The sequence below is a fragment of the Inquilinus sp. 2KB_23 genome, from assembly GCF_052115705.1.
GTDB lineage: Bacteria > Pseudomonadota > Alphaproteobacteria > DSM-16000 > Inquilinaceae > Inquilinus > Inquilinus ginsengisoli_A.
Genome location: NZ_JBFRHF010000019.1, coordinates 110291 through 155229, shown reverse-complemented (window position 1 = coordinate 155229; position 44939 = coordinate 110291). Strand labels below are relative to the sequence as shown.

The window sequence follows — 44939 nt, the reverse complement described above, 5'->3', positions numbered from 1 at the left end:
GCCGCAGCCCACCCGGCCGCCGCGCCGGCTGGCGCTCGGCCTCGCCATCCTGCTGCCGGTGGCGGCGCTGGCGGTCTATCTCGTCGAGGGCACGCCCGGCCTGCCGTCGCAGCCCTTCGCCAGCCGCGACCAGAGCGAGCGCGGCGCGGTCCAGGCCGCGCTGGCGCAGGCCCAGGCGCTGGAGCAGCGCCTCGCCGCCGCACCGCAGGACCGCGACGGCTGGGTCGAGCTCGGCCAGCGCTGGAGCGACCTCGGCGAGGCCGCCAAGGCCGCCGACGCCTATGGCCGGGCCATAGGCCTCAGCGGTGCCGCAGGCGGCGACCCGGTGCTGACGGGGCGCTATGGCGAGGCGCTGGTCGGCGCCAATGGCGGCACCGTCACCGAGACCGCGCGCGCCGCCTTCGAGCAGGTGCTGAAGGTGGCGCCGAACGATCCGCGCGCGCGCTATTTCCTGGCGCTGGGCAATTCCCAAGCCGGCGACGACCGCGCCGCGCTGGCGCTGTGGCAGGGGCTGATGCGGGATTCGCCGGCCGACGCGCCCTGGGTGGCCTCGGTCCGCCAGCATCTGACCGAGACCGCGCAGCGCCTCGGCCTCGACCCCGCGGGGGTGACCCCGCAGACCCTGCCGCCCAGCACGTCCCAGGCCAGCGGCCCCGCCGGGCCGGCCGGCCCGGCCGCGGCGATCGCCAGGCTGCCGCCGGACGAGCAGGCCAAGGCGATCCGCGGCATGGTCGACGGTCTCGCGGCGCGGCTGCAGCAATCGCCCGACGACCTCCAGGGCTGGATCCGGCTGGCCCGCGCCCGCAGCGTGCTGGGCGATGCCGCGGCGGCCGCCGACGCCTATGCCCGGGCCGCGGCGCTGTCGCCCGACGACAACGGCCTGCTGCGTGCCTATGCCGACGCGCTGCTGGCCGCCGGCCGGGGCGAGGAGGTGCCGCCGGTGCTGGCGGCCGGGCTGCCGCGCCTGCTGGCGGCGGACCCCAAGGACCTCATCGCCCTGTGGTTCCTCGGCGTCGCCGCGCAGAAGGGCGGCCAGCCGCAGGAGGCGCGGCGCCTGTGGGGCCTGATGCGCGACCAGTTCCCCGAAGGCAGCCCGGAACGCGCCGGGATCGAGCAGCGCATTTCCCAGCTGCCGGCGGCGGGGTGAGGCCGGCTCTCGGGGATGGGCTCCCAACATCGTCATTGCGAGCGCAGCGAAGCAATCCATGCCAGCCGCGCCATGGATTGCTTCGTCGGCTTCGCCTCCTCGCAATGACGGGTGGGGGCGGGAGAGGTGACGCGCTATCTTGCGTCGAGCGGGATGGGGCTTCGTCGGTGCGGCATTCTGCGAGCCGAAATCGCCGGGATCCCGGCAACTTTAGCAATCAAAGCCGATCGCGGACCTTCGTTGCCGGGCCTTGTGCGGCCCGATGTCCGGGCGTGGTTGACCGGCACTGCGAAACAATGGTTGTTTCGGTTGCAACAAGAACTCAGGTGAGGCTTTTCCATCGTGGTCTCTGTTGCAGCTGCTGCCGTGGCGCCATCGGATGCGGCGATCGTCGTCGAGGATCTGCACAAGCGGTTCGGCAAGCTCGAGGTGCTCAAGGGCGTCTCGCTGCAGGCCCAGCAGGGCGACGTCATCTCGATCATCGGCTCCTCCGGCTCGGGCAAGAGCACGCTGCTGCGCTGCATCAACCTGCTCGAGACCCCCAATGACGGCCGCGTCTGGGTCAATGGCGAGCTGATCAGGATGAAGAAGCTGCGCTCCGGCGAGGCCGAGCCCGAGGACAGCAAGCAGGTCGACCGCATCCGCGCCTCGCTCGGCATGGTGTTCCAGAGCTTCAACCTGTGGTCGCACATGACCGTGCTCGACAATGTGATCGAGGCGCCGGTGCATGTGCTGAAGGTGCCGCGCAAGGAGGCGGTCGAGCGGGCCGAGGCCCTGCTGGCCAAGGTCGGCATCGCCGACAAGCGCGACCACTACCCCAGCCACCTCTCGGGCGGCCAGCAGCAGCGCGCGGCGATCGCACGCGCCCTGGCGATGCAGCCCAAGGTGATGCTGTTCGACGAGCCGACCTCGGCGCTCGACCCCGAGCTGGTCGGCGAGGTGCTGCGGGTGATCCGCCAGCTGGCGGAGGAGGGCAACACCATGCTGCTCGTCACCCATGAGATGCGCTTCGCCCGCGAGGTCTCCAGCAAGGTGATCTTCCTCCACCAGGGCAGGACCGAGGAGGAAGGGACGCCGGCGGAGGTGTTCGACAACCCGCGCTCCGACCGCATCCGGCAATTCCTGAAAGTGCAGCATTGATGGCGCCGGTTCGCGGCGGGGCTTGACCCTGCCTCGCGACTCCGTGGAAATCGGCCCATCCAACCCGGGATCGCAAGATCCCAGATCTGAACGGGAGACTTCAATATGAGGACCTGGTTGTCGCTGATCGGCGCCGCGGCCATCGTGCTCGCCGCCGGCACGGCCTCGGCCGAGGACACCCTGCGGGTCGGCACCGAGGGCGCCTACCCGCCCTACAACGCCACCGACGCGTCGGGCAAGCTGGTCGGCTTCGAGATCGACCTGGCCAATGCGCTGTGCGAGCGCATCAAGGCGAAGTGCGAGATCATCCAGCAGGATTGGGACGGCATGATCCCGGCGCTGGAGAACAAGCGCTTCGACGCCATCATGGCCGGCATGTCGGTGACCGAGGAGCGGCTGAAGAAGATCGCCTTCTCCAAGCCCTACAGCACCACCCCGGCCTGGTTCGTCTCGGCCAAGGACGGCGTGCTGAAGGACGCCAAGACCCTGGCCGACATCCAGGCCGCGCTGAAGGGCAAGTCGGTCGGCGTGCAGCGCTCGACCATCCACCAGAACTTCCTGGAGGCGAAGGTGCCGGGCGTCGACGTCCGGCTCTACGACACCCAGGACGACCTCAACCTCGACATGCAGAACGGCCGCATCGATGCCGGGCTGGCCGACAGCCTGGGCTGGAAGGACTTCCTGGCGAGCGACGCGGGCAAGGGCTTCGACCATTTCGGCCCGGGCCTGACCGGCAAGGACGACCCGCTGTTCGGCGCCGGTGTCGGCATCGGCCTGCGCAAGGACGACACGGCGCTGAAGGACAAGCTCGACAAGGCGATCGATGCGATGAACGCCGATGGGTCGCTGACCAAGCTGTCGGTGCAGTGGTTCGGCTTCGACACCTCGATCAAGTAAGCGAAACAGGCAAGTCGGCAGAAAATGCGCGGGCGGCGGCCGGAATGCGGTGCCGTCGCCCGCGGCCAAACCGGGGCCAAGGGTCCCAGAACGGGAGAGGTCATGGCGAAGATCTGGTTGTCCCTCGTCGGGGCGGCGGCGCTGGCGCTGGGTGGCGGCGCGGCATCCGCGGCCGACTCGCTGCGCATCTGCATGGAGGGCGCCTACCCGCCCTTCAACAACACCGATTCCAGCGGCAAGATCGTCGGCTTCGAGGTCGATGTGGCCAACAATCTGTGCAAGCAGGCCGGGCTGACCTGTGAGATCGCGGCGCAGGATTGGGACGGTTTCATCCCGGCGTTGCTGAACAAGCGCTGCGACGCCCTGATGGACGGCATGTCGATCACCGAGGAGCGGCTGAAGCAGATCGCCTTCTCCGTGCCCTACACCGACACGCCGGCCTGGTTCGTCGGCGCCAAGGACGGCCTCCTCAAGGACGCCAAGACCCTGGCCGACGTCCATGCCGCGCTGAAGGGCAAGACCATCGGCGTGCAGCGCTCGACCACCCACCAGAACTTCCTCGAGGCCGAGTTCAAGGACTCGACCGTCAAGCTCTACGACACGGTCGACGACCTCAATTTCGATCTGGTCAACGGCCGCATCGATGCCGGGCTGGGCGACAGCACGTCCTGGGATTCGTTCCTGAAGAGCGACAACGGCAAGGGCTACGCCCATTACGGCCCGACCCTGACCGGCAAGGACAATCCGCTGTTCGGCCAGGGCATCGGCATCGGCCTGCGCCAGGAGGACAAGGATCTCAAGGCCAAGCTGGACAAGGGTATCGCGTCGATGAAGGCCGATGGCTCGCTGTCCAAGCTCGCGCTGCAGTGGTTCGGCTACGATCCGCTCAATCCCCAGTGAAACGGTTCCGGGCGGCGGCTGACCCCGCCGCCCGTCCTCACCCAGGCAGCGCCAAGGCATGCAAGGACTGATTGATTCGCTGAAGCTGATGTCCTTCGGCGAGGGCGGCTGGGGATACCAGTTCCTGCTCGCCGCCGGGATGACCATCCTGCTCTCCACCGCCAGCTACATCTTCGGCCTCGTGGTCGGGCTGATCGCCGCCTGCCTCAAGGTGTGGGGCGGCTTCGTGCTGCGCGGGCTGATGGAGATCTACACCACCATCATCCGCGGCGTGCCCGAGCTGCTGATCATCTACCTCCTGTTCTTCGGCAACGAGGCGGCGATCAACGCCATCCTCGGCATGATGGGCATCGTCGAGCCGTTCCGTCTCAACGAGTTCGTGATCGGCGTCTTCGCCGTCGGGCTGATCTCCGGCGGCTACGCAACCGAGGTGTTCCGGGGCGCGATCCAGACCGTGCCGCACGGCCAGATCGAGGCCGGCAAGGCCTTCGGCATGCATGGCTTCCTGACGTTCCGCCGCATCATCCTGCCGCAGACCATCCGGCTGGCGCTGCCCGGCCTCGGCAACATCTGGCAGCTGATCCTGAAGGACACGGCCCTGGTCTCGGTGGTCGGGGTGACCGAGCTGATGCGCATCAGCCAGGTGGCCGCGCGCTCCACCCGCGAGCCGTTCCCGTTCTACATCACCGCGGCCATCCTGTTCCTGGTGATCACCACCTTCTCGACCAAGCTGTTCCGCAAGGCCGAGGCCCATTACGACCGCAGCGTGCGGCGGGCGAGCTGAGCCATGGATCTCGACCTCATCCTCCAGACCTTCGGCAAGCTGATCGGCGGCGCCGGCACCACCATCGCGCTGATCGTGCCGGCGCTGATGCTCGGCATCGTCCTGGCGACGGTGCTGGCGGTGATGCGGATGTCCGGCAACGGCCTCCTGTCGCGGCTGGCGCGCGGCTATGTCTTCGTGTTCCGCGGCACGCCGCTGCTGGTGCAGATCTTCCTGATCTATTTCGGCCTCGGCCAGTTCAGCGCCCTGTGGAAGTCGCTCGGGGTGTGGGATTGGCCGATGCGCGAGGCCTTCCCCTGCGCCGTGATCGCCTTCGCGCTGAACACCGCCGCCTACACCAGCGAGATCATCCGCGGCGGCCTGCTGGCGGTGCCGTTCGGCCAGATCGAGGCGGCGCGGGCCTGCGGCATGTCGCGCCTCACCGTGTTCCGCCGCATCACCGTGCCGATCGCGATCCGCCAGGCGCTGCCGGCCTATGGCAACGAGGTCATCCTGATGGTGAAGGCCAGCTCCCTGGCCTCGATCATCACCATCATGGAGATCACCGGCATCGCCAAGCAGATCAACTCGCAGACCTTCGCGCCGTTCGAGGTGTTCACCGCCGCGGGCATCCTGTACCTCGCGATGAACTTCGTGGTGGCGATGGGCATCCGCGGGGTGGAGTGGAAGCTGACGCCGCATATGCGCCGCCGGGCCTAACGACGCCGCCGCCAGATCGTGGCGTCTCGGCGGTGGGGACCTTAAGCGGGGAGGGGACTCATGGCGCGCGACGAGGGCCTCGAGGAGCTGGTGCGGGCCGACCTCGAGGCCGAGCGGGGGCTGGCGGAGAAGCCGATGTTCGGCGGCTGGGCCTGGCTGCTGAACGGCCACCTGCTGTGCGGCGCGCGTGATGCCGGCATGCTGGTCCGGCTCGGCCGCGATCGCGACGGCTGGGCGCTGGCGCTGCCCGGCATCATCCCGATGATCATGCAGGGCCGGCGGATGCAGGGCTGGGTCCGGGCCGGGCCGGAGGCCTTCGGCGACGACGCGCTGCGCCGCAGGCTGCTGGACGCCGCCCTCGATTTCGTCCGGTCCCTGCCGGAGAAATAGCGGCCATCGGCCCTTCTTCGTCATTGCAAGGGGCCAGAGGTAGCGCACGCCACCCCTCACCGTCATTGCGAGGAGGCGCAGCCGACGAAGCAATCCATGCCAGGCGGCGCCATGGATTGCTTCGCTGCGCTCGCAATGACGGGGGAGGGGTACCGCAAGCGGGAGAGGCAACGCATCCTGCTTTTCCGCCCCACCATGGAGGCTCGCAATCCGACGCATCCGCCTGTCGTGACCGTGGGAAAACCCAGGTAGACTGGCTGATATGTTCACCTTCACGCCGCTCCGCCCCGCCGACCTGTCCCGCCTGCGCCTGTGGCTGATGATGCCGCATGTCCGCGCCTGGTGGGGCGACCCGGACGCCGGCATCCGCGAGATCTGCCGGCTGATGGCCTCGGACTGGGCCGAACCCATGCTGGTGGCCTGGCAAGGCCGCCAGATCGGCTACCTCCAGGCCTATGACGCGGTCTCGGCGGCGCCGGACGGCGATGCCGTGCCCGGCAGCTTCGGCATCGACCTGTTCATCGGCGAGCCGAGCTATGTCGGCAAGGGCCTCGGCACCGCCTTCGTCGGCGCCTACACCGACCGGCTGCTGCGGGGTGGCCGGGCGCTCAGCATCATCGCCCGGCCGGCACCGGCCAACCACCGCGCCATCCGCTGCCTGGAGCATGCCGGCTTCCGCCTGCTGGGCGACGGCGACGGCCGGGTGCTGACCATGGGCAAGGATCGTTCCGGCTGATCAACAGCCGAGTCGCGACCCGCCGATACCGTGCTATAATCTTGAAAAATCATAACGGATCGGGGACTTGCCATGAATGTCGCCCAGATTTTGACTGTGAAGGGGAACGCCGTCGTCCATGTCGCGCCGGACTCTCGACTGGCCGATGTCGTCGCGCTGCTTCGCAACCGGCGCATCGGCGCCGTGATCGTCAGCAGCGATGGCCGCCGCATCGAGGGAATCCTGTCCGAACGCGACGTGGTGCATCGGCTCGCCGACCGCGGGCCGGCGGTGCTGGAGGACCGGGTGTCGACCGTCATGGTCAATCCCGTGATCACCTGCGGCACCAACGACACGGTGGCGGAGCTGATGGGGATGATGACCCAGCGCCGCTTCCGCCACCTGCCGGTGGTCGACGACCAGGGCCTGCTGTCCGGCATGATCAGCATCGGCGACGTGGTCAAGGCGCGGCTCGACGAGATCGAGAGCGAGGCCGAGAGCTTGCGCGAATACATCGCGAGCTGACGCACCGAAGCGGGGAACTGCAGGGCCTAAGCCCCTGTTCTTGTCATCAGAGGTTCACGCCGGCGCCGCCGGCGGGCTGACAAGAATGAGGTGCCCGAATGTTCGGCAGTCTTCTCCACTGGGCCGTCATCTTCCTGATCGTCGCGCTGGTCGCAGCCGTGCTCGGCTTCGGCGGCGTCGCCGGCACCGCCATGGCCGGCGCCAAGATGCTGTTCTGGGTCGCGATCGTGATCTTCATCGTCATGCTGGTCGCCGGGCTGATGCGACGCGGACGCTGACGCGGCACCGCCCTCGACCATTGGGACAGGGCGGACATGAGTCGACGGCCGGGCGCCTCAGGAGGCGTTCGGCCGTTGCCATGTCCGGGGTCACCATCGGGGGAGGATGGTGGAGCTGAGCGGGATCGAACCGCTGACCTCCTCATTGCGAACGAGGCGCTCTCCCAACTGAGCTACAGCCCCACACTGAACCGGGAGATTGGGGGCTCCCGGTGAACGGCGCGGAATATCGTGCCCGGTCCCGGGCTTGTCAAGCGCCTGATCCCGGCCGTGGATGTTTTTCCGAGCGCGGTCGTTTGAAACGCCCGGCGCCTCGGATATAAGGGGGCCGGGCCGCCAGCGGGTCGCGGCCCGAACGGGCTCGCAGGCAGGACCATGGACACCATCGGCCAAAAGACCGTCACCCTTTTCGGCGGCACCGGATTCGTCGGGCGCTACGTGGCGCAGCGCCTGGCCCATCGCGGCTGGCGCATCATCGTCGCCTCGCGCCATCCCGACCGGGCCCTGCCGCTGAAGACGGCGGGGGCGGTCGGTCAGGTCGTGCCGGTCTTCGCCGATGTGCGCGACGATGGGTCGGTGGCTGCGGCGGTGGCCGGGGCCGATGCCGTGGTCAACCTCGTCGGCATCCTGTTCGAACGCGGCCGGCAGCGCTTCGACGCCGTCCACGGCGAGGCCGCGGGCCGCGTCGCCCGGGCGGCGGCCGCCGCCGGCGCCACTCGCTTCGTCCAGATCTCGGCGATCGGCGCCTCGGCCGACAGCCCGTCGGCCTATGCCCGCACCAAGGCGGCGGGCGAGGCCGCGGTGCGAAGCGCGTTCCAGGCCGCCACCATCCTGCGACCCAGCGTGATCTTCGGGCCCGAGGACGGCTTCTTCAACCTGTTCGCCGGGCTGGCCCGCATGGCGCCGGTCCTGCCGCTGTACGGCGGCGGCACCACCCGGTTCCAGCCGGTCTATGTCCAGGACGTGGCCGACGCCGTCGTCGCCTGCCTGGAGGGCGAGGGCACGGCCGGCCAGACCTATGAGCTGGGCGGCCCGCGGGTCTACAGTTTCCGCGAGCTGATGGCGCTGACCCTGAAGCAGACCGGGCGCCGCAAGCGCCTGGTGTCGCTGTCCTGGGGCGTGGCGTCGCTGCAGGCCAAGCTGTTCAGCCTGCTGCCGAAGCCGCTGCTGACTCCGGACCAGGTGCTGCAGCTGAAGACCGACAATGTCGTGGCGCCGGGGGCGAAGACCCTGGCCGACCTCGGCATCGCGCCGACCCCGGCCGAGCTGATCCTGCCCAGCTATCTCGACCGCTACCGGCCGGGCGGGCGCTTCGGCAACCGCCGGGTCGCCTGAGGCGCATAGCCCGCTACCGCTGCAACCCGAATGGGTTTGGTCGCAATCAACCGGTAGTCTGCACGGTCTAATCCTGGCGTCCTCGGGACTCCGGCGGAAGGGGCGCTGCATGCGGCGCGCTCCCCCCGGGGCCCATCGCAAGGACGGCATGGCCATGAGCCTGCAGCGATTCCACGACAAGGTCGTGATTGTGACCGGGGCCGGCTCCGGCATCGGGGCGGCGACGGCGCGGCGGTTCTGGGCCGAAGGCGCCTCCGTCGTCCTCGCCGGACGGACGGAGGAGACGCTCGCCGCGGTGGCGGAGGAGCTGGACGAGGAGCGCAGCCTGATCCAGGTCTGCGACGTCGCGATCGGGTCGGACGGGCGGCAGCTGGTCGAGGACGCCATCGCCCGGTTCGGGCGTATCGACGTGCTGGTGAACAATGCCGGCACCGGGACGGTCAGCGGCTTCCTCGACATGCCCTTCGCCCATTGGCACCGCACCATCGAGATCAACCTCGACGGTGTGTTCAACATGACCCGGGCGGTGCTGCCCAGCCTGCTCGACAGCCGGGGGGCGATCGTCAACGTGTCCTCGGTCTGCGGCAGCGGCGGCGACCCCGGCCTCAGCGCCTACAACGCGTCGAAGGGCGCGGTCACCAACCTGACCCGCAGCCTGGCGCTGGAGTTCGGCGGCCGTGGCGTGCGGGTCAACGCGGTCAGCCCCAGCGTCACCTTCACCGAGATGAACGAGCCCGTCTTCGAGCAGTATCCGGAGGTGCTGGCCCGGATGCTGGCCCGCATCCCGCTGGGGCGGGGCGCGCAGCCGGAGGAGGTCGCCGCCGTCATCGCCTTCCTGGCCAGCGCCGATGCCGCCTTCGTCAACGGCGTGGACCTGCCCGTCGACGGCGGCACCAGCGCCTCCAGCGGCCAGGGCTCGTTCCTCTGAGCCGTGCCCGGCCGGGGGCGGCTAGCCCCCGGTCAGCGCCTCGCCGAGGAACGGCAGGCTCTCATCCATGCGGTAGTCGACCGATGAGTGGTTGTCGGGGAACTCCTCGTAGCGGTGCGCCACGCCCAGCCGCTCCAGCGAGCGGTGCAGGCGGCGGGCGCCGTAGACCAGGTTGAACTGGTCGATGTCGCCGCAGTCGATGTACAGGGCCTTCAGCGACCGCAGCCCGTCGGCATGCTGGTCGACGATCAGCGCCGGGTCCCATTTCAGCCAGTTGGCCCAGCGCTCCGCGATCAGCTCGCCGGTCTCGAGGTCGACCGGCAGGCGGATGCCGAGATGCTGCGACGGGTCAGGGTCGTAGCTGGCGGCCATCGCCAGGTCCATCAGGATGTGGATGTCGGAATCATTGGGCTTGGCCGAGGCCTCGAACGCCGCCATGAAGCGCTCGATCGAGCCGCCATGCTTGGCCAGCGCCCGCAGCACGTTGGGCATGTCGATCAGATAGGCCAGCTCGAACCCCATGTCGCCGGAATGGCAGGCGGCGGCGCTCCACACATCGGCGTGGCGCATGGCGTGGATGATCGAGCCGTAGCCGCCGGAGCTCTTGCCGAACACGCCGCGCCGGCCTTGCCCGCCGCAGCCCAGGCGGGATTCGACCGCCGGCAGCATCTCGTCGATCAGGAAGTCCTCCCACCGGCCCATGGCGGTGGAGTTGATGTACTGGTTGCCGCCGAGCCGGGTGAAGCAGTCGGGGAAGGCGATCACCACCGGCGGCAGTTTGCCCTCGGCGATCAGCCGGTCGGCGCGCTCCGGCACGTTCTCGCCGAAGTTCTTCCAGTTGGTGTGGGCCGGCCCGCCGGCGGTGAAGCCGACCAGGTCGACCAGCAGCGGCAGGCCGCGCCCGTCATGGCCGGCCGGGATGTAGAGATCGACCTGCCGCTCGCTGGGGTCGCCCAGCAGGTTGCCGCGCAGCGCCCGGCTGTCGATCGTGAAGCTGTCCACCCGTCCGTGCGGGGCGTCCTGGGTCTTGCGCATGGCGTTTCCTCCCGCGGTTGTGCCGCCACCCTAGACCGAGTCTCGGGCGGCCGCACCCCCGGGGCGGGGCTCAGAACGGGCGTAGCTTGACCGGGACCAGGGGCAGGGTCTGGCCCGGCCGGACGAAGACCAGGGTGAAGTCGAAATCCCGCCCGACCAGGCCGAACAGCGTCTTGTGCACCCGGATCTGGGTGCGCCAAATCTCCAGCCCATCATACTTCGCCGCCTCGTCCAGGCACCAGCCGTCGCCCGTCAGGCAGATCACGGCCAGGCCGTCGCGGCGCAGCCGGTCGGCATCGATCCAGGGGGCGTAGGCGGCGGCGAAGGCGGTGAAGTCGCTGGGATGGTCCGGGCTGTAGAAGGTGGTGCCCAGCGCGTAGCTCTCGGTGCCGGCGACCACGCCCAGCGGCCGGCCGATCCGGTCGCGCCACAGCGCCGTGACCTGCTCGGCCACCGCCCGCCGGGGCTCGGCCGCCAGCTCGACATCGTGGCGCAGGGTCCAGGCGCCGGCGACCGGCGCGACCCCGAGCAGCAGCAGCAGCCAGAGGGCGGCCAGGACGGCCAGCCGGCGCAGCGTCGCCGCATCGACCGCCAGGCGCAGCCAGACGATCGCGGCTAGCGGCGACAGGGCGAAGATCGGGATGGCGAAATGGGTGTTGATCCGCACCTGGAAGACCAGGGCGATCAGCACGGTGACCAGGAACGGGCCGAGGGCGAAGACCGCGAGCATGCGGCGGTCGCCGACCGAGGGGGCGGCGGGCCTCTCCTCGGCCGAGGCGGCCCCGCCGCGCGACCACAGCCAGGCCAGGACGGCGCCGAACAGAGCGTGCAGGGCGATGCAGCCGACCACGAACAGCCCGGCCTTGGCCAGGATCAGGGCCGCGCGGGTGCTGCCCTTGCTGGCCATGTAGTCGACCGGGCCGATGGCGACGCCCAGATGCCACAGCACATGCGGCGCCAGGCCGGCGGCCAGCACCGCCAGGGCCAGATAGGGGGCGAAGCCGGCGAAGTAGCGCCGGCGGTCGGGATGGGCCAGCGCCGCCGCCAGGCAGCAGGCCAGGATGATGCCGCTGTAGTATTTCGACAGCATCGCCGCGGCCGCCACCGCGCCCAGCGCCACGGCGCTGCGGACGTCGCGGCGCTCGAAGCTGCGCAGGAACGCCAGCACGGTCAGCGGCCACAGCGACAGCAGCACGGCGTTGGCGTTGAAGTTGAAGGACTGGAACGTATAGAAGGGCAGGAATTCCAGCAGCAGCACCGCCGCCAGCCGGGCCGGGCCCGACAGGTACCGCCCGGCGATCGCCCACACCGCGGCCAGGCCGATCGCCGCATTGGTCGAGGCCAGCAGGTAGAAGGCCCAGTCGGTGGTGGGCAGCACGCTGAACCAGGCCTTCACCACCCAGGCGTAGAAGGGCGGATGCTTGTAGTAGCCGAGCTGCAGCTCCTGCGCCCAGGAGAAGGCCTCGGTCATGTCGTTCTGCAGGTCGGACGGCGCCAGGTACAAGAGGCAGAAGCCGGTCCAGGCGGCGACATGGGCGGCCAGCAGCAGCAGGATCCGGCGGGCCTCGCCGATCGGACGGGCCATGGGCAGCGGCAGGTCGAGCATCATGGACGGCGGACCGTGTCGGGGACGCAGCCGTGCCGAATACGGGGACAAGACCGACGAGTCCAATTACCTCTTCGTATGCCGCCGCCCGGATGCCTAGATCACGCCGACCTCATACGCGGTCTCGAAGGCGCCCGGCACGGCGCTCTCGATCAGCGGCTGCACCCGGGCCAGATGCTCGGTCAGGCGGGGATCGCCGCGGAAGCGCGCGGCGTCCGCGTCGGTCTCGAACACGCTGACCAGCACGGCGCTGCGGTTGTCCTGCGACCGGAACAGCCGGGTGCCGCGCAGCCCCTCGACCTGGCCGCGCAGCCGCGACAGCTGGGCCAGCTGCAACGCCATGAACTCGTCGAACCTGCCGGGCTTGGGCGTGATGATGCTGATGCCCACGGCCGGCTTCGCCGCTGCGGCGGCGGGGTGGTCGTGGTCGGCGGCAATGGACATGGTCGGCTCCTGGCTGATCGTGACGGAGCAGGGGTTCTAGAACCTCAAGCTTGGTTAAGATCAAGCGGATTTGTGCGGCCATCTGCAGCCCGTTCGTCATCCCCGCGAAAGCGGGGATCTCGTGACCGCTCGACCGGAAAGAGATTCCCGCTTTCGCGGGAATGACGCTGGTTTGTGCAGGTGGTCGTCACAGTAGATCCGGATCGGACCTAATTTCTTGAAATTATCGATCCGTTTCGACGCTCCAGTTAAGATCAGTTCGCAACTCGGGGAAATTAGTCAACAAATATGACCTAATCGCGAAAAACTGCTCGCCATGGGCTTTTCAAAACCTTAAATGTCGTGTGCCCCGCGCCCCGGGGCGTGTTTCGACTCCGATTTGGTGAGGGCCGCCCATGGCGACGAAGATGCTGCAGTTCGTGAAGACTTCCGGCGAGATGCCGGCGAAGCGAACTGCCGAGATCCGCCGGCAGGACTGGCTCGAGGTCTACGGGCCCTATGTCAGGCAGAAGGCCGAGGAGCAGTCGTCGCGCTGCTCGCAATGCGGCGTCCCGTTCTGCCAGATCCACTGCCCGCTGCAGAACAACATCCCGGACTGGCTGAAGCTGACCGCCGAGGGGCGGCTGGAGGAGGCCTACGAGGTCTCCTCGGCCACCAACTCGATGCCCGAGATCTGCGGCCGCATCTGCCCGCAGGACCGGCTGTGCGAGGGCAACTGCGTGATCGAGCAGTCCGGCCACGGCGCCGTCACCATCGGCTCGATCGAGAAGTACATCACCGACACCGCCTGGGCCGAAGGCTGGGTCAAGCCGCCGACGCCGCTGCGCGAGCGCGACCAGTCGGTCGGCATCATCGGCGCCGGCCCGGGCGGCATCGCCGCGGCGGAGCAGCTGCGCCGGCTGGGCTATCAGGTCCATCTCTACGACCGCTACGACCGGGTCGGCGGCCTGCTGATCTACGGCATCCCCAGCTTCAAGCTGGAGAAGGAGATCGTGGCGCGCCGGGCGCAGTGGCTGGCCGATGCCGGCATCCAGCTGCACCTGAACTTCGAGATCGGCCGCGACGCCACGCTGCAGGAGCTGCGGTCGCGCCACGACGCCGTGCTGGTCGCCACCGGCGTCTACAAGGCGCGTGACCTGCAGGCCCCGGGCTCCGGCCTCAAGGGCATCGTCGCGGCGCTCGACTACCTCACCGCCTCGAACCGCACCGGCCTGGGCGACGACGTGCCGGAATTCACCGACGGCACCCTCAACGCCGCGGGCAAGCGGGTGGTGGTGATCGGCGGCGGCGACACGGCGATGGACTGCGTCCGCACCGCGGTGCGCCAGGGCGCCGTCTCGGTGAAGTGCCTGTACCGCCGCAACCGCGCCAACATGCCGGGCAGCCAGCGCGAGGTGCAGAACGCCGAGGAAGAGGGCGTGGAGTTCGTCTGGCAGGCGGCCCCCGAGGGCTTCCTGGGCGACGATGCCGTCACCGGCGTGCGCGCCCATTCGATCCATCTCGGCGTCGCCGACGCCACGGGCCGGCAGAGCCCGGTGGTGATCGAGGGCTCGGCCCACACCATCGAGGCCGACCTGGTGATCAAGGCGCTGGGCTTCGACCCCGAGGACCTGCCGACCCTGTTCGACGCGCCGGGCCTGCCGGTGACCAAGTGGGGCACGGTCAAGGTCGACCACCGCACCATGATGACCGCGGTCGAAGGCATCTTCGCCGCCGGCGACATCGTCCGCGGCGCCAGCCTCGTCGTCTGGGCCATCCGCGACGGTCGCGACGCCGCCGCCGCCATCGACAGCTTCCTCGTCGCCAAGGCCGCCGCGCTGGCGGTTGCGGCGGAATAGCGCGAGCCGGAAGGAGCCAGCCATGAGCCAGTTCAAGCAGATCCTTGGCGTGCAAGATGCCGGCCAGCGCTTCGTCGCGGAATACGACGCCAATGTCGCCCGGCTGATCGAATCCCATGCCTACGACCCGGCGGACGAGCACGACGCCTGCGGCGTCGGCTTCATCGCTGCGATCGACGGCAAGCCGCGGCGCGAGGTGGTGCAGGCCGGCATCGACGCGCTGAAGGCGGTGTGGCACCGCGGCGCGGTCGACGCCGACGGCAAGACCGGCGACGGCGCCGGCATCCATGTCCAGATCCCGCAGCAGTTCTTCCACGAGCATGTCGAGCGCGTCGGCCACCGGCCGCAGCCCGGCCTGATCGCGGTCGGCCAGGCCTTCCTGCCGCGCACCGACCTGGAGGCGCAGGAGAAGTGCCGCTGCCTGGTCGAGGGCGAGATCCTCAACTTCGGCTACTACATCTACGGTTGGCGGCAGGTGCCGATCGACGTGGCGATCATCGGCGAGAAGGCGAATGCCGCCCGCCCCGAGATCGAGCAGATCATGATCGCCAACCCCAAGGGCGTGCCGGAGGAGCAGTTCGAGCGCGACCTCTACGTCATCCGCCGCCGGATCGAGAAGGCGGCGCAGGCCGCGGGCATCGCCGATTTCTACCTGTGCTCGCTGTCCTGCCGCTCGATCATCTACAAGGGCATGTTCCTGGCGGCGCAGCTGACCGCCTTCTATCCGGACCTGCTGGACGAGCGCTTCGTCTCCAACTTCGCGGTCTACCACCAGCGCTATTCGACCAACACCTTCCCGACCTGGCGCCTGGCCCAGCCCTTCCGCATGCTGGCCCACAACGGCGAGATCAACACGCTGAAGGGCAACAGCAACTGGATGCGTGCGCATGAAACGCGCATGGCCAGCCCGGTGTTCGGCGACGCCATCGAGGACATCAAGCCGGTGATCCAGGGCGGCAGCTCGGATTCCGCGGCCCTCGACGCCGTGTTCGAGGTGCTGGTCCGCGCCGGCCGCAACGCGCCGATGGTCAAGGCCATGCTGGTGCCGGAGGCGACGCCGGCTGACGCCGACATCCCCAACACCCACCGCGCCTTCGTCAGCTACACCAATGCGGTGATGGAGGCCTGGGACGGGCCGGCCGCGCTGGCGATGTATGACGGCCGCTGGGTGATGGGCGGCATGGACCGCAACGGCCTGCGGCCGATGCGCTACACCATCACCAGCGACGGGCTGCTGATCGCGGGGTCCGAGGCCGGGATGGTCCGGCTCGACGAGAACCGGATCATCGAGAAGGGGCGGCTGGGCCCCGGCCAGATGCTGGCGGTCGACCTCGAGGAAGGCCGGCTGTACCGCGACCGCGAGATCAAGGACGTGCTGGCCGGCCGCCAGCCGTTCCAGGAATGGACCAAGCGGATCAAGGTGATCGACGGGCTGATCCGGGCCGGCGGCGAGGACCCCGGTGCGGCGATGACCCGCGAGGAGCTGCGCCGGCGCCAGGTCGCCATGAATATCACCATGGAGGATCTCGAGCTGATCCTGCATCCGATGGTGGAGGAGGCGAAGGAGGCCATCGGGTCGATGGGCGACGACGCGCCGATCGCCATCCTGTCCGACATCAACCGGCCGCTGCACCACTTCTTCCGGCAGAATTTCAGCCAGGTCACCAACCCGCCGATCGACAGCTTGCGTGAGCGTCGGGTGATGAGCCTGCGCACCCGGCTGGGCAATCTGGGCAACATCCTCGACGAGGATGCCAGCCAGTGCGACCTGCTGCAGCTCGACAGCCCGGTGCTGACCAACGCCGAATACGACGCGATGCGCGCCTATATGGGCACCACCGCGGCCGAGATCGACTGCACCTTCGACCCGCGCGACGGCGAGCAGGCGCTGCGCGACGCGCTGCGCCGGGTCTGCCGCGAGGCCGAGGACGCCGTGCGCGGCGGCGCCACCCACATCGTGCTGACCGACCAGCATGTCGGGGCCGAGCGGGTGGCGATGCAGATGATCCTGACCACGGGTGCGGTCCACACCCACCTGATCCGCCAGTCGCTGCGCACCTTCACCTCGCTGAACGTGCGGTCGATGGAATGCGTCGACGTGCACCATTTCGCGGTGCTGATCGGCGTCGGCGCCACCACGGTGAACGCCTATCTGGCGCAGGAGGCAATCGCCGACCGGCAGCGCCGCGGCCTGTTCGGCGAGCTCAGCCTCGACGCCTGCATGAAGCGCTACCGCCAGGCGGTGGATGACGGGCTGCTCAAGATCATGTCCAAGATGGGCATCTCGATCATCTCGTCCTATCGCGGCGGCTGCAATTTCGAGGCGGTCGGCCTGTCGCGCTCGCTGGTGGCCGAATACTTCCCCGGCATGCCCAGCCGCATCTCCGGCATCGGCATGGCCGGGCTGCAGATGAAGGCGATCGAGATGCACGAGGCGGCGTGGAGCCGCAGCGTCGTCACCCTGCCGGTCGGCGGCTTCTACCGCTTCCGCCAGGGGCAGGAGCGGCACGCCTGGGAAGGCCAGCTGATCCACATGCTGCAGCATGCGGTGACCACCGACAGCTATTCCCTGTACCGCAAGTACTCCGACCTGGTGCGGCGCCAGGCGCCGGTGGCGCTGCGCGACCTGCTCGACTTCGTGCCGGGCCGCGAGGCGGTCTCGATCGACGAGGTCGAGAGCATCACCGAGATCCGCAAGCGCTTCGTCACCCCCGGTATGTCGCTGGGCGCGCTGAGCCCGGAGGCGCATGGCACGCTGAACGTCGCCATGAACCGGATCGGCGCCAAGTCGGATTCGGGCGAGGGCGGCGAGGACCCGGCCCGGTTCCGCCCGGACCGCAACGGCGACAACTGGAACTCCGCGATCAAGCAGGTCGCCTCCGGCCGCTTCGGCGTCACCGCGGAATACCTCAACCAGGCCCGCGAGCTGGAGATCAAGGTCGCCCAGGGCGCCAAGCCCGGCGAAGGCGGGCAGCTGCCCGGCTTCAAGGTGACGGTCGAGATCGCCAAGCTGCGCCACGCCACCCCCGGCGTGATGCTGATCAGCCCGCCGCCGCACCACGACATCTACTCGATCGAAGACCTGGCCCAGCTGATCTACGACCTCAAGCAGATCAACCCGGACGCCAAGGTCACGGTCAAGCTGGTCAGCCGCACCGGCATCGGCACCATCGCCGCCGGCGTCGCCAAGGCAAACGCCGACATCATCCTGATCTCCGGCCATGTCGGCGGCACCGGCGCGTCACCCCAGACCTCGCTGAAATTCGCCGGCGTGCCCTGGGAGATGGGGCTGTCCGAGGTGCACCAGGTGCTGACCTTGAACCGGCTGCGCCACCGCATCCGGCTGCGCACCGACGGCGGCATCAAGACCGGGCGCGACGTGGTGATCGCCGCGATCCTCGGCGCCGAGGAGTTCGGCATCGGCACCGCCAGCCTGATCGCCATGGGCTGCATCATGGTGCGGCAGTGCCACTCCAACACCTGCCCGGTCGGCGTCTGCACCCAGGACCCGGAGCTGCGGGCCAAGTTCGCCGGCTCGCCGGAGAAGGTGGTGAACCTGTTCAGCTTCATCGCCGAGGAGGTGCGCGAGATCCTGGCCCAGCTCGGCTACCGCTCGCTGAACGAGATCGTCGGCCACACCGAGCTGCTGCGCCAGGTCAGCCGCGGCGCCGCCCATCTCGACGACCTCGACCTCAACCCGCTGCTGGCCAAGGCCGACCCGGGCGAGCATGCGATGTACTGCACGCTCGAAGGCCGCAACCCGGTGCCGGACACGCTCGACGCCCAGATGATCGTCGACGCCAAGGCGCTGTTCGAGGTCGGCGAGAAGACCCAGCTGACCTATTCGATCCGCAACACCCACCGCGCGGTGGGCACGCGGATGTCGTCGATGATCACCCGCAAGTTCGGGATGACCGGGCTGCAGCCGGGCCATGTCACGGTGCGGCTGCGCGGCAATGCCGGCCAGTCGCTCGGCGCCTGGGCGGTCCAGGGGCTGAAGCTGGAGGTGTTCGGCGACGCCAACGACTATGTCGGCAAGGGCCTGTCGGGCGGCACCATCGTGGTCCGGCCCTTCGCCGCCTCGGCGCTGAAGACCAACGAGAACACCATCATCGGCAACACCGTGCTGTACGGGGCCACGGCCGGCAAGCTGTTCGCCGCCGGCCAGGCGGGTGAGCGGTTCGCGGTGCGCAACTCCGGCGCCACCGTGGTGGTCGAAGGCTGCGGCTCGAACGGCTGCGAATACATGACCGGCGGCACCGCGGTGATCCTGGGGTCGGTCGGCGACAACTTCGCGGCCGGCATGACCGGGGGCATGGCCTTCGTCTACGACGCCGAGGGCAGCTTCGCCCGCCGCACCAACCCGGAAAGCGTGATCTGGCAGCGGATCGAGACCAGGCACTATGACGACCAGGTGCGGTCGCTGATCGCCGAACATGCGCGCGAGACCCAGAGCGCCTGGGCGGCCCAGATCCTGCACGACTGGCCGATCGAGCGGGAGAAGTTCTGGCAGGTGGTGCCGAAGGAGATGGTGCACCGGCTGGAGCACCCGATCCGCACGGAAGAAGAGGCGCTGCGCATCCCGGCCGAATAGCGGTCCGTAGGTTGGGTTCGCTGTCGGCGAACCCAACCTCCTTTTTCGTTGTCATTGCCCGGCTTGACCGGGCAATCCAGGGGCCACCAAGAACGGTTCCGGCCGCCCCTGGATGCCACGGTCAAGCCGTGGCATGACAACGGAAAGCGGCGTTCTTTGACGTCACTTCCCTGAAAATCAACCCTTTCCTCACGCCTCCGCGTAGCGCCGGAACAGCCCGTTGCGGAACACGCCCTTCGGGTCGTGGCGGCGCTGGGCCTCGATCACCCCGTCCCAGGCGGGATAGGCGCGGCGCAGCTGGTCGCCGGTCGCGTGCAGGCGGTAGGGCAGGTAGTGGCTGCCGCCGGCCTCGATCGCGGCGTCGACCAGCGCCCGGGTCATGCGCTGCATCCGCTCCTCCCCGGCGGCGGAGGTCTCCTGCACGAACAGCATCACCAGCCCGAACATGTCCTCGCGGGCATAGGCCAGGGCGCTGCGCGTGTCGCGCCTGATGTCGCGCACCGTGACGTTCAGCAGGTTGCCTTCCTCGCGCCGGATGATCGGCCGGGCGGCTTCGGCGAAATCCCCCAGCCGCGCCTGGGGCACGAAATACTCGTGCAGGATGTCGGTCGACCCGGCCTCGCGGTTGGCGAAGACCGCGGCCGGCTCGTTCAGCAGGCTGTTGCGGCTGACCGCGCCGGCCAGCCAGGGCCCGGCCTCGCGCTCCAGCCACCAGCGCAGCGCCTTGCCGGTGTCGCCGGCGGCGGCGTTGCGGAACACCAGCCGCTGCAGCCCGCCATGGGCCAAAGCGGGCAGGGGCATCACCGTGCCGCGCGTCTCCGGCACCGGCGTGTAGCAACCCAGCACCGCTTCCTCGAACAGCCGGTCGGGGTCGACCGACAGCCGGCCATAGGCCATCTCGACCGGCGACCCCGGGGCATAGACCCGGGCGGCGAAGGCGGCGGGGTAGTCACGGGTCGGCATCACCGCGAAATCCGGCGCGTAGATCACGTTCGGCCGCACCGCGATCTCGGCCTCCAGGATCACCCCGAACAGGCCATAGCCGCCCAGCGCCAGGCCGAACAGCTCGGCATTCTCCTCCGGGCTGCAGGTCACCACCTGGCCGTCGGCGGTCAGCAGCATCAGGCGGCGCACCGTGCTCGCGACCGGTGGGCTGTTGGCGTGCCAGCCATGGGCGTTGACGCTCAGCGTGCCGCCGATGGTGAAGTCGTTGTTCGACTGCATCACGGTGGGGGCGAAGCCCTGGGCGTTGAGCGCCGGGATGATGTCGCGCCACAGCGCGCCGCCGCCCACCCGCATCAGCCCGGCGGCGGGGTCGAGCGTCATGCCGTTCAGCGGCAGCGCGTCCAGCACCCAGCCGTCGCGCAGCAGGCTCTGCCCGCCCATCGAATGGCGGGCGCCGGACACGGCGAGAGAGGGTTCCTGCCCGGCGGCGATCCGGCCCAGCAACGGCGCCAGCCGATCCGCCGTCACCTCCGGCGAGGCATCGGCGAAGGCCAGGCCGCGCACCGGCGTCGGGTTCAGACCGCTGGCATCGTCGAGCAAGGCCCGCGGCGACGCCTCGGGCGGCAGCCGGGCGGCATCGGCCAGGCGCTGCAGCCAGGCACCGCCGACGCCGCCGAGGGCCGCAGCCCCCAGCGCCGTCGCGCCCGTCACCAGGACGCGCCGCCGCGTCGAACCTCTCCCTGCCATGATCCCCCGCACATCGCCCAGCCGGCATCCTATCATTCGAAAGGACGCAGGATTGTGGCGAGGGCGGCCTCCGCGACCGCTTGTGTCACACGTACTGGGCGATGCCGTTGCCGAAGGACCAGTTCTCCTTCGCCACCTCGACCAGGTTGATGAACACGTCCTCGTGGCGCAGGCCCGGGCTCGCGGCCAAGTGGTCGGCGATGCTGCGGTACAGCGCCTGCTTCTGCTCGACCGTGCGGGTGTTGTTGGCGGTGATCTGGACGAACACCAGGTCGTCGGTGCGGGCGATATCGAGATAGGACGGGTCGTAGTCGAAGCCGGTCTCCTCATGCTCGTGCACCAGCACGAAGCGGTCGTTCTCCGGCACGTTGAAGCTCTCGCGCATGGCCTGGTAGACGCCGTCGCGGATGGCCTTGAGATGGCTGGCGGGCTTGCCCTTGCGCAGCGAGATCCGGACGAGGGGCATGGTGCTCTCCTGAAGGGGATGAGGCGCATCGGCGCGCCTCGTGGGGAAGATGTAGCGCGAGCTTGATCATTTCAGAATGAACTCATTACATATATCAGAGATGATGATCTGAAATGGACAGGCCATGCGCTCCCTCGATCTCGACGCGGTCCGGGCCTTCGTGCTGGTGGCTGATCTCGGCAGCTTCACCCGCGCCGCCGACACGGTGGGCGCCACCCAGTCCGGCATCAGCCTGCGGCTGAAGCGGCTGGAGGACCGGCTGGGCGCCAGGCTGTTCGAGCGCACGCCGCGGCTGGTGCGGCTGACGGCGGAGGGCGAGGCCTTCCTGCCCCGGGCCCGCGGCCTGCTGGCGGCGCAGGACGACGCCATCGCCGCGGTGTCGGCGCGGCCGCGGCGCCTGGTGCTGGGCATCAGCGACCATGTCGCGGGGCCGGAGCTGCCGGGCCTGCTGGCCCGGGTGGCGGGGCAGGGGCCGGGGCTGGCGCTGGAGGTCCGGCTCGGCCTGTCGCATGAGCTGCTCGACGAATTCGACGGCGGGTCGCTGGACGCGGTGATCGTCCGCCGCGACACCGGCCGCCGCGACGGCGAGGCCCTGTTCCGCGACGATTTCGGCTGGTACGCCGCGACCGGCTGGCACCACCGGCCCGGCGACCCGCTGCCGCTGGTGACCCAGGCGGCGCGCTGCGGCATGCGGGCGATCGCCCTGCGCGTGCTCGATGCCGCCGGCATCGCCTGCGCGGAAGCCTTCATCGGCGGCGGCAGCGCCGCGGTGGCGGCGGCGACCATGGCCGGGCTCGGCGTGTCGCCGCTGGCGCGCCGCACCGCGCCGCCGGGCACGGTCGATGTCGGGCCGCGCCTCGGCCTGCCGGCGCTGGCCGCCTCCGACGTCATGCTGCATTCGCGCCTGTCCGACGCCCGGCTCAGCGGCGCGCTGCGCGGCCTCGCCGCCGCCTTCCGCCTGCCGGTCGCGGCCTGACCCTCCGGCCCGACGAGCATCGGGACAAGACGGAAGGTGCGGACCGGCGGATGGTTCCCGACCGTGGCGCGGGGGTGGCATGTGGTGTCGTGCCGCAACGCGGCCCTTACCGAAGCGCGGCGGCTTCGGGTAGAGTCCGCGCGTCATGCGAACCCTCTATCACATCTGGCTTTCCGCCCAATCCCGCATCGTCCGGCTGCTGCTGGCCGAAAAGGACCTGCATTGCGACCTGAAGGTCGAGCGGGTGTGGGAGCAGCGACCTGAATTCCTCGCCATCAACCCGACCGGCGAAGTGCCGCTGCTGATCGAGCCGGACGGCACCACGCTGACCGATGTCTGGGTCATCGTCGAGTACATGGAGGAGATGCACCCGGAAGTGCCGCTGCTCGGCGAAGGCCCGCTGGGGCGGGCCGAGACCCGGCGCCTGCTGGTCTGGTTCGACCAGAAGTTCGGCCGCGAGGTGACCGAGAACCTGGTCGGCGAGAAGTTCATGAAGCGGGTCAAGCGCACCGGCCTGGCGCCCAGCTCGGACGCGATCCGCGCCGGGCGGCAGCATGTGCACTACCACCTCGAATACATCTCCTACCTCGCCGAATCGCGGCGCTGGCTGGCGGGGGACGAGTTCAGCCTGGCCGACATCGCCGCCGCCGCCCATCTCTCGGTGGTCGACTATCTCGGCGACGTGCCGTGGGACAGCCATCCGGAGGCGCGGCAATGGTATTCGCGCATAAAATCCCGCCCCAGCTTCCGGCCGCTGCTGGAGGACCACGTTCCCGGCATCCCGGCGCCGGCGCATTATCGCGACCTGGACTTTTGACGCCGGCGCTCCTATCTCTCGCTTTGAGAGTGATTCTTAAGTAGTGTCCCGGCGGGACGGGCATCGGAGACGAACATGGAAGCGATCGATCTTCTGCTGCAGCGCCGCTCGGTGCCGGCCCGGAACATGGTCGAGCCGGGACCGGATGCGGCGGCGCTGGAGCGGATCCTGCGCGCCGGCACCCGGGTGCCGGATCACGGCAAGCTGGCGCCGTGGCGCATCCAGGTCCTGCGCAAGGACGGGCAGCGCCGGCTCGGCGAGGCGATGGCCGAGATCTTCGCCCGCGAGAATGCCGATGCCACCGAGGCGCTGATCGAGGCGATGCGCCAGAAGCCGGCCCTGGCGCCGCTGCTGCTGGTGGTCACCCACAAGCCGCAGCCCAGCGCCAAGATCCCGGAGATGGAACAGATCCTGTCCGGCGGCGCGCTGTGCCAGAACATCCTGATGGCGGCCCACGCCCAGGGCTTCTGCGGCAGCTGGATCACCGGATGGCCGGCCTATCACCCGCAGGTGGTCGAGCTGCTGGGTCACAACCCGGCGACCGACAAGATCCTGGGCTTCATCTATCTCGGCACCCCGTCCGAGCCGATGGAGGACCGCCCGCGCCCGGCCCTGTCCGATGTCGTCAGCGAATGGGCTGGTCCGCTGGTGCAGGTGGCTTAAGCGCTACCGGCCTCACCGGGGCAACCCCCTCACCCTCCCGGCCCAAGCGGGCCGGGCCCCCCTCTCCCCGAGGAGAGGGGTTGTTTACCTCTCCTCGGGGAGAGGTCGGAATCGCGCAGCGATTCCGGGTGAGGGGGTGGCTCGGTCTCTCCAAATGACTCGACGGCGGCGGCCGTCACGCCGCCGCGGCGATCGTATCCTCGGCCATCAGTGCCAGGAACGCCCGCGCCGCGGGGTTGACCGGGCCGGCATCGGCGGCGCCGCGCTCGGCATGGGCGATCCCCAGTTCCCAGCAGATCTCGGGCGGCGCCAGCGTCGCCACCGCCAGCGGCGGCCGCTGCGGGTCGGCGGGGTGGGCGGCGATGATCGCCTCCGGCACCAGAGCGATGCCGAGTCCCAGCGCGACGAGGTCGAGCGCGGTGGCGAGGTCGTTGACCTCGAAGCCGGTGTGCCGCTCCATCCGGGTCCGGGCGAAGGCCTGGTCGACCAGGCGGCGGGTGCCCCAATCGGTCTGGAAATCGACGAAGGTCTCGCGGCCCAGCCGCTCCAGCGGCACCGCCCGGCGCCCCGCCAGCGGATGGTCGTGGGCGCAGGCGGCCACCAGCTCCTCGCAGGCCAGCATGGTGGCGCGGATATCGTCCGGCGGCGATGGCTGCATCGGCACGAAGGCGAGGTCCAGCCGGCCGTCGCGCAGCTTCTCCAGCAGCACGGCGGACCCGCCCTGGCACAGCCGGATCTCGACCCCGGGATGGGCGGCGTGGAACCGCGCCAGCAGCACCGGCAGGTCGACGAAGGGCGACAGGCTGTGGGTGGTGCCGATCGCCAGCGTGCCGCGGGCCACGCCCTGCACGGCGGCCACGGCGTCGCGGGCGCAGCGCGCCGCCGCCAGCACCCGCCGCGCCTCCTCGAACAGCACCTTGCCGGCGGCGGTCAGGTCGACCCGGCGGGTGCTGCGGATGAACTGCGGGGCCCCCAGCTCCTCCTCCAGCGCCCGGATCGAGGCCGACAGGCCGGACTGGACGATGTTCACCCGCTGCGCCGCCCGGGTGAAATGCTGCTCCTCCGCCACCGCCAGGAAATGTTCCAGCTGCCGCAGATCCATGATCCGGCTCCGATCGGCGGCCCCCGGACCATTGATAGGCCGGGCCGCCTTGAGGGCGATTGATCCCCGATCATGCTGAATGCGATCTGAACATTCAATTGGAACGCTCAATCGGATGCCAGCATTCTAAGTCCGACAATATGGGAGGACCACCGATGACCGAGATCACTCCCGCGGGCGGCACCGCGCTGCCGACCCGGCGCTTCGGCACGACCGACATGGCGATCACCCGCGTCGGCTTCGGCGCCTGGGCCATCGGCGGCGCCGGCTGGGCCTCGGCCTGGGGCAGCCAGGACGACGACGAGTCGGTGGCGGCGATCCGCCATGCGGCCGAGGTCGGCATCAACTGGATCGACACCGCCGCGGTCTACGGCCTCGGCCATTCCGAGGAGATCGTCGGCCGCGCCCTGCGCGAGATCCCGGCCGCGCAGCGGCCCTATGTCTTCACCAAGGGCGGCCTGATCTGGAACGAGGCGGACCGCACCGCCAATTCGAAGCGCATCGGCGCCGCGGCCAGCCTGCGGGGCGAGGTCGAGGCCTCGCTGCGCCGGCTCGGGGTCGAGCGCATCGACCTGTACCAGCTGCACTGGCCGGTCGATGACGGCACCCCGGTCGAGACCTACTGGCAGACCTTCCTCGACCTCAAGCGCGAGGGCAAGGTGCGGGCCGTCGGCCTGTCGAACCACAATGTCGAGCAGCTGACCCGGGCCGCCTCGGTGGGCCACGTCGATTCGCTGCAGCCGCCCTTCTCGGCGATCCGGCGCGACATCGCGGCGGCCGAGCTGCCGTGGTGCGCGGCGCACGACACCGCCGTCATCGTCTACAGCCCGATGCAGTCGGGCCTGCTGACCGGGGCCTTCACCGCCGAGCGCGCGGCGGCGCTGCCGAAGGACGACTGGCGTTCGCGCGCGCCCAACTTCACCGGCGACGGCCTGGTGCGCAACCTGGCCCTGGCCGAGGCGCTGAAGCCGGTGGCGGCGCGTCACGGCACCTCGGTCGCGGCGGTGGCGGTGGCCTGGACCCTGTCCTGGCCGGCGGTGACTGGCGCCATCGTCGGCGCCCGCAGCCCGGCCCAGGTCGACGGCTGGCTCGACGCGGCCTCGCTGGAGCTGACGCGTGAGGATCTCGCCGAGATCGCGACGGCGATCGAGACCACCGGCGCCGGCACCGGGCCGGTGCGCTGACGGACTCTGAGGCGTAGATCCTGATCGTTGGTTGGGTTCGCGCTTGCGAACCCAACACTGGTTCGGGCGGCGCAATGTTGGGTTCGCCCGACGCGAACCCAACCTACGCAGCTATTTCGCCAAGTCCCGCAGCAAGTTCCAGCGCTTCCGGGCAATTTTGCGAGCGACGATTGCCTGGATTTCGAGGTCCGGATCGTCAGGTGTCAGCAGGTATCCGCCGGGCACCTCAGTGAGATGGAGGATGTCGCCTTCCCGGGCGTGCAGTCGGTCCAGCACGTCCTGAGGCAGGACCGCCGCGATCGAATTGCCTATAGCGCAGAGCTTGAGGGCGACCACATCCGTCTCGTTAAGCAAAGGGCGATATCCAGCCTACCCAATCACCAGCGCATCCCCATCCGCGATCCGTCCGCCGGTCAGCACCTCGGCATAGACCCCGCAATCGGCGTGGCCGAAGCCGGTGATCAGGGCCTTGGGGATGTTCAGGTCGCGCTCGCCGGTCGCGGGGTTGACGTTGGTGGCGGCGCAGCGACCGATCCGGGATACCACCTTCAGCCGCACCGGGCCGACCGTGATCTCGCGGTCGATCAGGTCGAACTCCGACCAGGCCGGCAGGCCCTCGACCAGCAGGTTGCCGCGGAAGCGCTGCGGGTCGACCGGCGCCCGCGTCACCCGCTCGATGTCCCGGACCGAGGCGAGGTTGATGATCGAGACCAGCTTCTCCGGCTTGTCGGTGAAGGCGATGCCGGGCGTAGTGACGATCTTCAGCGCGCCCCGCGGATCCTTCATGAAGGCGTTCAGGAACTGGTTGATCAGCTCCTGCCCGATCGGCAGCGACAGCAGGCCGCGCGCCACCTGCTTGCCCTCGCGCTTCAGGGTCAGCGCCTCGGTGGCGTCGTCGTAGCCGATGCCCAGCAGCGCCAGCCGCTCATCGGTCATCAGCTGCAGGAACTGCCGCTTCGGCTGCCAGCTCGGCGCCGTCGGGTCGCATTGGCTGGCGCCGTGGACGATGGCGAAGCGCCGGTCATGCGGCAGCGTCCCGCCCGGCGCCAGCTCCGCGGCGTCGAGTTTCTGCCCGGCCAGGCCCTTGACGGGATAGCGGTGGATGGCGGCGATGCGGGCGGCGGTCATGGGCGGATCTTGTCGCGACGGGTCGGGGGAAAACCCTAACGCGTTATGGCCGGGGTAAACAATCAGCGCGCCTGCGATCGCCGCTATGCGCGGATGGGACCTTTCCGCTCCTGCAGCGTGTTGCCGCCGTCGACCACCAGCGACGCGCCGGTGACGTAGCTGGCGCCGGGCGAGGCCAGGAAGGCGATCGCGGCCGCCACCTCATCGGCCGTGCCGGGGCGGCCGACCGGGGTGTGGCGCCCGGCCTCGCGCTCGATCTCCGAGGCCGAGGCGGTGGCGATCCAGCCGGGCTCGACCGCATTCACCGTGACGCCCTGTCCCGCCACCTCCAGCGCCAGGGCGCGGGTCAGCCCGCTCAAGCCGGATTTCGCCGCGGCATAGGCGCTCTCGCCCGGGATGGCGACGCGCGGGCCGGTGACGGAGGAGATGTTGACGATGCGGCCGTAGCCGCGCCCGAGCATGTGCGGCAGCACCGCCCGGATGGCGTTGAAGGCGGTCTTCAGGTTGAGCGCGATGCCGTGGTCCCAGGCGGCCTCGTCGAGCGCCGCGAAGGGCACGCTGGCCGTGGCCGCCGCACCGGTCTGCACCATGCCGGCATTGTTCACCAGGATGTCGATGCGGCCATGCGCGGCCAGGGCGGCCTCGGCCAGCCGCACCGCGTCGGCCATCATTGTCAGGTCGCCGGCGACGCCGATCGCTGCGAACCCTGCCGCCTGCAGCTCCTCGGCCCGCAGCCGGATGCGGTCGGTGGTCGCGGCCAGCACGATCCGGGCGCCCGATGCCGCGAGCCGCCGGGCCGCGGCGAAGCCGATGCCCTCGGGGCTTCCCGCCCCGGTCACGATCGCCACCTGGCCTTGCAAATCCATCGTTTTCGCCCTCCGCTGCGCCCGAATGCTGCCTTTGCGGACGGCGTCGCACAACCGCCCTTGTTGCAGCGGGGCCACACCCCTACATCAGTCCTGCATCCTTCCCGGATCGCACTGACGTGGATCAAGGCACGGTCGGGCTTCCTGTAAGACGATCGCGCCGCAAAACGGGGAAACCGAATCTATGGACCTTCAGAAATTCACCGAACGCAGCCAGGGCTTCCTCCAGGCGGCGCAGACCGCGGCCCTGACGCGCGGCCACCAGCAGCTGCTGCCCGAGCATCTGCTCAAGGTGCTGCTCGACGACGAGGAAGGGCTGGCGGCCAATCTCATCCGCAGCGCCGGCGGTAAGCCGGAGGCGGCGTCCCAGGCCGTCGACCAGGCGCTGGCCAAGCAGCCCAAGGTCGAGGGCGGCGGCGGCCAGGTCTATATGAGCCGTGAGCTGGCGCGGGCGCTGGACCAGGCGCAGGAGCAGGCGAAGAAGGCCGGCGACCAGTTCGTCGCGGTCGAGCGGCTGTTGCTGGCGCTGGCCATCGCCAAGGAGACCGCTGCCGGCGGCGCCCTGGCCAAGGCCGGGGTGACGCCGCAGACGCTGAACCACGCCATCGACGCCATGCGCAAGGGCCGCACCGCCGACAGCGCCAGCGCCGAGGGCCAGTACGACGCGCTGAAGAAATATGCCCGCGACCTGACCGAGGCCGCGCGCTCCGGCAAGCTCGACCCGGTGATCGGCCGCGACGAGGAGATCCGCCGCACCATCCAGGTGCTGTCGCGCCGCACCAAGAACAACCCGGTGCTGATCGGCGAGCCCGGCGTCGGCAAGACTGCGATCGTCGAGGGGCTGGCGCTGCGCATCGTCAATGGCGATGTGCCGGAAAGCCTGAAGAACAAGCGCCTGCTGGCGCTGGACCTCGGCGCGCTGGTCGCCGGGGCCAAGTTCCGTGGCGAGTTCGAGGAGCGGCTGAAGGCCGTGCTGCAGGAGGTCACCTCCGCGGCCGGCGAGATCGTGCTGTTCATCGACGAGATGCACCAGCTGGTCGGCGCCGGCAAGGCCGATGGCGCCATGGACGCGTCGAACATGCTGAAGCCGGCCCTGGCGCGCGGCGAACTGCACTGCGTCGGCGCCACCACGCTCGACGAGTACCGCAAGCATGTCGAGAAGGATGCGGCGCTGGCCCGGCGGTTCCAGCCGGTCTTCGTCTCCGAGCCGACGGTCGAGGACACCATCTCGATCCTGCGCGGGCTGAAGGAGAAGTACGAGCTGCATCACGGCGTGCGCATCACCGACGGCGCGATCGTGGCGGCGGCGACGCTGTCCAACCGCTACATCACCGACCGGTTCCTGCCGGACAAGGCGATCGACCTGGTCGACGAGGCCTCGGCGCGGCTGCGCATGCAGGTCGACAGCAAGCCCGAGGAGATCGAGGCGCTCGACCGCCGCACCATGCAGCTGAAGATCGAGCGCGAGGCCTTGAAGAAGGAGACCGACGTCGCCTCCAAGGACCGCCTGTCCAAGCTGGAGCAGGAGCTGGCGGAGCTGGAGGAGCAGTCCTCGTCGCTGACCGCCGCCTGGACCGCCGAGAAGGAGAAGCTGTCCGCCGCCACCCGGGTGAAGGAGCAGCTGGACCAAGCGCGGTCGGAGCTGGAGCAGGCGCAGCGTTCGGGCAACTGGGCGCGGGCGGGCGAGCTGACCTATGGTGTGATCCCGGATCTTGAGAAGAACCTGGCGGGCGCCGAGGCGGCCCAGGCCTCGCACATGGTGCGCGAGGAGGTGCAGCCCGACGACATCGCCGCCGTGGTCAGCCGCTGGACCGGCGTGCCGGTGGACCGGATGCTGGAGGGCGAGCGTGAGAAGCTGCTGCAGATGGAGCAGAAGCTGCGGTCGCGCGTGGTCGGGCAGGACGAGGCGATCACCGCGGTCGCCAACGCCGTGCGGCGGTCCCGCGCCGGGCTGCAGGACCCCAACCGGCCGATCGGCAGCTTCCTGTTCCTGGGCCCGACCGGCGTCGGCAAGACCGAGCTGACCAAGGCGCTGGCGGAGTTCCTGTTCGACGACGACACCGCCATGGTCCGCATCGACATGTCGGAATACATGGAGAAGCACGCGGTCAGCCGGCTGATCGGCGCGCCGCCGGGCTATGTCGGCTATGACGAGGGCGGGGCGCTGACCGAGGCGGTGCGGCGCCGGCCGTATCAGGTGATCCTGTTCGACGAGGTCGAGAAGGCGCATCCGGATGTCTTCAACGTGCTGCTGCAGGTGCTGGATGACGGCCGCCTGACCGACGGCCAGGGGCGGACGGTCGATTTCCGCAACACCCTGATCATCATGACCTCGAATCTCGGCTCCGAGTTCCTGGCCGTGGCGTCGATCGAGCAGGAGAGCGGCGAGATCGATTTCGTCAGCCGCGAGAAGGTGCTGATGGCGGTGCGCCAGCACTTCCGGCCGGAGTTCCTGAACCGGCTCGACGAGATGATCGTGTTCCGCCGGCTCAGCCGCGAGAACATGACCGGCATCGTCACCATCCAGCTCGCCGGCCTGCGCCGGTTGCTGGAGGACCGGAAGATCACGCTGGAGGTCGACGACCGGGCCAAGGCGTGGCTGGCGGACCAGGGCTATGACCCGATCTACGGGGCGCGGCCGCTGAAGCGGGTGATCCAGCGCGAACTGCAGAACCCGCTGGCGAGCGCGATCCTGGAGGGCCGGGTGGTCGACGACAGCACGGTCAAGGTCACGGCCGGCGATGACGGGCTGGTGCTGCAGCCCCAGCCGCTCGCCGCGGCCGCCTGAGACACTGGAAGAAAGGAAGGGGCGCTTCGGCGCCCCTTCCTTTTTGTCCGGAGCGGTGAGTGAGCCTTGCGTTGCCTCTCCCGCCTGGCGGGAGAGGTCGGGCTCGCGCAGCGAGACCGGGTGAGGGCTGGCACATGGCACAGGCCTCGACAAAGAGCCCTCACCCGGAGCCGCTTCGCGTCTCCGACCTCTCCCGTAAACGGGAGAGGCAATCTTGTCTCGTCCGGCCTGAAGGCGGGATCGATCAGAGGGGGAGATGGCGATGGTGGTCTATCTCGGCGATTCCACGGCGAACCTCTTCGCCGGCGGCATCGACGCCGACATGGTGTTCGGCTTCGGCGGCAACGACATCCTCGGCGGCGGGGCCGGCAATGACCGGCTCGACGGCGGGATCGGCGACGACGTGCTCGATGGTGGAGCCGGCGACGACTGGCTCGAGGGCAGTTCCGGCAACGACAGCTTCAGCGGCGGTGCCGGCGTCGACACGGTCAGCTATCTCAACGATCCGCAGGGCAGCGCCGTCATCACCATCGGCATGACCGGCACCGGGGGCACCGCCGAAGGCGATTTCATCGCCGCGGATGTCGAGAACCTGGTCGGGTCGCAGAACTTCGACTCGCTCGGGGGATCCGCCGGCGCGAACTACCTCTACGGCGCGGAGGGCGGCGACTACCTCTCCGGCAATGGCGGCGACGACCGGCTCGACGGCGGCGTGGGCGGGGATGTTCTGTTCGGCGGCGATGGTATCGATACGGCGATCTATTTCGACAGCACCGCCGGCGTGTCCGTCAGGATCAACGCGACAAGTTCCCTTGGCTGGGCCTCTGGCGATATCGTCCTGGACGATGTGGAGAACATCGAGGGCTCCAACGGTTTCGGCGATACCATCAGCGGCTGGTCCACGGCCAATCGCCTGACAGGCTGGGGCGGGGATGACAGCCTGTCGGGCCTCGACGGCAACGACACCCTGGCCGGAGGCGCCGGGGCGGACCATCTCGACGGCGGCGCCGGCATCGACATCGCCAGCTACGCCGAGGCGACGACCGGGGTGGCGGTCAATCTGGGCGCCGGAACCGGTGCCGGCAGCATCGCCCAGGGTGACACGCTGGTCTCGATCGAAAGCGTCCATGGCGGCGCCGGCAATGATTCGCTGGCCGGGTCGGGCGGCGCCGACGTCCTCCTCGGCAATGCCGGTAACGACGTGCTGATGGGGGCCGGCGGACGGGACGCCCTGGCCGGCGGGGCAGGGGTCGATCGCTTCACCTATGGCAGCGCGGCCCAGAGCCCGGTCGGCGCCTCTGATCAGATCACCGACTTCAGCCACGCCCAGGGCGACCGGATCGACCTGGTGTCGATCGACGCCAACAGCGTGGTCGCCGGCAACCAGGTCTTCAGCTTCATCGGCACGGCCGCCTTCGGCCACGTCACGGGCCAGCTGCGGGCCGAGACCGTGGCCGGCGTCACCAGCGTCTATGGCGACATCAACGGCGACGGCACCGCCGACTTCCAGATCCGCTGTGCTGGCGCGATCACCTTGGTGCCCGCGGATTTTGCGCTCTAGGCGACCGGCCGCGACGGTTCCATATACCGGACAGTCGTCGCCGGATTGGTCGGAGGCGGGAAAGGGCAGGGGCATGATCCGCATCGACCATCTCGACCATCTGGTGCTGACCGTGGCCAGCATCGAGCGCGCTTGCGACTTCTATGCCCGGGCGCTGGGCATGACGGTCGAGACGTTCGGTCAGGGGCGAAAGGCGCTGCGCTTCGGCGACCAGAAGATCAACCTGCACCAGGCCGGGCACGAGTTCGAGCCCAAGGCGCTGCGGCCGATGCCGGGATCGGCCGACCTGTGCTTCATCGCCGCGACGCCGCTGGAGCAGGTGGTGGCCCATCTCGAGGCGCTCGGCATCGCCGTCGAGGAGGGCCCGGTCGCCCGCACCGGGGCGACCGGGCCGATCCGGTCGGTCTATCTCCGCGATCCCGACGCCAACCTGATCGAGATCGCGAACCCGGCGGCCTGACCCGCTACGTCCCCTCGGAAAACGCGGCATGGTAGGCGACGGTCCCGGCCGGCACCAGGCCGTCGAGCGCCAGCGCCATGAAGTACTCCGGCGGCACGCCGTCCAGCCGCAGCTGCGGCTGGACGGCGAAGCCGAAGCGGCCGTAGAAGGCGGGATCGCCGAGCAGCACGCAGCCGCGGGCGCCGAGCGGGGCCAGCCGCGCCAAGCCGGCGCGGACCAGCGCCTGCCCGATGCCCTCGCCCTGGCGGTCAGGCAGCACCGCCAGGGGGCCCAGGCCGTACCAGCCTTGGAGCCGCCCGTCGATCCGGACCGGTGAGAAGGCGACATGCCCGACCACCCCGCCCCGGTCCTCGGCCACCAGCGCCAGGGTCATGGCGCCGGCGTCCCGCAGGGCATCGACCAGCAGATGCTCCCGCCGGTTGCTGTAGGGGCGGCCGCCGAAGGCCTCGGCCACCAGCACACGGATCGCCTCGAAATCCGGCGGCGCCTCGTCCCGGATCAGGATCTCTCGTCCCTTTGCCGTCGAGGGCCGTTCGCTCCCGGTCATTCCAGATCCCCCCGCCGCTTGGCGGCGGCGCGGCCCTGCTTCTGCCGCTGGATCCAGACCTTGCGCGTCGCGGCCCGCGCGACCGGGTCTTCCCGGCGGCCGAGATGCGCCAGCTCGCGCTGCAGCTTGATCCAGTTGCGCCAGCGGTCCCCATCCAGGCGGCCATCCTCCAGCGCTGCGCGCACCGCGCAGCCGGGTTCCGCCTCATGCCGACAATCGGTGAAGCGACATGTCTTCGCCAGCGCCTCGATGTCGTCGAAGGCCTCGGCGACGCCGGCCTCGGCGTCCCACAGCCCCAGCTCGCGCATGCCCGGCGTGTCCAGCACCAGCCGCCCATCCGGCAGCAGCACCAGCTCGCGATGGGTGGTGGTGTGGCGGCCGCGGGCGTCATCCTCCCGGATTCCGCCGGTCGCCATCCTCTCCGTCCCGGCCAGGGCGTTGACCAGGCTGGACTTGCCGACGCCGGAACTGCCCAGCAGCACCGCCGTCTGGCCGGGGGCGAAGCAGGCGCGCAACCCCTCGATGCCCTCACCGCTGACGGCGGACACGACATGGACCGGCACGCCTCGGGTCAGCGGCTCGATTTCGGCCAGCGCCGGGGCGCGGTCGGCACACAGATCGGCCTTGGTCAGCACCACCACCGGCGCGGCCCCGCTCTCCAATGCGGTGGCGAGGTAGCGCTCGATCCGCCGGGCGTTGCGGTCGGCGTTCAGCGAGGTGACGAGGAAGGCGACCTCGATATTGGCCGCCACCACCTGGGCGACCGGCCGGCCGGGGCCGGCTGCCTTGCGGGTGAAGGCGTTGCGCCGCGGCAGAACGGCATGGATGGTGGCGCCGGCCTTGTCCGGGGGCACGGACACCGCGACCCAGTCGCCGGTCACGGGATACTCGCCCTCCTTGGCCTCATGGGCGAAGCGGCCGGACAGGTGGCTGGTCATCTCGCCCTGCGGCGTGATGAGGGTATAGGCGCCGCGCCGCTGCACGGTGACGCGCGCTGGGCTCAGGCCCTGGTCTGCATGGGGTTGGAAATCGTCCTGGAGCCCCTGGCTCCAGCCATAGCGTTCGATCAATTCGGAAATCCTCGGTCGGAAAGCCTTTCAGGCGCCGGCCAATGGATTCCTGATGTCAGGAGGCCTGAACGGCGGCGCGGCGAAGAGGGGCGCGAAGCGCGCGGACAGCGACAGTCATCGTTCTAACCCTCCTTTCCGGGCCGTCTTGGACGCCCCAACCTGAGGCAAGGGCGGGGCCGGCGTCAAGTCTGCTCGTGATGTCTACTCCGGCAGCGCGCGCGACTGCAGGTCGAACGGGACGCCGCGCGGCACCGCCGCGTCGTCGCCCTTGTGCGCCAGCAGCAGCCCGTATTTCGACTCGATGAACCAGACCCGGCCGCCCGCCACCACGCCGGAGGAGGCGTCGTTCAGCCCTCCCACCACGGTCTCCAGCGCCGCGATCCGGCCATCCGCGACCCGGGCCAGGGTGACGGCGCCGCCATAGGGGCCGTCCGTCCCGAAGGCGTTGCTTTCGAATAGCACCAGCCGGCCTGGCCCGTCGGCGCGGATGGCGTCGACATTCCTGAGAATCCGCGGTGCCGGGATGCGGGTGACCGGACCCGCCGCGCCGCCGGCCTCGATGTCGACGCGCAAGATGTAGGGCACCGCCGCCACCGCGCTGACATAGAGGCCGTCCGCCGTCACGGCGATGCCGTTGAGGAAGTAGCCGCCCTCGCCGCCGCCCAGCGCCGGATCGTCCTTCCAGACCTCCAGCGCCGTGGCGCCGGGGCGGAGGCGCAGCACCCGGGGGTGCAGGCTGTCGGTGACGTAGAGCGTGCCCCGCCCATCCTGCGCCAGGTCGTTGCAATAGCCGCTGTCGGGCATTGGCCAGCTGCCGCGTGGCGCGCCGGTCGTGAGGTCGTAGGCCTTCAGCGCGCTCGGCGTCATCGGCACGGTGGTGAAACCCATGCTGCCGGAGCAGACCCAGAGCCTGCCGGCCTGCCCATCGACCAGCCCGCCCTGGCCGTTGGCGAGGCCATTCGACCCGGGCGGCACCAGCACCTCCGGCCGCCAGTCCTCCGTCTCATCGGCGCCGGGCCGCAGCCGGGCGACGGCGCCCTGGCGCCAGCTGCCGACATAGAAGCTGCCGTCCGACCCGACCGCCACGCTCTCCGGATACCAGTCGGGCGGCAGCGGCAGCAAGGTGGGCGGCTGGGCGGGCGCGGCGAGGGCCGGGCAGCACAGCAGCAGTGCCGCCAATGCGGCCAGGGCGCGGATCGGGATCATGCGTCGTCTCCGGGATCGGGAAAGCCGACGTAGTTTCGGTCCGCAGCCTGGATTGATAAACTGGCCTGCGCTTGCATCACTCCCAATCTAGGATTTGGAATGGATCGGCTGACCAGCATCGGGATCTACGTCCGCGTCGCCGAGGCCGGCAGCTTCGCCGCGGCGGCGGATGCGTTCGGCCTCTCCGCCACCATGGTCGCCAACCATGTGCGGGCGCTGGAGGACCGGCTTGGGGCTCGGCTGATCGAGCGCACCACCCGCCGCCACCACCTGACCGAGATCGGCACCGCCTATCTCGAGCGCTGCCGCGACGTGCTGGCGAGCGCGGAGGCCGCCGACCGCGTGGCGGAGTCGCTGCGCGCCGTGCCGCAGGGCACGCTCAGGGTCACGGCGCCGGTCACTTGGGGCGCGCATCGCCTGGTGCCGGCGATCGGCGCCTATATGGAGCTGTACCCAGCGGTGCGGGTGGAGCTGGGCCTGAACGACCGGCTGGTCGACCTGGCCGAGGAGGGCTTCGACATCGGCATCCGCTCCGGCCGGGTCGGCGACGAAGGGCTGGTGGCCCGGCCGCTGGCACCGTCGCGCCTCCATGCCGTGGCCAGCCCGGCCTATCTGGCCCGGCGCGGCACGCCGCTGCATCCGGCCGAGCTGGAGGGACACGACCTCCTCGCCTTTGCCGCCTGGGGGCCGGACCATGCTTGGCGCTTCAGCCGTGGGGCAGAGACGGCGGCGGTGCCGGTGCGCGGCCGGATGGTCTGCAACAACGGCCAGGCGCTGCTGACCGCGGTGCTCGCCGGGATGGGCGTGGTGGTGCAGGCCGATGTGCTGCTCGACCCCGCCATCGCCGACGGCCGGTTGGTGCGCCTGCTGCCCGACTGGGACCTGCCGGCGCGCGCCATCCACCTGGTGCGCCGGCACGAGCCGCGGCCGAGCGCCAAGCTGCGCAGCTTCGTCAACTTCCTGGTCGAGCGGCTGGGCGACGTTCCGCTTGGACGGGGCCCCGGCTCGGGCGATGCTCAGGCCTGAAGAACCAGGGAAGGGGGCTCACATGCTGCGGATCAAGGCCGTGACGGCCGCTCTGTGCCTCGCGCTTGCCGCCGCGCCGGCGGCCCGGGCGGCGGAAGGGTTGTGGAGCATTTACGATTCGGCGCTGAAGGGCGCCAAATACATCGATCTCACCCATGCCTTCCAGCCGGACCAGCCGGTGTGGCCGGGCTTCGCGGCCGCCGAGTTCAAATCGGCCGCAGCCGGCAACGAACTGCCGGACTACGCCCGGAAGGGCGACGAGTTCAGCTATGACAAGCACGGCTTCGTCGCCACCGCCTATGTGCTGCCGACCGACCAGTACGGCACCCAGCTGGACCCGCCGGCGCATTGGGACGAATTCGGGGCCACCATCAGCGACCTGCCGCCGACCTTCGCGGTGCGGCCGCTGGTGCTGATCGACATCCACGACAAGGTCGCGGCGGACCCCGGCTACAGCATGACGGTCGACGACATCGCCGCCTGGGAGGCCAGGCACGGCACCATCCCCGAGGGCAGCGTGGTCATGGTCCGGACCGACTGGTCGAAGAAGTGGGACGACGCCGCCCATTTCAACGACAAGCCGTTCCCCGGCGTGTCACTGGACGCGCTGAAGTTCCTGCACCTCGAACGCCGCATCCTGTTCCACGGCCATGAGCCGCTGGACACCGACGCCACGCCGAACCTGGAGGGCGAGGACTGGCTGATGCACAACCAGTTCACCCAGGCGGAAGGGGTGGCCAATCTCGACCAGGTGCCGGAGGCCGGGGCGCTGATCGCCATCGGCTTCGCCAAGCCGCTCGGCGGCACCGGCGGCTACGCCCGCTACATCGCCATCGCGCCGGCCGACTGGAAATATGGCGTCACCATCGCCGAGGCGCCGGGGGCCCCGCTGCCCAAGCAGGTGGCGCCGCTGCGCCGCGGTGCCGATGGCGTGATGCGGCCGACGCCGTAACAGCGGCCGCGCTGCCCGGTGCGAACGATCAAAGCGGAAGGACGGAATCCATGTCGAAGTCGAGGATGGCGTTGATGGCGATGGCCCTGTGCGGCGTGCTCGCGGCCCCGGCGGCCGGGCAGGCGGCCGAGAAGACGGTCGAGTTCAAGGTCGATGGCCAGAAGGTGGTCGGCACCCTGGCGCTGCCGGACGGCGTGGCCACGCCGCCGGTGGTCCTGCTGCTGCACGGCTTCACCGGCAGCCGGGACGAGCTGGAGATCCCGGCGGCGAAGGAGGGCATCTTCCGGCGCGCCGCGCGGATGTGGGCGGCGCAGGGCATCGCCAGCCTGCGCATCGACTTCCGCGGCAACGGCGACAGCGAGGGCGCCTTCGCCGATATGACGTTGGACGGGCAGGTCAAGGATGCGCTGGCGGCGCTGGACCTGCTGGCGGCGGACGGCGAGGTCGACCGCGACCGCATCGCTCTGGTGGGATGGAGCATGGGCGGCGCGGTCGGGGCCATCGTCGCCGGCCGCACCAGCCACAAGCTCACCTCGGTCTCGCTGTGGGCGCCGGGCACCAACATGCCGGCGGCGATCGCCCTGCTGCTCGGCCCCGACGTCGTCCGGCGCGGCCTGGCCGGCGGCGGCCAGCCGGTCACGGCGAAGCTGCCCTGGGGGGCAGAGGTCGCGCTCAAGAGCGGCTTCTTCGAGAGCCTGTACAAGATCGACCCGGTGGCGGAGGTCGCCCACTACAAGGGGCCGCTGCTGGTCGCGGTCGGCACCAAGGACGACGTGGTGTTCCCGCAGCCGGCCGCCGGCCAGGTGCTGCTCGACTACCATGACGGGCCGGAGGAGCTGTGGGTGCGCCCGATGGACCACGCCTTCAACGCCTTCGAAGGCACCGCGACGGTGGACGAGCTGATCGCCAAGACCGGCAGCTTCATCGCAGCCGGGCTGAAATGAGAGTCGGGGAGGAGGGATGCCCCCTCCCCGAAACCCGTCCTACTTCTTGACGATGCCGGTCCAGAAATCGGTGTCGATGCTGGGCCCCAGCACCAGCCCGTCGACCTCGGCGCGGTGGGCCACCACCTCCGTCGTCTGGTACAGGAAGGCGTAGGACGAGCTGTGCAGGATGTCGCGCTGCAGCGCCTGGTACAGCGCGGCACGCTTGGCCGTGTCGGTCTCGCGCACCGCCGCCTCGACCCGGGCCGTCAGCTCCGGGATCTCCCAGTTGGCGCGCCAGGCCACGGTCTTGGTGCGGGTGTTGGGGCCGTTGTCCGGGTTCTCGGCGAAGGCCTGGGCGTTGGTGTGCGGGTCCTGGTAGTCCGGCCCCCAGAAATACAGGAAGATGTCCTGCTCGCGGGCGCGGTAGCGGGTGAAGATCTGCTTCAGGTCCAGCTGGTTCAGGGTCAGCTTGATCCCGGCCTGGGCCCAGCTGGCCTGGATCGCCTGGGCGATGTCGGGGTAGGGCGCCACGTTGGGCACGTCGATGGTGACCGAGAACCCGTCCGGCAGCCCGGCCTGCTTCAGCAGGTCCTTGGCCTTGTCCAGGTCGAAGTGGAACGGGGTGTCGTCGACCGCGCCCAGGAAGCCGTTCGGCAGGAAGGTCTGGTGGGTGGTGTAGCCCTGGCCCAGCAGGGCGGTGCGGATGCCCTCATAGTCGATCAGCCAGCGCAGCGCCTCGCGCACCTCCGGGTGCTTCAGGGCCGGATGGGCCTGGTTGAAGCCGAGATACAGCAGGTTGCCCTTCGGTGCGGTCTGGATGCGGATGTCGGGGTTCTTCGCCAGCGCCTCGACCTGGTCCTTGCCCAGGCTGCGGGCATAGTCGACGTCGCCACTCTCCAGCAGCAGCCGGGCGGTTGCCGCCTCCTGGACATGGCGGATGAAGATCCGCGGCGTCTTGGGCGCCTCGCCCCAGTAATTGGGGTTGGCCTCCAGCAGCAGGCTCTCGCGCGGCTTCCAGCTCTTCAGCACATAGGGGCCGGACCCACCGGAGTTCAGGCGCAGCCAGCCATTGCCGAAATCGCCATCCTTTTCGTGCTCCTGGGCCAGCTTCGAATCGACCACCGAGGCCACGGTCGCGGTCAGCAGGTAATAGACGAAGCTCGGCGCGTAGGCTTCGCCGGTCTCCAGCGCCAGGGTCGATGCGTCGGTGGCGCGGATGCGGTCGCGGACGTTGTCGGCGGTGAAGCCGAGCTGGGTGATGATGAAGGCCGGGGTCTTGTTCAGAATCACCACGCGCTGCAGCGAATAGGCCGCGTCCGCCGCCGTGACCGGGTTGCCGGAGGCGAATTTGAGGCCCTGCCGGAGCTTGAAGGTATAGGTCTTGCCGTCGGCGCCGACCGACCAGCTTTCCGCCAGCAAGCCCCTGATCTTCGACACGTCCTGCAGGTCGTAGGACAGCAGCCGGTCATAGGTGTTGGCGTTCTCCTGCTCCGAGCTCAGCTCGAATTCCTCGGCCGGGTCGAGCGAGATGATGTCGTCGATCGGCTGGGCGATGACGATGGTGTTGGCCGGCGTCTTGGCCGTAGCAGCCCAGGGCACGGACAGGGCCGCGAGGATGGCCGCGCCGGCCACGAGAAAGGTTCGCATCGAAGCTCCGGAATCCTTCTGGATGCGGCCGCCGGCCCCCCGCCGTCTGCCTGCGGGGCACAGGATCGCTCAACTCCGTGAAAAATCCACCTGATTTTTGTTGGCGAAATCTATTTCACTTTAATGGATCGCTGTTTGCCGCCCGATCTTCGCCATTGCCAATGGAGCGGGTCTGCGGCGAGGTGCGGCGAGATCCGTCGCCGAGGACCCGATGCCCGATCTGAAAATCTCCACCGATTTCGAGGGCGGCAGCGTCGAGGCGCTGGACTGCAGCGATCCCGGCGCGATCCGGCTGGCGCTGAAGCCCGACGGGCGCTCGCCGGACCTGCAGTGGTTCCACTTCCGGCTGCACGGCGCCAAGGGCCGCGACTGCCGCATCACCTTCGAGAATTCCGACCGGCTGGCGCGGCTGGCCGGGCGCGACGAGATCCCGGATTGCTGGACCGGCTACCGCCCGGTCGCCTCGCATGACGGTGCGGAGTGGCTGCGGGTCGGGGCCGACTATCGCGACGGCATCTTTTCGATCGTCGACCGGCCGCTTCACGATTCGGTCGACTACGCCTATTTCGCGCCCTATCCGCTGGCGCGGCACCGGGCGCTGGTCGACCGGGCTCGCCGGTCGCCCCGCGTCGCACACGACGTGCTGGGCCTGACGCCGGACGGTCACCCGATCGACCGGCTGACCTTCGGCCGGGCGGGGCAGGGCAGGCGGCGGCTGTGGATCATGGCGCGGCAGCACCCGTCCGAAACCATGGGCGGCTGGTTCCTGGAAGGGCTGGTCGACCGGCTGCTCGACCCCGCCGACCCGGTGGCCGCCGGGCTGCGCGAGGCGGCGGTGATCCACATCGTGCCGACCGCCAACCCGGATGGCTGCGCCCGCGGCCACACCCGCACCAACGCGCTGGGCATGAACCTGAACCGCGCCTGGGCCGACCCGGCGGCGACCGATGCGCCGGAGGTGGCGGCGATCCGCGATGCGATGGAGGCCGAGGGCGTCGACTTCTGCCTCGACGTCCATGGCGATGAGGAGTTGCCCTACAACTTCCTCGGCGGCCCGCTGGAGATCCCGTCGCGTAACGAGGGTCTGCGCCGGCGCTTCGTCGACTTCATGCGCGGGCTGGAGGCGGCGAGCCCGGACTATGTCCGTCGTCATCCCTATCCGGGCGGGGCGCCCGAGGCAGCCGACCTGCGCATGGCCTGGAACTGGATCGCCGAACGCTTCGGCTGCCTGACCGTCCTGCTCGAGATGCCGTTCAAGGACCAGATCGACGTCCCGGATGCCCGGTATGGCTGGTCACCCCAGCGCAGCGCCCGATTGGGTCGGGCGATGCTGGACCCGATCGCCGCGGCGCTGCCCGGGTTGCGGTAGGATAGGGGGCTTACCGCTTCAGCGCCGCCACGCCTGGCAGGTCCTTGCCTTCCAGCCATTCCAGGAAGGCGCCGCCGGCGGTGGAGATGTAGGAGAAGCGATCCTCGACCCCAGCATGGGCCAGGGCGGCGACGGTGTCGCCGCCGCCGGCCACGGTCAGAAGCTTGCCGGCCTGGGTCAGGTCGGCGGCGGCGCGGGCCACCGCGACCGTGCCGGCATCGAAGGGGCGCTTTTCGAAGACGCCGAGCGGGCCGTTCCAGACCACAGTCTTGGTCTCGGCCAGCACCGCCTTCAGGTTCGTCACGGATTTCGGCCCGATATCCAGCAGCATGGCATCGGCCGGGATGGCGGCATTGTCGACCGCCTCATGCGGCGCGTCGGCCTTGAATTCGCGCGCGACCACGCCGTCGACCGGCAGCACGATCTCGCAGCCGGCCGCCTTGGCCTTGGCCAGGATGCTGTGCACGGCGTCCGCCATATCGTGCTCGCACAGGCTCTTGCCGACATTCACGCCTTGGGCGGCCAGGAAGGTGTTGGCCATGCCGCCGCCGAGGACGAGCCGGTCGACCTTGGCGACGAGGTTGCCCAGCAGGTCGAGCTTGGTCGAGATCTTGGCGCCGCCGACGATCGCCAGCACCGGGCGCTTCGGCGCCTCCAGCGCGGCCGACAGCGCCTCCAGCTCGGCCTGCATCAGCCGCCCGGCATAGGACGGCAGGTGATGGGTGATGCCTTCGGTCGAGGCATGAGCGCGGTGCGCGGCGGAGAAGGCGTCGTTGACGTAGATGTCGCCCAGCGCGGCCAGCGCTTTGGCGAAGGCCGGGTCGTTCTTCTCCTCCTCCGGATGGAAGCGGACATTCTCCAGCAGCAGGATCTCGCCATCCTTCAGCGCCTTGACCGCGGCTTCGGCCACCGGCCCGACGCAATCCGCGGCGAAGGCGACCGGGCGCTCCAGCACCTCTTCCAAGGCCGGCAGCACGATGGTCTTCAGGCTGAATTCGGGGGTCACGCCCTTGGGTCGGCCGAAATGCGACAGCAGCACGACCCGGCCGCCCTTGTCGGCGATCTCGTCGATGGTCGGCGCCAGCCGGTCCAGCCGGGTGGTGTCGCTGACGGTGCCGTCCTCGACCGGCACGTTCAGGTCGCCGCGCACCAGCACGGTCTTGCCGCGCACATCCACATCGTCGAGGGTCTTGAACGTGCTCATCGGCTCGGCTCTCTCGTCAGGGGCAAGATCGCCGGCACCGAACCACAGCGGCCGCCGCGACGCAACCGGGCCGAAGGGCCGAAGCGGCTGCGCGCGGGAGCACCGGAAATCAGTCGACTGCGACCATCACGTCCGAGGCCTTGACCACGGCATAGGCGGCTTGGCCGGCCTTGAGGCCGAGCGAATCGACCGACTCGTTGGTGATCGACGAGGTGACGATGACGCCGCCGCCGATGTCGATGCGGACATGGGCGGTGGTCTGGCCCTTGGTGACCTCGACGATGGTGCCCTTGAGCTGGTTGCGGGCGCTGATCTTCATGATGGCGGCTCTTTCGAGTGAGTGACGGCGGCGCAACCTAGCCGCGCCGGTGTGGGCGGCGCCAGCCCAACCACGCCCATCCTCTCCAAAGGCTGTCATTCCCGCGAAAGCGGGAATCTCTTGCCGCCTCTGGCTGTGACGAGATTCCCGCTTTCGCGGGAATGACGGAGGAGGGGAGGGACGGGTTCAGATCTTCGTCCAGGCCGCATCCTTCTGCGAGGACGCCACGCAGGCGGCGATGAAGCGGACGCCGGCCAGGCCGTCCGCGACCGTCGGCACCAGCCGGCTCTCCGCTGCCGGGTCGCGCTTCTCCAGCCGGGCCAGGATCTGCTCCGCCGCGTCGGTGTAGATCTGGGCGAAGCACTCCAGATAGCCCTCGGGGTGGCCGGGGGGGACGCGGGTGGCGTGCGCCGCCGCAGGGCCGGAGCCGGGGCCGCCGCGGGTCAGGCGGCGATGCTGCTCGCCCAGCGGCATGAAGGTGAGATAGTTCGGGTTCTCCTGCGCCCATTCCAGCCCGGCCTTCTCGCCATAGACGCGCAGGCGCAGGCCGTTCTCGTTGCCGCTGGCGACCTGGCTGGCCCAGATCATGCCGCGGGCGCCGCTGGCGTAGCGCAGCAGGATATGGGCGTTGTCGTCCAGCCGGCGGCCGGGAACGAAGCTCTGCAGATCCGCGGCCAGCGACTCCGCACCCTCGCCGGTGACGAAGCTCGCCAGGTTGTAGGCATGGGTGCCGATGTCGCCGACGCAGCCGGCCGGGCCGCTGCGCGCCGGGTCGACCCGCCACTCCGCCTGCTTGCTGCCGGTGTCCTCGGTCTTGGTCGCCAGCCAGTCCTGGGCGTATTCCGCCTCGACCAGCCGGATCTTGCCGAGCGCGCCCTCGGCCACCATCGCCCGGGCCTGCCGGATCATGGGATAGCCGGTGTAGTTGTGGGTCAGGGCGAAGACCTGGCCGCTCCTCTTCACCGCGGCCACCAGGTCCTCGGCATCGGCCACGGTCGTGGTCATCGGCTTGTCGCAGATGACGTGGAAGCCGGCCTCGAGGAAGGCCTTGGCCGGGCCGTGATGGACGTGGTTCGGAGTCACGATGGCGACGGCGTCGATCGCCGGCCCGCCCGAATCGCGCAGCTTGCGCTCACCATCCAGCATCGCCTGCCAGCTGGGATAGGCGCGGGCGGGGTCGAGGCGCAGGTCGGCGGCCGAGGCCAGGGCCTTCTCCGGGTCGCTCGACAGCGCCCCGGCGACGAAGTCCCAACGGTCGTCCATCCGCGCCGCCAGGCGGTGCACCGCACCGATGAAGGCGTCGCGGCCGCCGCCGATCATGCCCAGGCGCAGGCGCCGGCTGGGCGCCCGTTCCGCGGTTCCGGAAACCATGCTTGTCCTCCCTACTTTTCTCAGATCGAGGCCGTCTCAAGATTCTCGATTCCGTCATTCCCGCGAAAGCGGGGATCTCGTCGCACTTCGATCGGGAAGAGGTTCCCGCTTTCGCGGGAATGACAGAAAGGGGCCAGAAACGGAGTCTCAAAAAGGCTTCTCAGCGATCGATTCCCAGCAGGCGGCGGTTCGCCGCCTCGTCGGTGCCGCCCGAGGCGAAATCGTCGAAGGCGCGTTCGGTCACCCGGATCAGATGCGCCGCGATGAAGGGCGCGCCCTCGGCCGCGCCCTGCTCGGGATGCTTGATGCAGCATTCCCATTCCAGCACCGCCCAGCCGTCGAAG

General features: G+C 69.7%; 42 protein-coding genes and 1 tRNA gene (1 of these 43 cut by a window edge). 25 read left to right on the top strand and 18 right to left on the bottom strand.

The features are described from left to right. The 10 genes from AB4112_RS23610 to AB4112_RS23565 all read left to right on the top strand — a co-directional run. On the top strand, positions 1-1147 hold a 1147-nt coding region (locus AB4112_RS23610), incomplete at its 5' end, for a tetratricopeptide repeat protein (protein WP_441723369.1). Positions 1148-1513: 366 nt separating this feature from the next. Further along, the gene (locus AB4112_RS23605) at positions 1514-2287 is read left to right on the top strand and encodes an ABC transporter ATP-binding protein (RefSeq protein WP_309793918.1); all 774 of its coding nucleotides are present in this window, start codon (positions 1514-1516) and stop codon (positions 2285-2287) included. A gap of 105 nt (positions 2288-2392) precedes the next feature. Next, positions 2393-3184 (top strand): transporter substrate-binding domain-containing protein, encoded by a 792-nt coding sequence (locus tag AB4112_RS23600; protein ID WP_309793919.1) that lies wholly within the window; start codon positions 2393-2395, stop codon positions 3182-3184. Between the two features lie 102 nt (positions 3185-3286). After that, complete coding sequence (locus tag AB4112_RS23595; RefSeq protein WP_309793920.1) at positions 3287-4084, top strand: transporter substrate-binding domain-containing protein; 798 nt, start codon at positions 3287-3289, stop codon at positions 4082-4084. 58 nt (positions 4085-4142) lie between these two features. Continuing rightward, positions 4143-4868, top strand: coding sequence for an ABC transporter permease (locus AB4112_RS23590; RefSeq protein WP_309793921.1), 726 nt, complete (start codon positions 4143-4145; stop codon positions 4866-4868). A gap of 3 nt (positions 4869-4871) precedes the next feature. Next, entirely contained in the window at positions 4872-5567 is a 696-nt protein-coding gene (locus tag AB4112_RS23585; protein WP_309793922.1) for an ABC transporter permease, read from the top strand. Positions 5568-5627: 60 nt separating this feature from the next. Then, positions 5628-5957 (top strand): TfoX/Sxy family protein, encoded by a 330-nt coding sequence (locus tag AB4112_RS23580; protein WP_309793923.1) that lies wholly within the window; start codon positions 5628-5630, stop codon positions 5955-5957. A 262-nt stretch (positions 5958-6219) separates the two neighbouring features. Then, the gene (locus AB4112_RS23575) at positions 6220-6693 is read left to right on the top strand and encodes a GNAT family N-acetyltransferase (RefSeq protein WP_309793924.1); all 474 of its coding nucleotides are present in this window, start codon (positions 6220-6222) and stop codon (positions 6691-6693) included. A 72-nt stretch (positions 6694-6765) separates the two neighbouring features. After that, positions 6766-7197: a CBS domain-containing protein gene (locus AB4112_RS23570; protein WP_309793925.1), complete on the top strand. Its 432-nt coding sequence runs from the start codon at positions 6766-6768 to the stop codon at positions 7195-7197. A 98-nt stretch (positions 7198-7295) separates the two neighbouring features. After that, positions 7296-7475, top strand: coding sequence for a DUF1328 domain-containing protein (locus AB4112_RS23565; protein WP_309793926.1), 180 nt, complete (start codon positions 7296-7298; stop codon positions 7473-7475). A gap of 107 nt (positions 7476-7582) precedes the next feature. On the opposite strand, the gene AB4112_RS23560 is transcribed toward AB4112_RS23565, so the two are convergent. Then, a tRNA-Ala gene (locus AB4112_RS23560) sits at positions 7583-7658 on the bottom strand. Positions 7659-7850: 192 nt separating this feature from the next. Here AB4112_RS23560 and AB4112_RS23555 point away from each other — a divergent pair. Both AB4112_RS23555 and AB4112_RS23550 read left to right on the top strand, forming a co-directional pair. Continuing rightward, on the top strand, positions 7851-8810 hold the full coding sequence (locus AB4112_RS23555; protein WP_309793927.1) for a complex I NDUFA9 subunit family protein: 960 nt from the start codon (positions 7851-7853) through the stop codon (positions 8808-8810). 154 nt (positions 8811-8964) lie between these two features. Then, on the top strand, positions 8965-9738 hold the full coding sequence (locus AB4112_RS23550) for an SDR family NAD(P)-dependent oxidoreductase (protein WP_309793928.1): 774 nt from the start codon (positions 8965-8967) through the stop codon (positions 9736-9738). Between the two features lie 21 nt (positions 9739-9759). Here AB4112_RS23550 and AB4112_RS23545 read toward each other — a convergent pair whose 3' ends face one another. The 3 genes from AB4112_RS23545 to AB4112_RS23535 all read right to left on the bottom strand — a co-directional run bounded on the left by AB4112_RS23545 (position 9760) and on the right by AB4112_RS23535 (position 12823). Further along, positions 9760-10773, bottom strand: coding sequence for an alpha/beta hydrolase (locus AB4112_RS23545; RefSeq protein WP_309793929.1), 1014 nt, complete (start codon positions 10771-10773; stop codon positions 9760-9762). A gap of 70 nt (positions 10774-10843) precedes the next feature. Continuing rightward, positions 10844-12382: a glycosyltransferase family 39 protein gene (locus tag AB4112_RS23540; RefSeq protein ID WP_309793930.1), complete on the bottom strand. Its 1539-nt coding sequence runs from the start codon at positions 12380-12382 to the stop codon at positions 10844-10846. Positions 12383-12475: 93 nt separating this feature from the next. Further along, a complete protein-coding gene (locus AB4112_RS23535; protein WP_309793931.1) occupies positions 12476-12823 on the bottom strand; it encodes a putative quinol monooxygenase in 348 nt (115 codons plus the stop codon). Positions 12824-13218: 395 nt separating this feature from the next. On the opposite strand from AB4112_RS23535, the gene AB4112_RS23530 reads away from it, so the two are divergent. Continuing rightward, entirely contained in the window at positions 13219-14661 is a 1443-nt protein-coding gene (locus AB4112_RS23530) for an NAD(P)-dependent oxidoreductase (RefSeq protein WP_309793932.1), read from the top strand. 22 nt (positions 14662-14683) lie between these two features. Continuing rightward, complete coding sequence (gltB, locus tag AB4112_RS23525; protein WP_309793933.1) at positions 14684-19255, top strand: glutamate synthase large subunit; 4572 nt, start codon at positions 14684-14686, stop codon at positions 19253-19255. Between the two features lie 189 nt (positions 19256-19444). On the opposite strand, the gene AB4112_RS23520 is transcribed toward gltB, so the two are convergent. Together AB4112_RS23520 and AB4112_RS23515 are read right to left on the bottom strand one after the other, a co-directional pair. Then, positions 19445-20911: an FAD-binding oxidoreductase gene (locus AB4112_RS23520; RefSeq protein ID WP_309793934.1), complete on the bottom strand. Its 1467-nt coding sequence runs from the start codon at positions 20909-20911 to the stop codon at positions 19445-19447. A 121-nt stretch (positions 20912-21032) separates the two neighbouring features. Further along, positions 21033-21413, bottom strand: a complete 381-nt coding sequence (locus AB4112_RS23515; protein WP_309793935.1) for a tautomerase family protein — start codon at positions 21411-21413, stop codon at positions 21033-21035. Between the two features lie 124 nt (positions 21414-21537). On the opposite strand from AB4112_RS23515, the gene AB4112_RS23510 reads away from it, so the two are divergent. The 3 genes from AB4112_RS23510 to AB4112_RS23500 all read left to right on the top strand — a co-directional run bounded on the left by AB4112_RS23510 (position 21538) and on the right by AB4112_RS23500 (position 23869). Continuing rightward, complete coding sequence (locus AB4112_RS23510; protein ID WP_441723361.1) at positions 21538-22389, top strand: LysR family transcriptional regulator; 852 nt, start codon at positions 21538-21540, stop codon at positions 22387-22389. Positions 22390-22534: 145 nt separating this feature from the next. Beyond that, entirely contained in the window at positions 22535-23206 is a 672-nt protein-coding gene (locus AB4112_RS23505) for a glutathione S-transferase family protein (RefSeq protein WP_309793937.1), read from the top strand. A 75-nt stretch (positions 23207-23281) separates the two neighbouring features. Then, positions 23282-23869 (top strand): nitroreductase family protein, encoded by a 588-nt coding sequence (locus AB4112_RS23500; protein WP_441723359.1) that lies wholly within the window; start codon positions 23282-23284, stop codon positions 23867-23869. Positions 23870-24044: 175 nt separating this feature from the next. On the opposite strand, the gene AB4112_RS23495 is transcribed toward AB4112_RS23500, so the two are convergent. After that, entirely contained in the window at positions 24045-24971 is a 927-nt protein-coding gene (locus AB4112_RS23495; protein WP_441723357.1) for a LysR family transcriptional regulator, read from the bottom strand. A 155-nt stretch (positions 24972-25126) separates the two neighbouring features. On the opposite strand from AB4112_RS23495, the gene AB4112_RS23490 reads away from it, so the two are divergent. Continuing rightward, positions 25127-26155, top strand: a complete 1029-nt coding sequence (locus tag AB4112_RS23490; protein WP_441723355.1) for an aldo/keto reductase — start codon at positions 25127-25129, stop codon at positions 26153-26155. A 111-nt stretch (positions 26156-26266) separates the two neighbouring features. Here the strand turns inward: AB4112_RS23490 and AB4112_RS23485 are convergent, their stop codons facing one another. The 3 genes from AB4112_RS23485 to AB4112_RS23475 form a co-directional block, all read right to left on the bottom strand. Beyond that, a complete protein-coding gene (locus AB4112_RS23485) occupies positions 26267-26491 on the bottom strand; it encodes an AbrB family transcriptional regulator (protein WP_309793941.1) in 225 nt (74 codons plus the stop codon). A 33-nt stretch (positions 26492-26524) separates the two neighbouring features. Beyond that, on the bottom strand, positions 26525-27283 hold the full coding sequence (locus tag AB4112_RS23480) for an MOSC domain-containing protein (protein WP_309793942.1): 759 nt from the start codon (positions 27281-27283) through the stop codon (positions 26525-26527). 83 nt (positions 27284-27366) lie between these two features. Beyond that, positions 27367-28149: an SDR family NAD(P)-dependent oxidoreductase gene (locus tag AB4112_RS23475; RefSeq protein WP_309793943.1), complete on the bottom strand. Its 783-nt coding sequence runs from the start codon at positions 28147-28149 to the stop codon at positions 27367-27369. 184 nt (positions 28150-28333) lie between these two features. Between AB4112_RS23475 and clpB the strand changes: the two genes are divergently transcribed. The 3 genes from clpB to AB4112_RS23460 all read left to right on the top strand — a co-directional run bounded on the left by clpB (position 28334) and on the right by AB4112_RS23460 (position 32958). After that, positions 28334-30937, top strand: coding sequence for an ATP-dependent chaperone ClpB (gene clpB, locus AB4112_RS23470; protein WP_309793944.1), 2604 nt, complete (start codon positions 28334-28336; stop codon positions 30935-30937). A gap of 256 nt (positions 30938-31193) precedes the next feature. Further along, positions 31194-32498: a calcium-binding protein gene (locus tag AB4112_RS23465; protein WP_309793945.1), complete on the top strand. Its 1305-nt coding sequence runs from the start codon at positions 31194-31196 to the stop codon at positions 32496-32498. Positions 32499-32571: 73 nt separating this feature from the next. Continuing rightward, positions 32572-32958, top strand: a complete 387-nt coding sequence (locus AB4112_RS23460; RefSeq protein WP_309793946.1) for a VOC family protein — start codon at positions 32572-32574, stop codon at positions 32956-32958. Positions 32959-32962: 4 nt separating this feature from the next. Here the strand turns inward: AB4112_RS23460 and AB4112_RS23455 are convergent, their stop codons facing one another. From AB4112_RS23455 to AB4112_RS23445, 3 genes are all read right to left on the bottom strand, one after another. Next, positions 32963-33505, bottom strand: a complete 543-nt coding sequence (locus tag AB4112_RS23455; protein ID WP_441723351.1) for a GNAT family N-acetyltransferase — start codon at positions 33503-33505, stop codon at positions 32963-32965. After that, complete coding sequence (rsgA, locus tag AB4112_RS23450) at positions 33502-34575, bottom strand: ribosome small subunit-dependent GTPase A (protein WP_441723349.1); 1074 nt, start codon at positions 34573-34575, stop codon at positions 33502-33504. The genes AB4112_RS23455 and rsgA overlap by 4 nt, the downstream gene beginning before the upstream one ends. 201 nt (positions 34576-34776) lie before the next feature. Then, positions 34777-35781, bottom strand: coding sequence for an SMP-30/gluconolactonase/LRE family protein (locus AB4112_RS23445; RefSeq protein WP_441723347.1), 1005 nt, complete (start codon positions 35779-35781; stop codon positions 34777-34779). Positions 35782-35880: 99 nt separating this feature from the next. Between AB4112_RS23445 and AB4112_RS23440 the strand changes: the two genes are divergently transcribed. From AB4112_RS23440 to AB4112_RS23430, 3 genes are all read left to right on the top strand, one after another. Next, a complete protein-coding gene (locus tag AB4112_RS23440) occupies positions 35881-36807 on the top strand; it encodes a LysR substrate-binding domain-containing protein (protein ID WP_441723345.1) in 927 nt (308 codons plus the stop codon). A 22-nt stretch (positions 36808-36829) separates the two neighbouring features. Beyond that, complete coding sequence (locus tag AB4112_RS23435) at positions 36830-37759, top strand: cyclase family protein (protein ID WP_309793951.1); 930 nt, start codon at positions 36830-36832, stop codon at positions 37757-37759. A gap of 74 nt (positions 37760-37833) precedes the next feature. After that, entirely contained in the window at positions 37834-38703 is an 870-nt protein-coding gene (locus tag AB4112_RS23430; protein WP_441723343.1) for an alpha/beta hydrolase family protein, read from the top strand. Positions 38704-38742: 39 nt separating this feature from the next. Here AB4112_RS23430 and AB4112_RS23425 read toward each other — a convergent pair whose 3' ends face one another. Next, positions 38743-40332: an ABC transporter substrate-binding protein gene (locus AB4112_RS23425; protein ID WP_441723341.1), complete on the bottom strand. Its 1590-nt coding sequence runs from the start codon at positions 40330-40332 to the stop codon at positions 38743-38745. Positions 40333-40543: 211 nt separating this feature from the next. Here AB4112_RS23425 and AB4112_RS23420 point away from each other — a divergent pair, with 211 nt between their 5' ends. Next, on the top strand, positions 40544-41701 hold the full coding sequence (locus tag AB4112_RS23420) for a M14 family metallopeptidase (protein ID WP_441723339.1): 1158 nt from the start codon (positions 40544-40546) through the stop codon (positions 41699-41701). Between the two features lie 10 nt (positions 41702-41711). Here AB4112_RS23420 and AB4112_RS23415 read toward each other — a convergent pair whose 3' ends face one another. The 4 genes from AB4112_RS23415 to AB4112_RS23400 form a co-directional block, all read right to left on the bottom strand. After that, positions 41712-42905: a phosphoglycerate kinase gene (locus AB4112_RS23415; RefSeq protein WP_441723337.1), complete on the bottom strand. Its 1194-nt coding sequence runs from the start codon at positions 42903-42905 to the stop codon at positions 41712-41714. A gap of 109 nt (positions 42906-43014) precedes the next feature. Further along, positions 43015-43224, bottom strand: coding sequence for a TOBE domain-containing protein (locus tag AB4112_RS23410; protein ID WP_309793956.1), 210 nt, complete (start codon positions 43222-43224; stop codon positions 43015-43017). Positions 43225-43410: 186 nt separating this feature from the next. Continuing rightward, positions 43411-44595: a Gfo/Idh/MocA family protein gene (locus AB4112_RS23405; protein ID WP_441723335.1), complete on the bottom strand. Its 1185-nt coding sequence runs from the start codon at positions 44593-44595 to the stop codon at positions 43411-43413. A 160-nt stretch (positions 44596-44755) separates the two neighbouring features. Beyond that, positions 44756-44939: the final stretch of a sugar phosphate isomerase/epimerase family protein gene (locus AB4112_RS23400; RefSeq protein WP_441723333.1), read on the bottom strand. Its footprint extends 875 nt past the window's final position; 184 of the gene's 1059 nt are visible here — the last part of the coding sequence; its start codon lies off the right edge, out of view; it ends in the stop codon at positions 44756-44758.

Bases quoted from the DNA above. Each gene is read 5' to 3' on its own strand.
- AB4112_RS23415 (WP_441723337.1), bottom strand. From the start codon at position 42,905: ATGAGCACGTTCAAGACCCTCGACGATGTGGATGTGCGCGGCAAGACC.
- AB4112_RS23410 (WP_309793956.1), bottom strand. From the start codon at position 43,224: ATGAAGATCAGCGCCCGCAACCAGCTCAAGGGCACCATCGTCGAGGTC.
- AB4112_RS23505 (WP_309793937.1), top strand. From the start codon at position 22,535: ATGCGAACCCTCTATCACATCTGGCTTTCCGCCCAATCCCGCATCGTC.
- AB4112_RS23590 (WP_309793921.1), top strand. From the start codon at position 4,143: ATGCAAGGACTGATTGATTCGCTGAAGCTGATGTCCTTCGGCGAGGGC.
- AB4112_RS23535 (WP_309793931.1), bottom strand. From the start codon at position 12,823: ATGTCCATTGCCGCCGACCACGACCACCCCGCCGCCGCAGCGGCGAAG.
- AB4112_RS23420 (WP_441723339.1), top strand. From the start codon at position 40,544: ATGCCCGATCTGAAAATCTCCACCGATTTCGAGGGCGGCAGCGTCGAG.
- AB4112_RS23580 (WP_309793923.1), top strand. From the start codon at position 5,628: ATGGCGCGCGACGAGGGCCTCGAGGAGCTGGTGCGGGCCGACCTCGAG.
- AB4112_RS23405 (WP_441723335.1), bottom strand. From the start codon at position 44,595: ATGGTTTCCGGAACCGCGGAACGGGCGCCCAGCCGGCGCCTGCGCCTG.
- AB4112_RS23575 (WP_309793924.1), top strand. From the start codon at position 6,220: ATGTTCACCTTCACGCCGCTCCGCCCCGCCGACCTGTCCCGCCTGCGC.
- gltB (WP_309793933.1), top strand. From the start codon at position 14,684: ATGAGCCAGTTCAAGCAGATCCTTGGCGTGCAAGATGCCGGCCAGCGC.
- AB4112_RS23550 (WP_309793928.1), top strand. From the start codon at position 8,965: ATGAGCCTGCAGCGATTCCACGACAAGGTCGTGATTGTGACCGGGGCC.
- AB4112_RS23540 (WP_309793930.1), bottom strand. From the start codon at position 12,382: ATGATGCTCGACCTGCCGCTGCCCATGGCCCGTCCGATCGGCGAGGCC.
- AB4112_RS23490 (WP_441723355.1), top strand. From the start codon at position 25,127: ATGACCGAGATCACTCCCGCGGGCGGCACCGCGCTGCCGACCCGGCGC.
- AB4112_RS23475 (WP_309793943.1), bottom strand. From the start codon at position 28,149: ATGGATTTGCAAGGCCAGGTGGCGATCGTGACCGGGGCGGGAAGCCCC.
- AB4112_RS23445 (WP_441723347.1), bottom strand. From the start codon at position 35,781: ATGATCCCGATCCGCGCCCTGGCCGCATTGGCGGCACTGCTGCTGTGC.
- AB4112_RS23570 (WP_309793925.1), top strand. From the start codon at position 6,766: ATGAATGTCGCCCAGATTTTGACTGTGAAGGGGAACGCCGTCGTCCAT.
- AB4112_RS23480 (WP_309793942.1), bottom strand. From the start codon at position 27,283: ATGACCGCCGCCCGCATCGCCGCCATCCACCGCTATCCCGTCAAGGGC.
- AB4112_RS23585 (WP_309793922.1), top strand. From the start codon at position 4,872: ATGGATCTCGACCTCATCCTCCAGACCTTCGGCAAGCTGATCGGCGGC.
- AB4112_RS23510 (WP_441723361.1), top strand. From the start codon at position 21,538: ATGCGCTCCCTCGATCTCGACGCGGTCCGGGCCTTCGTGCTGGTGGCT.
- AB4112_RS23515 (WP_309793935.1), bottom strand. From the start codon at position 21,413: ATGCCCCTCGTCCGGATCTCGCTGCGCAAGGGCAAGCCCGCCAGCCAT.
- AB4112_RS23565 (WP_309793926.1), top strand. From the start codon at position 7,296: ATGTTCGGCAGTCTTCTCCACTGGGCCGTCATCTTCCTGATCGTCGCG.
- AB4112_RS23555 (WP_309793927.1), top strand. From the start codon at position 7,851: ATGGACACCATCGGCCAAAAGACCGTCACCCTTTTCGGCGGCACCGGA.
- AB4112_RS23545 (WP_309793929.1), bottom strand. From the start codon at position 10,773: ATGCGCAAGACCCAGGACGCCCCGCACGGACGGGTGGACAGCTTCACG.
- clpB (WP_309793944.1), top strand. From the start codon at position 28,334: ATGGACCTTCAGAAATTCACCGAACGCAGCCAGGGCTTCCTCCAGGCG.
- AB4112_RS23455 (WP_441723351.1), bottom strand. From the start codon at position 33,505: ATGACCGGGAGCGAACGGCCCTCGACGGCAAAGGGACGAGAGATCCTG.
- AB4112_RS23500 (WP_441723359.1), top strand. From the start codon at position 23,282: ATGGAAGCGATCGATCTTCTGCTGCAGCGCCGCTCGGTGCCGGCCCGG.
- AB4112_RS23530 (WP_309793932.1), top strand. From the start codon at position 13,219: ATGGCGACGAAGATGCTGCAGTTCGTGAAGACTTCCGGCGAGATGCCG.
- AB4112_RS23440 (WP_441723345.1), top strand. From the start codon at position 35,881: ATGGATCGGCTGACCAGCATCGGGATCTACGTCCGCGTCGCCGAGGCC.
- AB4112_RS23435 (WP_309793951.1), top strand. From the start codon at position 36,830: ATGCTGCGGATCAAGGCCGTGACGGCCGCTCTGTGCCTCGCGCTTGCC.
- AB4112_RS23425 (WP_441723341.1), bottom strand. From the start codon at position 40,332: ATGCGAACCTTTCTCGTGGCCGGCGCGGCCATCCTCGCGGCCCTGTCC.
- AB4112_RS23600 (WP_309793919.1), top strand. From the start codon at position 2,393: ATGAGGACCTGGTTGTCGCTGATCGGCGCCGCGGCCATCGTGCTCGCC.
- AB4112_RS23460 (WP_309793946.1), top strand. From the start codon at position 32,572: ATGATCCGCATCGACCATCTCGACCATCTGGTGCTGACCGTGGCCAGC.
- AB4112_RS23430 (WP_441723343.1), top strand. From the start codon at position 37,834: ATGGCGATGGCCCTGTGCGGCGTGCTCGCGGCCCCGGCGGCCGGGCAG.
- AB4112_RS23495 (WP_441723357.1), bottom strand. From the start codon at position 24,971: ATGGATCTGCGGCAGCTGGAACATTTCCTGGCGGTGGCGGAGGAGCAG.
- AB4112_RS23465 (WP_309793945.1), top strand. From the start codon at position 31,194: ATGGCGATGGTGGTCTATCTCGGCGATTCCACGGCGAACCTCTTCGCC.
- AB4112_RS23595 (WP_309793920.1), top strand. From the start codon at position 3,287: ATGGCGAAGATCTGGTTGTCCCTCGTCGGGGCGGCGGCGCTGGCGCTG.